The sequence below is a fragment of the Winogradskyella marincola genome, from assembly GCF_029624125.1.
GTDB lineage: Bacteria > Bacteroidota > Bacteroidia > Flavobacteriales > Flavobacteriaceae > Winogradskyella > Winogradskyella marincola.
Genome location: NZ_JARSBN010000009.1, coordinates 1 through 57,671 on the forward strand (window position 1 = coordinate 1; position 57,671 = coordinate 57,671).

The following is a 57,671-nucleotide window of genomic DNA, read 5'->3' on the forward strand; positions in this document are numbered from 1 at the left end:
AGCGACTACTGGTTTACAGTAGAATACGAAGAACCCCTTACCAACCAAATTAAAGAGTTCAAAGCCCATTTTACACTACGACGATAAATTTTAAGGCTTTAGTTATGTTTTTCAGGTAAATTGAAACAGATTTTATATGAAATGAAACATAACTTATTATTAACCTTGAGTATATAATTTAAGTTCGTGAAAACTTAAATTATATACAATGAAAGCTAAAATTTCTCTAATTGCATTTTTCTTTGCAATATTATGTTTCAATTTATCTTGTAGTAAAGATGAGGACAATGGAACTAAAGCAACTTCAATAGAGTTGACTGTAAGTTCTACAAATGTTCAGGTTAATACTACCATTAATTTCACAGTAAAAACTGATCTAGATCAGACAGTAACTAGCTCATCTGATTTTTACATTAATAATGTAGCACACGATGCTTCTAGCTTTACACCTAATACGCCAGGTACTTACAGTATAAAGGCTGTATATGGCGAATTAGAAAGCGAAGTGGTAAGTGTTCAGGTAATTGCTACTCCTTTAAATGAGATTGTGTTAACTAGTGATAATTCTGAATTAGAAACAGGTGAGCAATTTACTTTTGCTGTGTTTGGAGATAATTCTAGTAATTTAACTAGTGAAGCATCCTATTATGTAGATGATGTTTTAATAGCTGATAACACTTTTTCTTCTGATACTTCTGGAGTTTTTGAAGTAAGAGCAGAGTATGTTCAAGATGGTGAAACCTTTAATTCTAACGTCTTAAGCTTAACGGTTTTATCGCAAACAACTGAGTCCTTACTTTTTGACGAAATCATTTTTTATGATGGATACGCAGCTACGGTTAATGAGCCTGTACCTTCAGGAATAATTAGAGTAAATAATGCTTCATATGTTACAAAAATCACAGATGAGCATTTGGCTAAGATTAATAATGAATTAGAAATAGAGGTTATCATTGGCGCACTTTGTGATAATTATGACAGGATTGGAAATTTATTCCTAAATCTTGTGAATGAAGGCGATAGTTATTCAGAATCAAATATTGTTGAGCGTATTGAAATAGGCAGATTTATAACGCCTTTTATGAATAAAAATGCAGATCCAGATGAAGTACCATACAGATTTCAGGTAGATAATATTGCTAAAATATTAAATGATCAATCTATTTCTTCAACACATGATTTCTTTTTAGAATTTAATGTATTTGGTGTGCCTTATGCAGCAAATGAGCAAGTTGCAGGTTGTAGTGGAAGAAATGATGTATTTAAAGGAAGTGTTATTTTAAGGTCTAGAAACGAGAGCTACACGCCAGAAGACCAATACGTAAAGTCTGTTGCAACATATTTTTCTTTTAATTCTTACGAATCTGGAGCTTCTGATGCTGTTGGGCAACCAATAAAGACATTTAATTTTAGTACAGATGTAGATATAACTAACGCAAAAATGTATGTTGTAATTTCTAATCATGGAGCAAATTCTGGAGGTGAAGAATATGTAAGACGAGAGCATTTTCTTTATTTAGATGGTGGTTTATTGGCAAGCTACATACCAGGAGGAGAATCTTGTGAGCCTTACAGAATTTATAATACTCAAGCTAATGGAATATATGGTTCTAGTGTTCAATCACCTGCTTGGTGGGCTTCTTGGAATAACTGGTGTCCTGGAGATGTAATTCCAATTAGAACTTACGAACTAGGAAATATTTCTTCTGGCTCACATACTTTTATACTAGATGTTCCAGATGCTCAATTTGTAGATAACCAAGGCTATTTCCCTGTGTCTGTATATTTACAAGGAGAACTTTAATGTTTTTAAAAATTTAGTTAATAGAAAAGACCACTTAAAACAGTGGTCTTTTTTATTTGTTTAATTTTTTTTAAATGATTTTTTTCTTTTGAAAACCACCTGTTTTTGGTGTTTTGAAACAAAATTGACATAAAATGAAACAATGTTTTAAGTCTTAATGTTAAAATTATAAGAATTTGCGAATAGGTAAAATTGAGTGTTGTGATGAGTTTAAATTTTCACAATTCTTAATTCTCAATTATTAGTTATTAATCAAATCAATTAATTTATGAAACAAAACAACACATTAAAAAGAGGCAGAGTCTTCTTTTACCTTTTTGGATTATGTTTATTAGCTTCCTTTGCTAAGTCTAAAGAGAAAAATACCGCAGCGTATTATTACTTTACAAATAGTGACTATGTTACTCTAACAATAGCTTCAGGATATAATGAAGATGTAATTGCCGAAACAGGTGATTTAGCAGGTACTACTACAGCGAGTGTAGATAAACCTACAGACGATTTTTGTTATATAACCTACAATGTAGGTATAACATATGGTTTGCCTACTAATGGTGAATTAAGTAGTGGAAATATAACGTATCAGTTAGCGGATTATACTTCTAATAATGCATTAAGATTAATAGGTTCAAATAATTCAATGGCTGGAGCTGGTGGATTAGAAGAAGGCAGTCCAACTGCAGGAGGAATTACTTTTGTAGAAACTGAAAATGTAGAAACTTTATATTTAGCTGTAACTTCAGGAAGTGGTGCATCATCAGTTTCTGGGAATATTGTTTTTGATGATAATAGCACACAAGCTTTTACAGTTGCTATACCAGATTGGTATGCTACTAGCGCTACAATTATTGCAAATAATTTAGGTAGAGGAAATAGAGGTGATAATTCACTTTCAGGAGCACCTTCAGGTGGACCTTATATTTTTCAGATTCCTGTTGATGTAGATGAAGCAAATCAAACTAAAGTGGTTACAGGTATAGATTTTCAGAATGATGCTACTGGTGATTCAGTTTTCAATCTGTTTGCTGTAAGTGCTAAAAAAGCACCTAACTGTGATGCGCCTACAGATTTGAGTGCAGAGATTGGTCCTGTTACAACAACACTATCTTGGGTAGATGCTGTTTCTACAAGTTGGGAAGTTGCTGTGCAACCGATAGGAAGCGGTTTACCTTCAGGAAATGGAGAGACAGTAAACGCTACTACTTACGATGCCAGTACTAACATTGGAGTTACTCAAGAGTTTTATGTAAGAGCTTTATGTTCAGATAATATCAATTTTAGTCCTTGGTCTGGGCCTTATGTATTTGGAGATTATGTGTCTTTTGAGCTTACAGGTTTAAATGCAGATGTTATAGCAAATGGAGTTGGCGATGCGTCAGTTTCTGCACCTGAAGATATTGATGGTACAGGTTATGCTTATTTAAGTGAAGATTTTAAGGTACAAGAAACAGATTCAGATTTAAGTTTTGGTCTTCCAGAAGACGGAGTGTTGCCTAGCCCTAATACAGATCATTTAGAGTACAATTTTGCGTCTTATGATGCTAATAACTCATTAAGAATTGAAACAGTAGGTGTAGAAGAAACTATTGTAATACCAGCTGGTTATCCTTCAGAAAAAATTTATTTATTAACCACTTCAGGAAGTGGCTCTGCACTGATTTCGGGAGATATCAATTTTAGTGATAATACAAGTCAGCCTTTTACTTCGGTAACTGTTCCAGATTGGTATTATTCAAACTCATTACCAGTAGCAATTTCTGGAATGGGTAGAATTAGCACATTCGATAATGTTATTCAGAATCCTTTTGGTAATCCTCGTATTTATGAGTTAGAAATAAGTATAGATAACGCTAATCAGGCAAAAACAATAACGTCTATAGATGTAACAAAAGACTCTGGTGGAGTTGTAAATATTTTTGCAATTTCTTCAAAAATGTCTGGAGCAAGTTTATCTGTAACAGATCAAAATGATATTGCTTTAAGTGTTTATCCTAATCCTGTAAAAGACAATCTTTATATTAAAGGTGTTAATGTTTCTAGTATATCGATGTACAATATTTTAGGAGAAAAAATTAATGTTGAGTTTAAAGAAGGTACAGTTGATATGTCTTCATTAAATAGTGGTATATATCTTTTAGAAATATTTGATAACTCAGGACATTCAAAGACATTTAAAGTCTTAAAAAAATAACCCTTAACTATAATATAAGTTATTAATAGCGAGAATTAGGGAAATATAGGTGTATGCCATGTTTCCCTTCTTTTTATAGATATTTTTTATATTGTTAGCTTAAAGTTATTTATGAAAATAAAATTACATTTTCTTTTACTTCTATTTTTCTCTGTTTTAAGTTTTTCTCAGAATGTACGCCACCTTTCAGTAGATGATGGTCTACCTCAGTCTTTTGTTTCAGATATTATTGAAGACGATGATGGCTTTGTGTGGATTGCAACTAGAAATGGTTTGGCAAGATTTGATGGACATGAGCTTAAAACCATAAATCATGTTCCTGGAGAGGATAATTCTATAACGTCAAATATTATCTCTAAACTTCAAAAAGGTGAAAATAAAAAATTGTGGATTTTTTATGAAACTGAAGAAGTTGACCTGTTAAACTTAAGAACAGGCTGCGTAACAAACATGATTACTAATGAAGATACCAAAGCTTATGAGCAACCTATATCTACAAGTAGTTGTGTAATCGATAGCAAAAACAGACTGTGGAGTTATTTTGATAAACAAACAGTTTTGCTTTACACTCTAGATAGTTTAAATAAAAAATCTGGCAACAAATATCGTTTTGAAAATGATACTATAAGATCAGTATTTTACGACAGTAATAACTCCGTTTGGGTATATAGCCAAAAAGGGCTTAACAAGTATAATGAGGCTTTAGATAAGTTTGAATTAAGCCAAATGCCTTTTAAAGTTAGTTATGAGAGTAATCATGATGGAGATAAGAATGTAAGTAGAGGAGTCTCTGGTTTAACAGAGAGAGAGAATGGCGAATTAATGTGGTTTTGCAAGAGCTATATCTATTTCTACAATCCAATCTCATCAGTGTATAGAAGACAACTAATTCCTGATGATTTATTAGTTAATCCTGAAGAAATACAAACTGGTCCCGATGGCAAAGAGTATTTTTTTGTAGACAACAAAATATATAGTTATGATGATCTTATTGGGATAAAAGAACTTGGAGGAATAAAACCAAACAAAAGTATTTTACACGAAAAAGATATAGATACCCAAGCTTTTTTAGTAGATAAGTCGGGTTTAATTTGGGTAGCTGTAAATACAGATGGTATTTATCAAGTCGATTTAAATATCGATTTTAAAACTATTGAATATAAAGATGATTTTGCGATAAGTATTTTTAAAAATCAGTTCAACATTGCGTTAGAAGATTTTTATAAATTCGATTTAAAACGAAAAGGCACACTTTTGCCAGCCTATCATTTGCGTACTGTAAAAAAAGATCGAAAGATATGGATGGCAATTAACAGAACAGTTTCTTATTACGATTTAGATACAAAAGCACTTACAAAACTTGAAGAAATACCTTTGGATGGAACAGAAGATTTTATTCCTTTAAAAGGTATTGCTATAGGTAATGAAGGGAGTCCTTTGGTAATTGATGAAAATAAGAATATTTACAAATACAGTTTACAAACTAAAAAGTGGGAAATACATCCTTCAACATCACTTTTATATAAAAATTTTAAGGGCGAACTAAAGCCAAATGCTTTAATTGTAGATGATGAAAATTCAATGTGGATAACCACCGAATATAATGGATTAATATGTATTGATCGGTATGGTGAATTAAAACATTTTCAAAAACGATCAGAGGATGCAAGTTTTCCAACCAATAACATCATCAATCTTATTTTTGATAATAAAGACAAAAATATTCTCTGGATTGCAAGTTATAGTGGCTTAATAAAATTAAATAAGAAAACATTACAAACCGACTTCTATTCTAAGCAAGAAGGCTTACCAGATAATACAATCTATACCATAATGCAAGATGATAATGGTGCTTTATGGTTAGGTACTAACAAAGGGCTATGCAAGTTTAATCCAGAAACACAAGAACAGAAAACCTATACAATAATTCATGGTTTACCTACCATGGAGTTTAACAGGTACCATCAATTAGTTATGCCAAACGGACGTTTTGCGTTAGGCGGCATGAGTAAAGGTATAATTTTCGATCCTTTAAAAATTAAAGAAGATGATTTTTCGCCTAATGTAGCAGTAACATCTGTAAAGGTAGATAATGATAGATATAATAAAAATCAGCAATCTTTTTTTCAGTATAACGATATACAAGAAATACATCTGCCTTACAATCAAAACAATCTAGCCATAGAATTTGTGGCTTTAGAGTATAGCTATCCAAATGATATAAAGTATCGCTATAGACTAAAAGGCTATAATGATGGTTGGATTCCTTCAAACAACTACAGAGAAGCTGTATATACTAATATCTCACCTGGTAACTATGTTTTTGAAGTTAACTCAACAAATACATCAGGTTTATGGAGTGATAAGGTAAAAGAAATAGCAATAGTCATATCACCACCTTGGTGGTTAACACCTTGGGCAATTATACTTTTTTTAGTGTGTGCTATTAGTTTGGTTTACTTTTTTATCAACTGGATAATAAAGCAAAAATTTATAAGAAAAGAAATAGAACTACAACGCAAAGAAGCAAGGCATTTTAGAGAAATAAACAAGATAAAAACTAAGTTTTTTACCAATATGACTCACGAGCTAAGAACACCATTGTCTCTTATCATTGCTCCTGTAGAACAGCTAAAGAATGCAGATAATAAAAAGCATAAAAAGCAATTATTAAAAATAATAAAACGCAATGCCAATAATTTATTAAACCTTTCAGATCAGTTATTGGATATCGCCAAGTTAGAAGCAGGAATGTTAAAACCCAACTATCTGCATGGCGATATTGTAGTCTCTTTAAAAAAGTGTATCGAAGCTTTTAAGGAAGAAGCAAAAGAAAAAGCAATCTCAATAGATCTTATTTCCCCATTGTTTGCTAGATATAGGTTTTCTCCATATTTATTAGAAAGAATAATTAATAATCTTGTTTCCAATTCTATAAAGTATGGTTTTGAAGGTGGAAAAATAGAAATTACTATGACCGAATCTTTTGAAGGTTTAATCCTCAAAGTAGAAGATGATGGTACAGGTATATCAAAGAAAGATTTACCACATGTTTTTGAAAGATTTTACCAAGTTAACTTGCCAAATAATAAATCTAATTCTACAGGTAGTGGAATAGGCTTGGCTTTGGTATATGACTTAGTGAAATTACAAAAAGGTGAAATACAAATTGAAAGCCAAACAGGTAAAAAATCTGGTACAACCATAACAATAAAGCTGCCTTATAAAAAAGTAGAAGATATTACTGAGCCTAAGTTGAGTATTGAAAACCAGTTGTTGCCTCAAGTTAATAATGATAAAGATATGCCAACTGTTCTCATAGTGGAGGATAATAAAGAAATGTTGGAGTTTTTATCTATAAGCTTAAAGCCTTACTATAAAATCGTGCTTTCAGAAAGTGCAGAAAAAGGATTAAAAATAGCTAAAGCAATCATTCCAGAAATAATTATCAGCGATGTTATGATGACAAACATGGATGGATTGGAACTGTGCAAAAAATTAAAGAAAAATATAGCAACCAACCATATACCTATTATCCTTCTTACAGCAAAAACCGATATGAAAAGTAGGCTAAAAGGGTTAACTTTTGGTGCAGACGACTATATAACTAAGCCGTTTAGCGTTTCAGAATTATTACTTCGATTAAAGAATAGAATTGAAATTCAGGAAAAACAAAGAGAATCTTTATATGAAGAGCTAAAATTGTTGCCAAATACAGAAGAAGAGAAAACTGAGCTTAAGCCAAAAAATGATTTTCTACTACAGATAGATAGCATATTAGAAGAAAACTTGGACAATGAGCAATTTGGTGTAAATGATTTAGCCTTAAAACTAAATATGAGCAGAACAAGTCTTCATAGAAAAATAAAAGCAGTAACCAATATACCAACCGGAAAGATTATACAGATTTATAGATTAAAGAGAGCTTCTTCATTTTTAAAAGAAGGTTTTAATATTTCTGAAGCATCTTATAAAACTGGATTTGGAAGTCCGTCTTATTTTACAAAATGTTTTAAAGAAACTTACGGCCTAACTCCTACAGAATACATTGAAAATCAAAGTGTGAAACAATAATCTTAGTAATTGTAACAATATTAATAGTAAAAGAATATTATCATTTAGAGTTTTGTGAGACATCAAAATTCTCAAAATAAACATGAAAAACTTTCTTTTACTTTGTGCTGTTTTTCTTTTTACATCAAAAGCCTTTGCACAGCTAGAACCTAACTTTTTAGGTAGTGCGTTTTCAAACGGAGGCGATTGCTATGTTGTAACAAGTAATACCATGTCTCAATTAGGTTATATATGGTATAATAACGTCATTGATTTTAACTCAGATTTTGAAATCGTTTTTGATGCCAATTTCGGTGAAAATGATGACGATGGAGCAGATGGAATGACTTTGGTAATGAAAAACAATCCAAATGTTGAAACAGGATCTGGAACACAAGGATCTGGCCTAGGTTATCAAGGTATTATGTCTTCTATAGCTGTAGAGTTTGACACTTATCAGAATAGTGAGTTAGGTGATATCGCTTCAGATCATGTTGCTTTAATTTCTAACGGAAGCACATCGCACACACAAGCATCAAATTTAGCAGGACCAGTGGATGCTTTAGCGAACTCAATTAATATTGAAGATGATCAATTTCACCAAGTAAGAATTTTTTGGACAGCAGCAACTCAAACTTTTGTTGTAGAAATAGATTGTGTAGAGCGTCTTTCTTATACAGGCGATTTGGTAAATAATGTTTTTGGTGGTGAGTCAAATATCTATTTTGGGTTTACTGGTTCTACAGGTTTATACTACAACCATCAACAACTATGTTTTAAATATTTATCATTTACAGATACTGTAGATACATTAGATCGTACTATATGTTTAGGAGATAGTGTTACAGATGTAGATGTTTCATATACTGGTGCGTTGGGTTACCAGTGGTCGCCTACAACTGGAGTTAGTGATGCAAGTATAGCAGACCCAGTATTTACACCAGAAACAACGACAACATATACTGTAGATATTACAGATACCTGTGGTGAAATTGTAAGTAAAAGCTTTGAGATAGAAGTAAATGAAGTGGCTTTTAATAGTGTAGAACCTGTAAACGCTACCATTTGTACAGGCAATGATGCAGAGTTTATACTACAAGGTTCACCGAATGCCCAAGTAACTTATAATATTAATAATGGTGCAGATCAGACCGTACAATTAGATAACACAGGAGAAGCTTCGGTTTTAGTTTCTTCAGTAACAACAGATCAAATAATAACTGTAACTTTTATAGAATCTACAGATGGTTCTGGTTGTACAGCTTCGTTATCTAATACAGCAACAGTAAGTATTGAAAGCGATTCTGATGCGTCTTTTTCTTATACAGCAACTTGCGATGGAGGTATAGCGCAAATTACAGGAGATGTAGGAGGTGTGTTTTCATTTGATACTGTACCAGCAGATGGAGCACTCTTAGATGAAAGTACAGGAGAGCTTACAAATGCCCAACCTAACACTACCTACACTATAGTCTATACAACACAAGGTGTATGTTCAAGTTCAAGCACGCAGACTGTAACAACTTTAGATGAAGATGATGCATCTTTTACCTTAATACCAGATACATGTGGAGCCACTGCAGAAGTTTTTGGAGATGAAGGAGGAATCTTTTTATTTACTACACCTCCAAATGATGGAGCTCAAGTTAACCCTCAAACAGGTGAAATAACCAATGGTAATTTGGGTACAACTTATTCTGTGTCTTATACGACTAATGGAGATTGCCCACAAACCGAGGTTGTAACTGTTACTATAGAAACTTGTATTATTCCAGAAGTTATAACACCAAATGGAGATGGAAAAAATGACACGTTTGATTTAGGAGGTTTTAGAGTTAGTAGCATACATATCTTCAACAGATACGGAACAAGTGTTTTTGAAAAATCTAATGGTTATGTAGACGAATTTGAAGGAGTTTCTAAGAGCGGAGATAAGCTTCCTACAGGAACCTACTTTTATACACTTGTATTTCAAGATAACTCAACAAGAACAGGTTGGTTATATATAAATAGAGAAAAATAGTTCAATCAATCACTTTACGCCAAAATAAATGAAAAAATTAAGCATACTATTTTTTGCATTTCTATTTGCAATGCAATTGCATGCGCAACAAGACCCTCAGTACACACAATATATGTATAATATGAATGTGTTGAATCCTGCATATGCTGGATCTACAGAGACCATTTCTATTGGAGCATTATATAGAACACAATGGAATAGTCTAGAAGGTGCGCCAGAAACAGCAACATTATCTATACACTCACCTGTAGGCAGACAGGTAGGATTAGGTCTGTCTATTATAAAGGATGAAATAGGACCAGTTAGTGAAACAAATGCTTACGCAGATTTCTCTTATACAGTACCACTAGCTAATTCGCACAAACTGGCTTTTGGTATCAAAGCAGGTGCTACATTTCATGATATAGGTTTGTCTAATAGAGTAGTGTTAGATCAAGACGATCCGTTTGTAACAGATATCAACAGCGTAACACCAAATATTGGTGCAGGAATATATTTCTATAAAACCAATAAATACTATGCGTCTTTGTCGATGCCAAATATGATGAACTCAGTTCATATAGATCGCCAAGGAAACAAAATAGGATCCGAAGTTCAGCATTTGTTTGCAACAGCAGGTTATGTATTTGATCTTTCAGAAAACTATAAATTAAAACCTCATACCTTGGTAAAAATGTCTTCAGAAAGTCCTGTAAGTTTCGATATTAATGCCAATTTATTCATGTATGATTTTGTTGAGTTGGGCTTAGGTTACAGGTTGCAAGATTCCTTCACAGGTATGGTTAATTTTTTAGTTACACCAGGTCTAAGAATTGGCTATGCTTATGATAATATAGTTTCTGATTTAAATATCGCAACAAGTGGATCTCACGAAGTATTTATAAGTTTCGATATTAAAAAATATAAGAAAGTTTCTAACTCACCACGCTTTTTTTAATCTGTTAAGTTGACACACATATGAAATCTTTAAAAACAACATTAATCCTCTTTTTTATCAGTACCCTAAGTATCACGGCTCAGAGTAAAGACACAGAGAAAGCAGATAAATATTTTAATGAATTTGAATTTATCAAAGCCATTGATAGCTATAAAAAATTAGTAGATAGTAATAGTGCAGATGCCTATGTGTATACACAATTAGCAGAAGCTAATTTTAATATATTCAATACTGCAGAAGCAGAAAAGTGGTATGCAAAAGCGTTAGAAATATCTGATGACAATGCAGATGTGATATATAAATATGCCGAAATGCTTAGAGCTAATGGTAATTATGAAAAGTCTAATCTATGGATGCAGAAGTTTATTAAAAAGGCACCCAATGATGAACGTGCAATAAGTTATAAATCTAACCCAGATTATATTTCTAACATTTTAGATGGAGAAAAACTGTATGAATTACAAGGTTTAAGCTTCAATTCTTCAGAGTCAGATTTTGGAGGTACATATAAAGATGGTGTGCTTTATTTTGCCTCAGGAAGAGATACTTCTGGCAAAAAATACAGATGGGAAAATGAGTCTTTTTTAGAGGTATACCAAGTGCAATTAGGTAACGAAGCATCATCAGGTCTTAATGCCGAGAAAGTAAAAGGTTCTGTAAATACAAAAAATCATGAAGGTTTAGTGTCTTTTAGTCCAGATGGTAACACCATGTATTTTTCAAGAGAAAGCTTTTATGAAGGCGATTATATTAAAGATAAAGACAACAAAACCAAGACAAGTGTTATTTACTTATTTAAAGCCCAAAAAGTTGATGATAGATGGACAAATGTAGAAGCATTACCGTTTAATAATAAAAGCTATTCTGTAAAGAATCCTGCAGTAAGTGCAGACGGAAAAACCTTGTTTTTTTCATCAAATATGCCAGAATCTAATGGAGGATACGATATCTTTAAAGTAGCTATTAATGAGGATGGTTCTTATAGTAATCCTGTAAATTTAGGAACTAAAGTGAATACTAAGGATCACGAAATGTTTCCGTATGTAAGTGATAATAATACATTATACTTCTCTTCAACAGGTCATTTAGGCTTAGGAGGCTTAGATGTTTTTTATTTAGGAGACGATGATAAGGTCTATAATATTGGTGTTCCTGTAAATAGTAACTCAGATGACTTAGCGTTTACTATTAATGAAGAAACAGGCGAGGGCTTTGTATCTTCAAATAGAAAAGGAGGTAAAGGAAATGATGATATCTATGCTGTAAAACGTTTAAAGCCATGTAGAGTTTTAATAACAGCTACAGTAGAGGATATAGAAACATCTAAAGTTTTATCTGGTGCAATAGTAACAATAACGGATAGCTCAGGAAAAGTATTGTCTACACAAACTTCTGATGAATATGGTAAAATTACATATACGTCTCGTTGTAATATGCCACTAGATTTTAAAGCTGTATTGTCTGATTATGAAAGTAATCAGGTTTCTTTTACAGGTAGTGAAAAGGAGGAGGAAACTGTACAAATTATGTTATCTCCTATTGAAAAAATCATTAAAGACGAAAAAATAGAGTTAAACCCAATTTTATTTGAATACGATAAAGCAAACATTACTGCTCAAGGTGCTTTTGAGCTCGACAAGCTTGTTGCTGTGATGAAAAAATTTCCGGATATGGTTATTTTAACAGAGTCTCATACAGATAGTAGAGGTACAAAAAGATATAACAAGAATCTTTCAGAAAAAAGAGCTAAAGCAACGGTACAGTATGTTATATCTAAGGGTATTGATAAAAGTAGAATTTCTGGAGTTGGTAAAGGAGAGGACGAATTAAAAGTAGAATGTGGTTCTAAATGTACAGATGAAGACCATAAAATAAACAGACGTTCTGAATTTATTATTGTTGAAGGAAAATCACATAAGCAATAAGAGAGACGTCAATAAAAAAATTAAGTTGTTAATTGAAGTGAAGTTTAGTGTCTTTTGATGCTAGACTTCACTTTTTTTGTCTTTATATTATGTTTAGTATACTAAGCTTTGAGGTTAATAGCTTATCTTTTAATAATATGATTTATTTGATTTTAATTATTTCAATTTTGTCCTACCAATTTAAAATAGTAAGGAAATCAATTGGTTTTATTTTCTGTATTTGGAAGTAAGGCATCCATATGTGATACTTTTTAAAACAAAAACGTATTAAATAAAAAAAAACTGACATTTTTAAGTTGATTAAAATTTAAACTTCTGTAAAACAGTTGTTTGTGTTGTTTTTTTTGTTTTAAAAATTCCGTAAAAGCTAAAGAACTTTCCTTTATATAATGGTGTAAGAGTTATAGTTTTAAACTCGTTCTTCTGCAATTTCGCTAGAACGGATCTTACTAATTAAACTTTAACCAAGATGAAAAAAATTACACTCTTATTCATGATGCTGATGAGCATAACAGCATTTTCCCAAATCGAAGTTATTGAAAATTTTGATGATGTCGCAAACAACCAAGTACCTACAGGTTGGACTGAAACAAACTTTGGAGCCTCTTCTAATTTTCCATGTGATGGTTCTGCAAAAACAGTGACCACTTTGTTTACAGCAGTTGGGCAAGAAACATTAACTACACCTTATTATTCAGGTATATCTAATGGCACAGATCTAACAGTTAGTTTTTCATATAATATCTTTGAACAGTTTAGCCAATTTCCACCACCAAGCTATGTTGCTCCTGCAACAAATTGGGGTTCAATAGTTCTAGAATACACCACAGATGGTACTAACTGGAACACAGCTACAACTATTAACGACTCTAACTATACTTTTGTTAGCACTACAGATTGTTCTGCGACAGCGAGTATCAATGTTGGTGCTATTGCAAATGGTAGTGATTTTCAGGCTCGCTTTGTAGTAACGGCTTCAAATATTACAAACTTTGCACTATGGGTTAATATAGACAATATCTCAATTACTCAAGTTGCTACAACTGTACCAAATTGTGATGCCACTTTAATTTCACCTGTAAATGGATCTGATACTGCAGATACAGATGTTGCATTAACATGGCAGCCTGCTACAGGTTTACCAACAGGATACACAGTAAATGTAGGTACTTTTACAGGAGGTACAGACATAGTTAATGGAGCAACAACAACTGAAACAAGTTACTCGCTAAGCGGATTAAGTTATGAAACACAATATTTTGTAAACATAATACCAACAAATGGTGTGGGCAATGCAACTGGTTGTGTTGAAGAGACTTTTACTACCAGAGCAGCTCCAATACCTGGAGCAACATGTAGTAGCCCTATAGTAATTTCTTCTTTTCCATTTTTAGAAGCTGGCGGAAATACAGATGATTATGAAGATAATATAGATGCAAGCCCATGTAGTAATAGCTATATGAATGGCAAAGATGTATTTTATGAAATTACACCAGCTACAGACGTGTCTATCAACATTGACATGACGAATATTTCTAACAATGGATCTAGTATTCATGTTGTTAATGGTTGTCCTGACGTTGCTACAGAGTGCGTAGATTATGTAGGTTCATTTTCTGGTACAACAAGAAGTTTATCAGATGTAGTTTTACTAGCTGGTAACACATACTTTATAGTATTAAGTAATTCAGGAAGTACAAGAACTTATACCTATGATTTAATTATAACTGCAAATAGCTGTGTTAATCCTACTATTGGTACTATGACGCCTATTGCAGATTGCGATAATGGACAGTTTTCTGTTGATGTAGAGGTAGCTTATTTAGGTAGCGCAACATCTTTAACATTATCTGATGACGATGGTACAACTTCAGATATTACAAATATTACATCTACTGGTGTGGTAACAATGGGACCTTACGCAAGTGGAACAACAGTAAACTTCACATTAACTAATGAACAAGATGGATCTTGTTCTAATACTAACTCTACGTATTTTTACTGCCCTCCTTCTAATGATGAATGTAGTGCGCCAATAAGTTTAACGGTAAATACAGATGACACTTGTACTATTTTTACGAGTGCTACAAATGCAGGTGCTACGGAATCGGTTACGGATCCTGATACTTGTGCATCTGCGAGCAACAACAACAATGACGTATGGTTTAGCTTTGTTGCAACAAGCGAAGTCATTATTTTAGAATACTTAAATATAACTGATGCTATAAACTCTGGAGGTTCAATTCAGGCAACAGAACTTTTAGAAGGAAGTTGTGGGTCTTTATCTAGCATTGCCTGTTATACTACTAATTATGTAACATTTGGTGGATTAACAATTGGAAACACGTATTATATACGTAACAACACAAGACTTGATGGCGAGTATGCACAAAACTATGATATTTGTTTAAGAGAGGCTCCAGCACCACCAGCTAATGATGAGTGTGCAAATGCTGCTGTATTAACAGCTTCAACTGATGATATGTGTAACAATGCAGTTTCTGGTACCACAGTTGGTGCTACATTATCTTCAGACAACTCTTGTAATACAGATGGTTATGGTGATGTTTGGTATGTATTTAACCCAACAAATTCAGGATATTACGAATTTGAGTTAACAAGAAATAGTACTACACCTGCAACTTATTATTCAGTATACGAAGGTTCTTGTGGTTCATTAACTGAAGTAACAACATCTTGTAATTCTAATGCAAACCAAATATTAAATTTAGACAACACTTCAACATATTATGTGATGGTGCAAACTCAACAAAGTGGTGAAGGTATTACATTTGATCTTTGTGTTACGGAATTACCTCCTGCACAACCTAATAGTGATTGTTCAGGCGCTCTTACTTTTAGCGAATCTCCTGATTCTGCAGGAACTAATAGAGTGTCCGGAAACCTAGATAACGCATATTATTCACCAGAAGGAGCATGTAGTTCAACATACGAGTCTGTTTGGTATAAATTTACTCCTTCTTATTCAGGATTATACAATTTTGAATTGATAAGAACAGCCGGAACATCATATTATACAGTATATGACTCTGATATTTGTTCTACAGATTTAGACTATGTAGGTGGTGATATTAACAGTTGTTTTGAGTCTGGCACAGACACTGCCACATTAGTTGCAGGAACAACTTACCTTGTAACTATACAAGCAAGTAGTGCAGCTTCATTTGAATTTTTTGTATATCCAGATCCATCATTAGGAGTTGGAAGTTCAACTTTTGAGTCTTTTAGATTCTATCCTAATCCTGTAAAAGATGTTTTAAACTTAGATTCTCAAGAAATAATAGATAGTGTTGAAGTTTATAACATTATGGGACAACAAGTGCATTATGAAACTCCAGAATTTTCTGAAGCAGAGATAAATATAAGTGATTTGAAAAGTGGCGTATATTTTATTAAAGTTAGTATAAATAATAAACAAAAGACTTTTAAGATCCTTAAGGATTGATTAATAGTTAGTCAATTTCTTTTAAAAAGGCGATACAAATTGTATCGCCTTTTTTGTTTTAGATTTATCTTTTTAAAGTTTCCTATATTTACTAACTTATAATTTTATGGTTATAGGGTAATAAAGTTAAAATTAGGAAATGAAACACTCACGCACATTTATTATAAAGTTACCTGTCCTATGGATAGTGTTTCTTTCCTTGTTAATTCATGCTAAAGGTTTTGCCCAAAATACTGAGTTAATTTTTAAAGCTAAGGAACTTGTAGATTCCAATCCTGATGAGGCCTTAAAAATTTCCGAGCACATACTAAATACTAGTCAGAACCTTCAAGAGAAAGTTGAATCTAACATTATTAGAGCTCGATCTTATATTGTTAAAGGAGAATATAACGAGACTGTTCCTTATATTTTTGATTCTGTAAACTTTTCTGAACATATAAACAAGAAAGCAAAGGCAGAGATTAACATCATAGCTGCTAAACTTTTTAGAACAGTATATTTAGATAAGCAAGCGGAATTATATTTAAGCAATACCAAAAATATTCTTGAATCTTCGCAACTAAATCCAAAGCTTGAAGACTCTTTAAAAGCTATTATATCACTAGAGGAGATCTATATGAAATTAGATCGTGGAGAGGATAATATAGCCATAGAACTTGCAAATATTTTTGAGAAAGAGCATGAAGATTTTATAAAGAAAAATATCAATAGTAATATTTCTTTCTTATTGGCAAAAGAAAAAGCATTTAATAGATTAATGTATAGAGATTCTGCAAGGATATACATTAATCGGATATTTAATGTGTTAGATTTAAACAGCTATAGTAACATACTTCAAAAATCTATAGTTTATAACGAATTAGGTCAGCTATATCTTCAAAACAAAGATTTTAACAAAAGTGAAGAGACACTTTTTATTGCTTCAAAATTTGCTGAGATTATAGACAATCCAAGCATAATGCGAGATATAAATAAGGGTTTAGCAATAAATTATTTAGCGTCCAATAAAAAAATACAACACAAAACATATAATGATAAATTTTTGGCATTATCATCTCAAGTAGACCTAATAGAGCAAGAAACAGTCAATAGCCTCTATAATACACTATCTGGTAAGCTGGAAGAAAATGTAACTCAGCAACAAAGTAGGTATAAAAACTATCTATATCTTGCAATAGCAGGTCTTGTAATAGCTTTTATAATTTCGCTTTTTGTTACTCTAAAATATATTGAAAGAAAAAAGAGGTTAAAAGAGATTATTAAATATTTAGAAATTAGTAAAAACAACTCAATAGCTGAGAAAAAACCTAAAAAAGTAAATTCAAAAAAAGGTATTCATATTCCTGAAGAAACTGAAATGCAAATTCTTGAAAAACTAAAACGTTTTGAAAACTCTAAAATGTTTCTTCATAAAGAAATGTCTCTTGCGCGTTTAGCAGGAAAGTTTGAAACGAATACAAAATACCTTTCAGGTGTTATAAATAATCATTACGATGACAATTTCAACACTTTCATTAATAAATTAAGAATCAATTATATTATAGATAAATTAAGAAACGATCCTAATTATATTAATTACAAAATTAGTTATCTGGCAGAGGAGTGTGGATTTTCTTCTCATAGTAGCTTTGCAACTGTTTTTAAGTCTATTGTAGGCATGTCTCCAGTAACACTAATTAAGCTCATTAAAGAAGAGCGTAAAAATGGTAAACCAGAAGTAGTAAATTAATGCATAAAAATCTCATATATCTATTTTTATCTATTTGCCTGGCAATACAATCAGTCAAAGCACTAGATTATGTACAAAGCAAACAAGCAGATAGTCTTATACAAGCTAGTATTGTAAAGGTGTATGATAATCCGAATGAGTCTATTGATTTAGGACTAAAGATTTTTGAGGATACTAATAACTCTATTAAAACCAGAACTAAAGCGCTAATGTTAGTGTCTTTAGCACATACTTCAAAAAGAGATTACCAAAAAGCACTAGAATTTATTGTTAAGGCAGAAGAGTTATCAAAAAACATAGATGATAAGGTATTACAAATTGAAATACTTTTTAGAACAGGAATTTTATATCAGCAACTTAAAATTTTTGACAAGTCCATAGAGTTTTTAGAAAAAACCGAGCAGATGGCGTTAATTTATCCAGACCGACAACAGGTAGGTAAGTACTTAGCCAATAGTTACACGGTGAAAGGATTTATATACAAGGACAACCTTAATTGCGATATTGCTTTAGAGTTTTTTGATAAGGGCATAAAAGAATATAAAAAACTTAAAAATATAGAAGTAAATACCAATTTAAGTATTGCATATTACAACCAGGGAAACTGTTATACACTCTTGTCAGATTATGATAAAGCAATTAATAGTTTTAATAAGTCTATAACGCATGCTACAATGGAAGAAGCTAATAGTCTTATAGCGTTTGCTCAAAAAGGTTTGGCAGCTGTTTATACAGATCAAGGCAGATACCAAGATGCCATAGTTTTATTAGAAGAAGCCTCAAAAAAATCGCAAAATGTCGGTGACTTAATTTTAAATTCAAGTATATATAGTGGTCTTTTTGAAAACTATCTAGCCATAAACAACTGGGAAAAATACGAAGCGTATTATAACCTGTATGCCAAAACACAACTGGATATAAAATCTTCAGAACGCAAATCTGTTGACGACTCTATAAGAAAAATTAAAGACGTCCAATCTGAAAAATTAACAGACATAAAAAGTAAATTTAAAAATCAGTTAACATGGTTTGGAGTTATTTTTTTAGTAATAATTTTCTTATGCTTTCTTGTTGTAAAAAACAGCAAAAGCGACATAATTTCACTAAAAAAAGAAATAGAGCAGCTTCAAAACCAGAAATAGATATTGATTCAGAATTAATGATTAAATAACTGTTTATCAATATTTTAAATTTATTTTCATCTTTCAAATTTCCGCAAATACAAAAGACTTAGTCTTTATATATGATATATATGTTAGTACATTTAGAATGTAAAAATTCAAACACTAACTAACAGAAAATATCATTCAATATGAAAAATAAGTCACTCGCCAATGTGGTAAGAACCCAAATTTTTTCATCGATTATTCCTTCTAATCTGAATTCTATTTCTAGGCAGCTACAGATAAAAAAAGCAGGACTATTATTTTTGGTTGCTTTTATCTTCTGTGCTAAAGGTATTGCCCAAGTATCAGAAAATTTTGATAGTGGTATTCCAGCCGAGTGGACGGTAGTAGATAACGGAGTAGGCTCAGAAGCTTGGCAAACTACTACAGATGGATATTTAGGCACTAATGCAGTATCTATAAATCCATCTCTAGATAATATTGGTGATCAAAATACAGCTCAATATTTCTTAGTAACACCACAATTCGCAGTTCCAGAAAACGGTGAAATACATTTCTTTACCAAACAAGGAAGTGAAGTAGATAAAGGCACTCAATATCAAATAAGGTTATCTACAGCCGCACAACCAGACTTTAATGGTTTTAACATTAACCTTCAATCTTATACAGAATCTAACCTCAATACGGGCTCACAGACAAGCTATGAAGAAAAAATAGTTGAGATTCCTTCATCAATTCCTGCAGGACTGAATATTTATATTGCTTTTGTTGCAGTAAATACACAAAATGGTGTAACACCTGCTGGAGATGAATGGTTTATAGATAATGTTTCTATTCTAGAGGGTTGTTCTGAAGTAGATACTGATGATGTAACAATAGATAATATTACTGTAGATGGAGCAGAGGTGACTTGGTCGCATCCTTCTGCAACAAATTTCGAATTACAAGTACTTCCAATAGGTGGTATTCCTTCAGGAGCTGGTATTCCTGTTACAGGAACGTCTTATACCCTTCAAAATTTAGATGAGCAGACAGAATATGACATTTACATAAGAGCTATTTGTAATAATAACACTGTTAGTGAATACTCTGGTCCTTTTACTTTTGAAACTTTAAAATTTGGATTGTCTTGTGACGAACCAATTGTTATACCAGATATTTCAACAACTCCATATGTGTTGATAGATAATTTGGATCAGTGGGAAAATCCAGATATTACATACACTACCGAAGGAACAAATTGTTTACCTGGATCTAATACAACGAATTACCTAAATGGTAACAAAATATTTCTTTCCTATACACCAACTGAAGATGGTTTATTAACCTTAACACAAGAAACAGGAACAGATGGTGGTGCCAACGGTAATAACTGTTACAACAGTCGAAGTTCTTTATTTGTTTACGATAGTTGTGCCGATGTTGGAGTAAATTGTTTAGCAGGTACTATTACAACAGCAAGTAATCAGCCAATGACAATATCTAATTTGTTGGTGCAAGCAGGTGAAACGTATATTATTGTTGTATCATCACAATTATCTACAACAGCTGGTATCTGTTTTCAATTAGAAATTAGTAGTCCTAACTGTGCTCCTCCTGGTGATATCTATTATAATGATTTAACTGAGGATAGTGTTAGTTTTAATTGGGATAATATTGGAGGTTTTTCAGATTCTTGGGAATATGCAGTAGTTACTGCTGGTTCTGGTGAGCCAACAGGTTCTGGTACTGCTACAGCAACCAATTTAGATAACGTTATATCAGGTTTAGCACCAGATACAGTATATGATATCTACGTAAGATCTGTATGTGGTGGAACACCAGGTGTTTGGAGTGACGCTGTTACTTTTAAAACGCAATGTTCAACATTTAATACGCCATACTCAACAGAGTTTACGAATGCTACAAACGAAAACCCAGAGCCATGCTGGACAACTCTAGATGTTGACGGAGATGGAAATAGTTTTGCCTTTATTGGTGGCTACGCTACATTAAGAACTGAAAACAATAACATCAACGGATTAAACAATGATATTTATGCATCACCAAGAGTAAATTTTGATGGAATTACTCAAAAGCGATTACGATATAAGCACAGAGCAACACAAGGAGTTTCTACATATTCTGTAAAACTGTCAACAACTGGTGTTGGTAGAGATAATTTTACAACTATCATTCAACCAGAAACAACAATAAACAACACTACTTTTCAAGAAGTTATTGTAGATATACCAATTGCAATTTCTGGTGAAGTAAACGTTGCCTTTGTAATTGAACCAAATACAACCGAAACAGCATTGCGAATTTCTTTTGATGATGTGGTTATTGAAGATAAACCAACATGTCCAGATCCATTAGATCCATTTGTGTTAGAATCTCAGATTACCACAAACTCTGCATGGTTATTATGGACTGCAGGAGATAGCGAAACACAATGGCAAGTTGCTATACAAGATGAAGGTTCTGGTATTCCTACTACTGATGGTGAATTGGTTTCAAACAATTTTCCTTATGTCGCAAATGGTTTAGACTCTGGTAGACGATATGAATTTTATGTAAGAGCATACTGTGCTGCAGACGACCAAAGTGAGTGGGTTGGCCCAGTTGCATTTACAACACTTTGTGAATCTTATGACACACCTTTCTATGAAAGTTTTGATGATGAAGATGCTGGTACTCAAAAATTTTGTTGGGAAATAAATGACGCTAATGGAGATAGTGCTACTTGGACTATTGATGAAGACCATGCTCTAATACAAACGTCTCCGTTTTCACCACCTTCAGGTTTTAATGATTATTTAATATCACCAGCAATCAATATGGATGGTATTAAAGAATTAAAGTATAAATACAGAGCCGATTTCTCATTCCAAACAGGGCCACCAAGATTTGGTCTTGAAGTTTTAATGTCTACAACAAATACAAATCCGAGTAGCTTTTCTGTTATCTCTCCATTTGAAGTTTTTACAAATTCTAATTATGAAGAAAAGTCCATTATTATTGAAGCTACAGGGACAGTATACATCGCTTTCAGAGTGCCACCAGAATTTACTGGCGGTTGGTCTATTCTAAGTCTTGATGACGTAAGTATAACAGATGCACCTTCATGCCCAAACCCTTCTGGTTTGACTGTAGACACAGTATTCTCTAATAGTGCAGAGCTATCTTGGACTCAAGGCTATCAAGAAACAGACTGGAATGTTGCTGTGCAGTTAGCAGGCTCTGGTATTCCAACTACAGGAGAAGCAGTTACGGATCCTAATTTTATTCCTTCAGGTTTAACAGCAGATACTGAATATGAGTTTTATGTGCAAGCTAATTGTGGTACAGAAACCAGTGATTGGATTGGTCCAATAACATTTTCAACTTTATGTAATGCTTTTGCCTCACCATTTACAGAAACTTTTAATACAGATTCTGAAACAGAAAGCTGTTGGACTGTTGTTAATAGTAATGATGATTTAGAAACTTGGGAGTTAAATACTACAGGATTTTCTTATGAAGGAGACCAAGCTGCGGTAATGTTCACAGGTCAGAATGGTAATAACGATGATTGGTTAATTTCACCAACAATTACAATTACAGAAAACCAACGTTTACGCTATTATTATAGAGTAAACGACAGTTTCTTTACTGAAGATTTAGATGTTTTACTATCTACAAATGGTATTGGTTTAGATCAGTTTACAACAGTACTTTACGATTCTGATACTGATACAGAAATTATAAACAATGTTGAATATAAGGTTAAGATTATAAATTTTCCAGCTGGAATCTCAGGTGATATTAATATTGCTTTTCACGTACCTTATTTTCCTAGTACAGGTCCTTACAGAGGGCAAACTTTAGCTATCGATAATGTTAATATAGAAGATGTGCCAGAGTGTGCTGAGGTTACTAATATTTCAATAGGAAGTATTACGGATACCGAATTTTTAGTATCATGGGACGCTAATGGATCTGAAACTGATTGGGAAATTTCAGTTCAACCATCCGGAACTTCTGCTCCTGTTGGAGATACTGATCCAACTTATTTGTACAATGCAGATTCAAATCCTTTTACGGTAACAGGTTTAGACCCATCAACTATGTATGATGTGTATGTAAGACCTGTTTGTACTGGTGTTACTGATGCAGAATGGGTAGGTCCAGAAACACTAACAACACGATGTAGTTTTGATAATTTATGTCAGTACACATTTGTATTAACAAGTGGTTCTGATGTTTCTGCTACATTAGATATTTCACAAAACAATCAATTTTTGCAATCGCTTCCTTTTGAAGGCAATACAGGAGATACCTTTACTGTGTTCTTATGTTCTGGTACAGAATTTTCGGTATATTTTGATACCATAGGAAGTAATCAGGCTCAATACGATAGTTATCAATTCGATATTTTAGATGCATCAAATAACGTAGTATTTTCGAGCCCTACAGGCATTCTTTTAAGAACAACTGTTTATGAAGGTACGGCTATTTGTGGTGCAATAAGTTGTCCTCAACCTACTAATTTAACGATAAATGAGTTTTCTGAGTTTTCATGGACTCCTGCAGGTAGTGAGACACAATGGGAAGTTGCAGTTCAACCATACCAAAATGGAACAATACCACAATCGGGAACACTAGTATCAACCAACTCATATACTCCAATCGCATCTGATTTTGTAGATCCTAACGTTGCTACCTATGAGTATTTTGTAAGAGCTGTTTGTGGTACAGATGATGAAAGTTATTGGTCTGGTCCTTTTGAATTTGTTAGAAATGATGATATTTCTAATGCTATTACAGTACCAATAAATGATAGTACAGTTTGCGAAACGTCTGTTAGCGAAGTTTCGTTTATAAATGCATCAGTATCACCAGAATCGATGACATGTTCTGGTACAAATGGTAGTGATGTTTGGTTCGATTTTATAGCAGAATCTCAAATACACATTATAGAACTTAATAGTTTTAGTGGAAGTCTACGTGACACCAATGGAGATCCAGCGTATTACGAAATGATTACAACACTATATAGAGATAATGCTGGTACACTCGAAGAAATAGCTTGTAGCTATGACAATGTATTGGTTGCAATGTATTCTTCAGAATTAGTTGTTGGAGATAATTACAAGGTAAGAGTCACATTAAATTCAACAGATACTACCGAACATAGGTTTAGTATCTGCATTAAAACACCAGAAGATTTATGTTTAGTAGATACGCCAAATGGGGATTTTGAAGAACCTGTAATCTACGGTTTAAGTGGTGTTAATACGATCATTTCATTAAACACAGTACCAGGTTGGAGATCTAATTTAGATTCTTCTAATAATATCTTTTACTGGGAATCATTAAACGCACCTGGATTTACACCTTACGAAGGTGGACAATGTGTTCAGATATTATCTGACCAAGGTACAACAATAGATCCTAATGATCCAAACATTAAAGGTCTATATCGAGATTTTGATACATCTGAAATGACTTTAATGGACTATAGTTTTGCACATCTAGCAAGGTTTGATGGTAATACTGTAGAACTTTTCGCTGGTGTTCCAGGTGGACCTTACACGCAGATAGACAGTCATCTTGGTGCTACACAAGCATGGAGTTTAGTAACAGGCCAATATATTGTTCCTGCTGGGCAAACCGAAACCCGTTTTATTTTTAGAGCTAGTGATGGTGATGATATTGGTAATGTTTTAGACGCTGTAAATTTTGTCGCTAATAACGAAATTATAACACAACCACATGCGGTAGACTGTAACAGTAATACAACAACTGTTGAAGCTAATGGAATGGGTACATGGATAGCCAGTGACTCTAATCCTGGTGAAGTAACTATTGTAACACCAAGCAACAATACCACAGATATTAATAGTTTTGTACAACCAGGTATATATACTTTTACTTGGCAAACCAGCTATTGTTCTTACGATATTGAAATTACATATAACGGTGTGGCTGAAGTGCCAACAGTAGAGTCATCTGTAGAGTATTGTTTAAATGATACTTCAGAGCAGCTTATTGCAACGCCTGCTGATGCCTTAACACTTGTTTGGTATACAGTAGCTACAGGAGGAACAGGAAGTACTACAGCACCAACACCAGATACATCAGTTGTTGCTACGACATCATACTATGTAGCATATATGAATAATGAAGGCTGTGAAGGTCCTAGGGCAGAAATTATAGTTACTGTTAGTGAATCTTTTACACCTCAATTAGTTTTTTCATATGACGATACTTGTATTTTAAATGATGTTGATGCAACACCAATATTAAGTAATGATTTTAATACAGGTGGAACATTTACTTCAACAACACTGACTGTAGATCCTTCAACAGGAGTAATAGACATGAGTTCGGCTTTAGCAGGTCAGCATGATATTCTTTACACTTTTGAAGGTGACGAAGACAACTGTCTTGAAGGCGGAACATATACAGCAACTATTAATTTTATAGCTGCTCAAACACCAGTTACAACCTTCAATTATGGTAATGAGGCTTTTTGTTTACTTAACGGAACAACTGTGCTTCCAACCTTAGATTCTGGGTTTACAACTGGAGGAACATTTTCATCTACTACTGTAACTGTTGACAGTACAACTGGAGAAATTGATTTAACAACAGCTCCAGAAGGTATACATGATGTTACTTACACCTTTGATGAAAACATTGCTAACTGTATTGAAGGTAGTACTTATACAACTACGATTGAGGTTGTAGCTACTGTCAATCCTGTTACAGATTTTAGTTATGCTGAATCAAACTATTGCGAGGATACAGGAATCATTTCAGTAATTACGGGTGATGATTTTACATCTGGCGGAACATTTAGCTCTACTGCTGGTCTTACGTTAGACGCTATAACAGGAGATATAGATCTAGATGCGAGTGCAACGGGCACATATACTATTACTTATGAAATTGCTGAAGATTTAAATAACTGTATCGCAAATAACAGTAGTAATTTTACTCTTACTATAAATGCATCTGTAGCATCAATAACTGAATTTAGCTATAATCCTTCTGTAATTTGTCCTTTAGGAGTAAGTGAACTTAATCCTGAATTAGCAACAGGATTTACAACAGGTGGTAACTTTAGTTCAGCAACTTTAGATGTTGACATTGCTACTGGTATTATTAACATGACATCGGCAACTTCTGGTACTCATGAAATAACTTATACTTATGAAGAAGACACAACAAACTGTATACTAGAAGGTTCGTTTACAACAACTATTGAAATTACAGAAACTAATACACCTGTTACAACCTTTAGTTACAATGAAGATGTTTATTGTGGTGATGCCGGAACCATATTCCCAAACACTGACACAGATTTTACTCAAGGAGGAACATTCACAGCTGAAAATGGCTTGGTAATTAATTCTTCTACTGGTGAAATTGACGTTGCAGCAAGTACTCTAGGAAACTATACTGTAACCTATACGATTCCATCAGATCAAAATAGTTGTACAGAAAATGGTTCAAGTAGCTTTAATATTACAATTTTAGACACAATAGAGGTTGCTATATCTGGTGAATGTGATGGAGAGGATTATATATTAACTGCTTCACCAGTTGCCAGCTCTTTTAATCCAGATGAAGCCACATATTTATGGACAGATGCTAATGGAAATGTTACTAATCAAACTTCAGAAATATTTAATATTACTGATTACTTAGATCAAAACTCAGGACTAAGTGTACCAACAATATTTAATGTAACGGTACAATTTGGAGGTTGTTCTGTGACTCAGTCTTTTACAGCAGAGCGTTCTGCTTGCCGAGATATTCCAAAAGGGATTTCACCAGATGGTAATGGTAAAAATGACACTTTCGATTTAACTGGTTTTGGGGTTACTGAAATCTATATGTATAACAGATATGGTACAGAGGTCTATACATTTAAAGGAACATATACCAACCAATGGTATGGACAATCTAACAAAGGAGACGAATTACCAGATGGCACATATTTCTATAGTATTAGAAAAGAAGATGGTAGTTCTGTTACAGGTTGGGTATACATAAACAGAGCATATTAATCAATAGTAAAATGAAAGATTTAATACCAATGAAAAAATTATATATCACCTTAAGTATTGCTATTGTTTTTACATTTAACGCCTTAGCACAGCAAGACCCTCAGTATACACAATACATGTATAATATGAATGTGGTAAATCCGGCTTATGCAGGTTCTAAAGAGAATTTATCTGTAGGTTTACTATACAGAACGCAATGGGTAAATATCAATGATGCGCCTAAAACAGCTATCTTATCCGTACACAGTCCTATTGGTAAAAATGTAGGTTTAGGGCTATCTGTAATTTCAGATAAAATTGGTCCAGTTGAAGAAAACAATGTATATGCAGACTTTTCTTATACTTTAAATTTAGGCGGAGAACATCGATTAGCTTTTGGTCTAAAAGCAGGAGTTACCATACAAAACATTGGCTTTTTTAGCGATATCGGAAATGGTTTTGTTAATGATTCTAACGACGAAGCTTTTAGCGAAGACGTTAGTAATGCTAATCTTAATATTGGCTCAGGATTGTTTTATTATACAGACAATTACTATGTGTCGTTTTCTATTCCTAATATGCTAAAAAATACATTTTTAGACATTAGTAATAACGGACAGCAATATACTTATGGCTCTGAAGTGCTACATTATTTTTTATCAGCAGGCTATGTGTTTAACCTATCAGAAAACACAAAGTTTAAACCTTCATTTTTAATGAAGTCTGCTTTTGAATCACCAACATCTTTAGATCTTTCAGCCAATTTTTTATTGTATAACAAATTTGAAATTGGTGCAACCTACCGCTTAGACGACTCAATTGGAGCAATGGCTAATTTAGCTGTATCACCAAGTATAAGAATTGGATATGCATACGACCATATAACTTCGGAGTTAAGTGGTGCTACGTCATCTTCACATGAAGTAATGCTTTTATTCGATTTAAATTTCCCAAAGAAGGTGTCTATATCACCTAGATTTTTCTAATATATAAATGAAAATTTCAATACAAATGAAAAACATTATTAGTTTATTTTGTCTATTACTAGTTACTTCCATCAGTATAGGGCAAAACAAAAAAACAGAAAAAGCCGATAAGCTTTACAACAGCTACCAATATGTAGATGCTATTGAAGAGTACTTAAAACTCACTACAGACAATGAAGTTAGCGCTTATGTTAGTGTACAATTAGCTGATAGTTATTACAATATTTATAATATAGAAGAAGCTTCAAAATGGTATAAAACAGCTTTAGAAAAACAACCAAGTGCAGAAACCTATTACAAATACGCGCAAGTCTTAAAATCTCAGGGTAAATACAAATTGGCTAATGAGCAAATGGATGTATTTGCTAAACTTATGCCAGAAGACGAACGCGCTAAAGCTTATCTTAAAAATCCAAACTACATACCACAATTAGTAGAAAAAGATAAATTATTTAATGTTGAAGAAACTACTATAAACGACGATAAACAAAGTGACTTTGGTGCTGTTCTTTCTAATGATAACATCTTGTATTTTGTTAGCACTAGAAAGAGCTCAAAAAAGCAAGACTCGTGGACAAAACAATCTTACTTAGATATCTACAAGTCTATTAGAAACGACGATGGCACACTATCAACACCAGAAGAAGTTGCAGAACTAAATACTCAATATCACGATGGACCTTTAACAATAAGTAAAGATGGAAAAACGATGTATTTCTCCAGAGATGGACATAGTATGGGTACTTACAAAAAAATAAAGAATAATAAAGTAAAATTAGCACAGCAAGGTATCTATAAAGCAACATTAATTGATGGTAAGTGGGACAAGATTACAGCACTTCCTATTAATAGCAATGACTATACTGTAAGCCATCCTAGTTTAAGTCCTGATGGTAAAACGTTGTATTTTGCTTCTAACATGCCAGGTGGACATGGAGATACAGATATATGGAAAATTAGCATTAATGGAAGTACCTACGGAAACCCAGTGAATATGGGTGAAAACGTTAACACCTCAGGAAAAGAAGGATTTCCATTCATTGCAGAAGACGATATTTTATATTTTGCATCAAGCGGAAGACAAGGTTTTGGTGGTTTTGATATTTTTAAATGCGACTTAAAAAACGATACAAAAGCTGAAAATCTGGGAAACGCAATTAACACTAAAAGTGACGATTTTTCTTTTAGTGTTAATGCTAAAAATAAAATCGGGTACTTTTCTTCAAACAGATCTGGAGCAGACAATATCTATCTTGCCATTCCTATTTGTCAATTTGAAACCTATGTAATTGTAAAAGATAAGGTAACTAATACTGTATTAAAAAATGCTGAAATAACTATTTCAGATAGTCAAAATCGTGAAATTGCAACTCAAAAATCTGATAAAAATGGTAAAACGGACTTTAACGTAAGTTGTGAGGATTCTTACAGTATTTCTGTATCAAAAAAAGGATATAATGATATTATAATTCCTGTTACTCCATCTGAAGGAAATGATGTAACTATTAATGTTGATCTAGAACCAATCAATGAAATTATTACTGAAAGAGAAGTGAAATTAAACAACATTTACTTCGAATTTAATAAAAGTAATATCACCCAACAAGGTGCGCTAGAATTAGATAAATTGGTGAAAATCATGAAAGATTATCCAGATATGAATATCTTAGTAAGATCTCACACAGATACAAAAGGATCTGCTGATTATAACAAAAAATTGTCAGAAAGAAGAGCAAAATCTACTGTACAATATCTAATTTCTAAAGGTGTCGACAAATCTAGATTATCTTCTGAAGGAGTAGGAAGTAAGGAGCCTCTAGTTAAGTGTACACCAAATTGTACAGATAGTGAAGATGCACAAAATAGAAGATCAGAATTTTTAATAAAAAAGAATTAAAAACTACCAGGTGTAGTTAGATTAAGCCTGTTTAATAATTACTTGCCATAATTACAAATGAAAATAGATAAATGCCTTATGAGTATTAGTGTGAGACATATAATGTTATTGACTTGTTTAGTTTTTTCTGCAATACAATTAGCTGCACAAGAACCTAACGATTGCGTTAATGCTATCACTGTTTGTGGAAATGGCAGTTTTATGTCTAATGCCGTAGGATCAGGTAATGAGTTTGAGGTTAATTCTTGTAGTGGTTTTGAACACAATTCGTTATGGCTAGAGGTATACATTGTACAAGCTGGAACTTTAGGCTTTGACCTCATCCCAAATGATCCGGATATTAATGTAGATTATGACTTTTGGGTTTATGGTCCAAATGTTAATTGTGGCGCAATAGGAAATCCCATAAGATGTGCTACAACCAATCCTGCTCAAGCAGGTTTAGCCAATAACCATACAGGAATCAATGGTAGTACAACCTTAACACAAACAGGTCCTGGAGCTAATGGAAACGGATATGTGTATTGGCTTAATGTTAATGTAGGCGAATCCTATTATATTGTTATAGACAGGCCTGCAGGCGATGGAGGTTTTGAGCTTCAATGGACAGGAACAGCTATGAACGGTTCTGGCGCATTTCCATCACAACCAGATGTTAATGAAATTGACGACGTTGTACAATGTAGTAGTACTCCAGATTTATCTGTTTTTGACTTAAATGGTTTAAGTAGCTCTATAAATTCTGATGCAGGAACAACAGTAGAATATTTTGCAAGTTTAGCCGATGCAGTTGATAATATTAATCAATTACCAGGTATTTATGCCAATACTTCTAATCCGCAGACCATTTACGCAAAAGCTACCAATGGTTCTAATGATTGTTACAACATAACTGAATTCGACCTTGTTGTATCTCCAATTCCTGAAGCAACACTATCGGTTTCCGATAATGAAATTTGTGAAGGAGATACTGTAACCTTCACTATTCAGGGAACACCAAATGCAACTGTAAATTACACTATTAATGGAGGGACTTCTCAGCAAATACCTCTTGATGCTACTGGTGAAGCTACTTTGATAGAAACACCAGTAACAGATATTACAGTTACACTAGAAAATGCACAAGTTATAGCTGGTGATGGCTCTGTTGTCTGTTCTCAAATAGAAACAGATACCGAAACCGTTACTGTTGTATCGTTAAGTGTACCTACAATTGTAAATAACTCACCAATATGCGAAGGAGAGGATGGTATTCTTCAATTTTCGGGTGATGCTAACTCTGAAATTACCTATACTATTGATGGTGGCGTCAATCAAAATTTAACTTTAGATGCTTCAGGAAATTTTACATTAACATTACCAACATTAACAGCTACCACTGATGTAAATATCCTTTCAGTCACTAATTCTAGTGCTGTAAGTTGTGTAATAGATGTTAATTCTACTGAGACTATAACTGTAAATCCACTACCAACTGTAGTAGATCCGAATCCTATTTTTGCATGTAACGATGGTACAAATCCTAATTCTGCACCTTTTGATTTAGATTTACAAAGTGCTGATATATCAAATAATGAAGCTAATGTTATGGTTACCTACTACGAAACGCAAGCATTAGCAAATACAGGGAACATGGCTGATGCATTAGTTTCTCCTTACGATAGTACTTCTGCAAACCAAACAGTATATGTAAGAGTTGAAACCAATTTAGGATGTGTAGACTTTACCACATTAAATTTGCAGGTTATAGATGCGCCAATCGCAAATACTCCTGCTATATTGCTTTCATGCGACCCTTCTAATCAAGGTATAGGAACATTTAATCTCACAGATGCTGAGTCTGAAATATTAGCAGGAAATACACAAGCTGTTACTGTTACATATTATTCACTTCAAACTGAAGCCATAGCAGGTACACCGCAAATAACAGACCCAACATTGTTTAACAATATCCAAGCTTACAATCAAACGGTTTATGTTCGTGTAGATTCTGATGCTACAGATTGCTTTTCTATTGCACCTATAGTGCTCGAAGTTTTTGATACACCAACTGTAGCGACTGTTCAACCACTTGAGGTTTGCGACGACTTTAGCAATGATAGTTTTGCCGAATTTAATTTAGATTCACAAACACCATTACTTCTTAATGGTAATACTAACATTACTATTTCTTATCATGCTTCATATACTGATGCAGAAGATAATCTAAGTCAGTTAACGAGTCCATATACAAACACAGATAATGAGCAGCAAACTATTTATGTAAGAGCCGAAAATGATTTGAATCCAGATTGTTTTTCGATTTCAACTTTTGATATTGTTGTTATACCTGCTCCAACAATTATAAATCCTACAGCTCTACAAGTTTGTGATGATGGTACATCAGACGGAATTACGAGCATAGACCTCACTTTGAAAGATGAAGAAATTACTGGTGGAAACCCAAATTATTCTGTGAGTTATCATATATCTCAAGACGATGCAAACGATAATATAAATCCTCTTAATTCTCCGTACACAAATACAGTAAATGGTCAAATAGTTCATGTTAGAGTTGAAGATCTTAATACATCATGTTATAATTTAACCACATTGGAGTTATTAGTAGAGCAAGCACCATCTGCTAATACGCCAACTCCTTTGGTGTTTTGCGATCCTGATAGTGATGGTGTTGGAATGTTTGACTTAACGAGTAAAAATGATGAAATTACAGGAGGTGACCCAACGTTAACAGTCACTTACTACGACACTCCTACTAATGCAAGTAACAGTGTTGATGAAATTTCTAGCCCATACACCAATATTTCTAATGGATATCAAGTTGTTTATGCAAGAGTAGAAAGTTCAACTATATTAACAGAATGCGAAACTATTGTAGAGCTAGAACTTATTGTAAATCCCACTCCACAACTGGGTAATCCTCCTGGTCCTCTAGAAATTTGTGATGATGTCTCAGGCGACGGTATTGGGCAATTTAATTTACCAAGTAAAGAAGCTGAAATACTTCAAAATTTAACTGACCCAACTTTATACACGGTCTCATTTTATATTCTTGAATCTGATGCTGATTTAGGAACAAATCCAATAGCAAATCCTAACAGTTTCACAAACACAAGTGCCTTTAATCAAATTATTTGGGTACGTGTAGAAGATATCAACTCAGGTTGTTATAAATTAACCACACTAGAATTAATTGTTAATGAATTACCAGTCTTAACACAACCTACACCCTTAAATTTATGTGATATAAATAATTCTGGCGATGAGGCTGAGATGTTTAATCTAGAAGATGCTTCAGGTGAAATTTTAAACGGACAAACTGGAATTGACCTTACTTACCACCTTACGCAGGCTGATGCAAATAGTGGAGACAACTCTATATCAAGTTTGTACACCAACGTTGTAAACCCTCAAAATATTTTTGTTAGAGCTACGAATGAAACTGGTTGTGTAAGTACAATAACAATACTAATTAGGGTTAACCCAATACCTTCTCCTACAGCACCAACCGATCTTGAGGTTTGTGATGACGATAATGATGGTTTTGCCAGTTTTAACTTAGAAGACAAATCATCAGAAATTATAGGTGGTGAGATTAACACTGAAGTTTCCTATTACGAAACCCTTGAAGATGCCGAATCTGGAATAAACCCAATTGTTAGTCCATACACCAATATAGCGCTCAATGAACAAACGATCTATGTAAGGTTAACCAACACACTAACAGGTTGCTACAATGCTTCTGAAACTTTAACTCTACGAATACTCGAAATACCTGAAGTACCAACTAATATTGAAGATTATACGATTTGCGATACTGATGCCAACGGTTTTGCACCATTTGATTTAACAACAAAAAATGATGAAATCATTGGAGTTCAATCTAGTGCTATTATAACTTATCATGTTACAGAAGCAGATGCCCAAACTGGTAATAATCCAATTTCAAATCCTAGCAACTATACCAATACAAGTAATCCGCAAATTATCTATGTTAGATTAACAAGTGGCGACAATGAATGTTTTGATATTGGTGAATTTAATATAAGTGTAAACTTACCGCCAGTTGCCATACTTCCTACACCTTTAGAACTTTGTGATGAAAACATAGATGACGAAATTACTGTGTTTAATCTAACTGATAAATACAGTGAAATTACAGGTGGCAACAACAGTTACGAGGTTAGTTTTTATGAAACACAAATAGATGCTGAAGCTCAATCTAATTCGGTTAATGCTGAAGCTTACACCAATACATCTATAAATGGTGCTGCAGCTAATCCACAAACGCTTTATGTGGTCGTAACAGATACAGACACAGGCTGTGTGGATTATACAACTCTAACCATTAGAGTTTTGCCAAACCCAACACCAACAGAAGTATTACCAGAAATTTTACTTTGTGATGATAACAATAGTGGTGATAGTATTGAAGTTTTTGACCTAACAGAAAATGAAGCATTAATCTTAAATGGCGAAAATGGAGTTACTCCAAGTTATTACGAAACTATTGAAGACGCTGAAGCTGGCGAAAATGCTATTACAGATCCTACTATGTATACTAATATAAATTCACCTCAAGTAATTTATGTTCGTGTAACAAATGATAATTCGGGTTGTTATACAATTGTTGATTTTAATATTGAAGTTCTTCCTCTGCCTCAGTCTACTGCGATAACTGACTTTATAGTTTGTGAGCTTAATAATGATGGTATTTATAGTTTTGATTTAAGTTCAAAAAATGAAGAAATTCTAAATAGTCAAAGTGCATTAGATTACACTGTAAGCTATCACATCTCTCAAGATGATGCAGACAATTTAATGAATAGCCTCGTCAGCCCTTACACAAACATTAGTAATCCTCAACAAATTTTTGTTGCCATAACAAATAATTCAACGGGTTGTTCAATAAGTAATATGAGTTTCAATATTGAAGTACAAGAAGCTGCAGAAGCCAATAGTGATATGCAACCAATACTTTATGAAATTTGTAATTCTGAAGTAGATATTGATGAAGATTCAAGCAATAATTATGCTGAATTTGATTTATTTACGCAAAACGATTTTGTACTAGATGGTCAGAATCCTGCAAATTATACTGTGAGCTATTTTGCAAGTGAAACAGATGCCGAACTAAATGTTAATTCATTACCTCAGTCATTTACAAACACAGTTAACCCTCAAGTCATTTGGGCAAGAGTGGATAATAATACACCAAATATTGATGGTATGGACAGTTCTATTTGTTATGCGGTAACTCCATTAACGCTAAGAGTTAATGAATTACCAAAATTTACCTTAAACGAGAAATATGTGTTGTGTATTAATACTAATGGCACCGAAATACTAGATGCTCCAATAATTGACACAGGCTTAACTACACCAAACTATAATTTTGTTTGGTATTTAAATGAAGAAGTCATTCCAGGTGCAACAGAAGGAAGTTATATACCAACTGAGTCAGGTGTTTATTCCGTTAAAGTAAGTGATTCCTTTACATCCTCAGTAACTATGTGTGAGAGTTTTGCTAGTACAACAGTTATAACAAGCGAACCTCCAATAATCAGTACCAATGTATCAACCGATGCCTTCTCTGAATTAAATACAATTGAAGTAACGGTAACTGGTAGTGGTATATATGAGTATAGTTTAGATGATGGTGCTTGGCAAGATTCATCCACGTTTACTAATGTTTCTATAGGTGAACATACTGTTACCGCCAGAGATAAAAATGGTTGTGGTGAGAGTTATGATACCATAACAATAATGGGATACCCAAAATACTTTACGCCTAATGGAGATGGTATCCATGACACATGGAATATAACAATACTAGAAAACCAAGAGGCATTGATCTCAATCTTTGATAGATATGGGAAGTTATTAAAACAAATAAGTGCTAATGGTTCTGGTTGGAACGGTACATACAATGGTAATCTTATGCCTTCTAGTGATTATTGGTTTGTTGTTGAGTATAATGAACCAAACACGGGATTAAAGAAAGAGTTTAGAGCTCATTTTGCTTTGAGAAGATAAAAATATTAACTCAATGTGTGTTGATTTTAATTGTATCAGAATTGTCTCATTTATTCGAGATACTACTAATTTTAGTTAGTTTTACTTTCTGTATCATGGAAAATAAATGAAAAAATATTCAATAGTTATCCAACCAAGTAATTCTGTTATTGAAGAAGTGAAGCAGATGAAAGAATTGTTAGCTTCAAAAATTGGTTGGTATAATAGTAAAAATTCTGTAGCTCATATTACTATAAATGAATTTGAACGAGACGAAAAAGAATTAATAAAAATAAAGAGTAAGTTAACAGAGATTACCACCTATTTAAAACCTCATGAAGTTCATTTTACCAGTTTTGATGCTTTTCCACATGGAGCTTTCTTTTTGAAACCAGATGTGACTTCAAGGTACTATTTAAAAGAGATTATGACTTCGGTTCATAAAAAATTTCCCTATTCTACAAATATTAAAAGTTACGAACCACACATATCCATTGGTAGAAGAATTCAACCTAATAATATTGAAATAGCAAAATATTTATTCTCTAAAAACCCAAACATTAGTTTTATTTGTGATACAATTGCTTTACGCAGCTTTAATGTTGATCGAAAACAATTTGATATCATTGCTACTTTTCCCTTTTTAGGGGAAGAATCTCAGGATGTAATACAAGGGATTTTGTTTTAAGATTATAGATCAATAAAAATAGCACACTTAATCCTAAATTTTAAATATCAGCCTATAACCTTATTTTTGTTTAGTAACGTCAGCTTATAATTTAACTAAATATTTATTATGCTTGGTTAAAAATTTCTCTTTAGCTATGACGTTGTAACTCGTTAGGTTTGTTTTCATATATCACACTTTCTCGACTCACTGCTGACTAGGTGTTATATAATCGCCATACACTACATGATTACCTATTAATAGCTTCAACAAAAAAACAGTTTTATGGATATAAACAAGTATCAATAATTGTTGTAAATCAGTACCATTTTTCTTAGAAAAAACTTAAACAAACGAAAGCTTAAAGTTCACTCTTTAGTCAAGCGGCAAAAACGTTAAAGATAGAAATAGAATGTTGGTTATCATGTGGAGTAGTAGTGGGTATTGAAAACCAAAAGCAACTCGCGTATAACCAGCTATAGTTGCACTAAATAATTGAGGTAGCGTTAATATTGGTAACCACAAAAGGTTGGTTAGATTTAATTCAAAATTTAAAATATGTAGCCAAGCAAAACTTACACACGAGAAATAATAAATCATTTTAAAGTGCTTTTGCCAGTAGTTCTGTAGCGTGATTTTGACGTTTTTAGTTCTACTTACTAGATATATAGTCAACATTACAATAATAGCGGTTATTACTCGATACCAAAAGGTTTCATCTACAAGGGATAATCGACTTCTAAAAACAGCCTTAGTGAGTAAGTAATATGTAAATGTTCCAGATGTTAACGCAAAATATATGGGATTAAACTTTAGTGATAATCTAAAGGTTATTTCTTCAAACATCGGTAAAACAAATCCACCAATTAGAAGTAATAGTATTGGGTCAAATCGTTCTGCCATACTGATTGAAGTCAGATTTTTAGGTTCATAAATAAACTGTAATATTGATGCTACTGTTATTGACAAAACGGCCTTTATTAAAAAAAGACCTATTGTATCATAGATTTTATGTGTTATGCTTTTCTTTATAGAAGGTGTCTCTATAGGAGATTTTATAAAATTCACTAAATCTTTTAATAGAGATTTATAATATTTTGGTTTAATCAAAGGATAGGAAATTATCATAATTTTTTGGTTTTAAATTATGGTACAAATCTATTTCGATTGTGAATCAGCGACTTATTCTAAAAGGATTATGATTTATTCGAAAAGCATTTTTAAAAACCTGACGTGGTCGATAACCGAATTTTTTTCAAAGGTATTAGAAAACAAACCCAAACTATCATATCCTACAGCCCAAGCTGCTTCTTGAATGGTTTTTTGTTCGTTTTTGATAAGATAGTATGCTTTTTTTTAACGCTCGTTGCGAATGATAAGACCATACCCTTTGTATTATGGAATTCTTTTGCTTTTGCATTTTACAGTAAGACCAACATCACCAGCACCATAAAATGCAATGGCAATGACAGGTTCGTCAAAAAAAACAGGAGTCCACCACAGTACTGTTGGTAGAAGCTTCTTCCAACAAAATTGTACAATCGTTGATATCTATTATCTCACGATTTATTCCTGCTTGCGCACACAAAAGATTGATTAAAAAGTGATGTTACTTAATTTTATTTTAGATATGATTGAAACACATTTTTGCTAGAAAGTGATTCTCAAAAGAGGAATGCATAAAATGCTACTTTCAAAATTAAGGTAAGTACACATAATTTTGATGATATTTTTATCAAATAAGCATCAATCTATAATATTTATAGAATAAATGCAAATTGCTTTCTGCATCGGATATTTAATAATCCTTAACCTTAGCACCATTGTTGTTAAATACACCATTAACTACATTTCCAGATTTAGCATACTTCATTTTTCCTAATCCATCTATTTTGTCATCAATAAAATAACCTTTAAACACAGAAGTGTCTACATATGTGTATTTGCCATAACCATTTCTCTTTCCATTTGTTGAATAAGCGCCAGTGTAAGTACTATTGTTTATCCAATAGTATGTGCCTATATGCGCTCGATAACTGTTGCTGAAAAAGCCAATATAAATATCTCCATTGCTGTAAGTGTATTTACCAAACCCATTACTACAATCACCTATACAATTGCCAGAAACTTTATTTGCTTCATAATCTGTTCCCAGGTTTGTTACAAATTTTCCGTTTTCATATTTACCTATACTTTTTATGGTTCCGCTTCTATCAATAGTATAGCCATAACCTTCTTGTTTTCCGTCTTTCCATTGACCTACATAGGTGTTGCCAGAGGATGCCCAATAATAAAAGCCAGTACCTTCGCGTCTGTTATCCTTGTACTCACCATGGTAAGAACCTCCGTTAGAGTAGCTAATGTAGGTAACACCGTTAAGCGCACCATTGCTAAATGTAGACTCTGTCTCAGAGCCAGGTAGTTTTACTTTTCCCCAACCATTTGTGCAATCTCCCTCAACACATTGGTAGCCAGAAGAACTAGAACTGCTAGACGAAGTACTTGTAGTAGTTGATGTATTAGTTGCTTGCGTTGATGAATTACTTTTAGTATTTAATTCATTGTTATATAGACTTCCTTTATAAACTTTATTTTCTCTAGCTGCTGGAAAGCCATTAAGTACATATGTTGGTATTTTATCAATATAAATAACAGGATCTCCATTATCTAGATATTCAAACGTTGCTTTTTCATAATCTATATGTTCACCTTTTACAACAATAAAGAAGTTATCTGTTTCTAAATTACGGTTATAAACTATAGAAGACGTATCGGTTGTAAAAACACGCATTGGTTTTATTTCCTTATGCTGAAGGTTTTTATAATCATCAATAATGTAAGTAATACCGTTGTTTTTATCTTCACGATAATCAATCATATGTGGACCTATATAACAAAATTTTCTTGATTTTACTCTATTATAACCATGAACATAATTGATAAAACTTCCATCATATGCATAATTAATATATGGTAAGTTTTTAGACAAAACAGTTGTAACAGGAACACGAGTATCTATAGTATGATTGGCTTCTACAAAGTTTGGAACAGAATAATAGGTTTCCGTAAGACCATCGTATATTACTTTTTCATCAGGTTTTATGCCTTTACTTATAGCTATATCTAATGCATGATTTCCATTAATATACACAGCCTCTTTTTTATTTCCTGTTTTAAGACCACCAGGAATATAATAACCAAGTTCTATTTTTAATGGTTTATTAGCATCGCTATAATATCGATTAGGTGTTTCAAATATTTTAGGGTCTTCTTTATTTGCGTCATAGAATTTAATCTTATTCCCATTAGAATCAGTTTCTACAACGTATTCATAAATACCTGATGTTACTTCCTCCTTAACTAAATAGCCATTGCGATAATGTACTTTACTCGTATAATTGGGCCTTCCATCAGCATATACAGTTCTTGTAGTAACTATTATAATATTACCTGCTTTTTCATAGCTGTAATATTTGGTTAGGTTTAGTACGCCCTTTTTTTTGTGTACCATTTCAGTTACACGATTTTGACTATCATATTTATAGGTCTTTTCGTCACCATAGGTGTTTTTCTCGTATGTTAATAGATTTTTGCTGTTGAATTGGTAATTATACTCAGAACCAGATGGGTATTTGAAACGAATAATATTTCCTTTGTAATCGTATTCAAACTCATCATTGTAGTTATTTCCTGTTATTCGACCTGAATTGTCATAATAATATCTAGTTCCAAAATTATATACAAGGTTACCTTTTCTATCAAAAATTTTTCCCTCAGATGCATATATATCACCTTTCAATTTATAATGCTCTTTATTCTGTTTAAATCCAATTGGATTAACAGGAGCATTAACAAAATCAAAGTCTTGTGCAGAAATGCTAAGCGTTATTAAAACTAAAAAAAATAGACTGATCTGGTTTTTCATGATATAAAGTGTTTGTACAAAAAAACAAAAAAAGCGAAGGGCTTACCATACGATAACTTGCGTATATTCTGTAAGATATAAAAATAGACAAAGAATAGCTTGACTTTGTTTATCAGTTTTTGTAACAACCATTAAATTGTAACAAAAGTTACCAATTATATAATTTAAGTCTGCTATTTTTGAGAATTCACTAACTAGCAGGTATGGATTTAAATCAAGTTTTTGGCTATATAGGTGCCATGTTTATTGGAGTTGTTTTAGGGCTCATAGGTGGTGGAGGCTCTATATTAACAGTTCCTATTTTAGTGTACTTGCTATTTGTAAATCCTGTTACTGCCACTGCATATTCTTTATTTGTAGTAGGAGTATCGTCCTTAGTAGGTGCAATAAGAAATATTCAAAAAGGGTTAGTAGATTTTAAAACAGCAATTGTATTTGCTATTCCTGCATTTATAGCAGTATATATTACCAGAAAGTATGTAGTGTCAGCAATACCAGAAAGTTTGTTTTCTATTGGCAACCTCACGATAACAAAGAATATTGGCATTATGCTATTCTTTGCTGTTATTATGTTGATAGCATCTATATCAATGATTAGAAATAAGCGAGAAGCTGAGAGGGAAATTTCTGAAGTTTCTTATAATTATCCTTTAATAATTATTGAAGGTATTATAGTTGGTGTTATTACAGGTATAGTAGGAGCAGGAGGCGGATTTTTAATCATTCCAGCATTAGTGTTATTGGCCAAGCTACCAATGAAAAAGGCTGTAGCAACATCGTTACTAATTATAGCCATAAAGTCTTTAATTGGTTTTATAGGTGATGTTGAAAATTTAGATATAGACTGGACTTTCCTCTTAATATTTACATTTATATCTGTGCTAGGTATTTTTTTAGGAATTTATCTTTCAAATTTTATTGAAGGAAAAAAACTAAAAAAAGGCTTTGGTTGGTTTGTACTAATAATGGGTATTTACATTATTTATAAAGAATTGACACTTTAGTGAAGTTATAAATTCTAAAAAAACGAATTCTAAACTGTAACATAATAAGATTGTTTGCGTCAAATAAGTGTAAATAAATATATTATGCAGTCCAATTACAATACATACAAACGTACAGACAATCAATTATTGTTCATTACGCACCTTTCACAATTGTTAACTTTTATAACAGGTTTTGGTGGATTAATAGCACCATTAATTATTTGGGCAACTCAAAAAGAAAGTGTGGATGGTATGGACGAACATGGTAAGTCTATTATAAACTTTCAATTAAGTATTATAGTATACTAAGTATACCATTAATTTTTCTGTTTGGATTAGGATTATTTATTTTCGGTTTAATCGGAATTTTAGCATTTATAATGCCTATCATAAACGCAATTAAAGCTAGTAATGGTGAATTACCTAGCTATCCATTATCTCTTAGTTTTATTAGTTAGTTAGCATTTCTGAAATAATTCAGAGTCAAAGAGATAGTTAAAAAACGCTCACAGAAATGTGGGCGTTTTTATTTGCTCAGAAAAAAAAATACCACTTACAGAAAAATAGAATACAGATTACACACATAAATCTTAAGTTTGTTAATTGATATTTATGTGGCGTTATTTTAAAATCATATTATTTTTGCTGTTACCAGTTTTTGTAGTTGCTCAAAATCCGGTAACGCAACATATGTCTAAAATTTCTAATCTTCCAGATGTAGAGTTTTATGACATTCAAGAAGATCATAACCACTATATCTGGCTTGCTGCTGATAAAGGTTTATACCGTTACAACGGAAATAATTACCAAAAGTTTACAAACCCTAACCAAAAAGCGAATTCTTTATTTCAATTAAAATTAGATGAAAAAGGAAAACTTTGGTGTATTAATATTCACGGGCAAATTTTCTATGTTGAAAACGATACATTATACCTTTTTTATGACGCTAGTAAGCTTGTAAAAGGGCAGTTGTCACCTTTTGAAATTACCAATACATCCATACGCTTATTTACTGTAGATGGTATTTATGATATTAATTTAAAAGACAAAAGCACCATCAAACTTTTTGAAGGTATGTCTGTTAGTGAGAGTACTCACAATGATTTGTCCTATGTCATTAAAATGAATGCAAGTAACAGACCTTCAAAAGAAAAACAGAACTGGTATCAAATCAAAGATGACCAGATAAAACTGCTTAAAACGCTCACGTCCAAATACAGGATGCAGTCACCAAAGGTATATGCTTATGAAAATAGTGCGCTGTTAAATTTTAAAGAACAAGGCAAAAATCAACTTTATATTTATAAGACTGAAATAGACGATGTTTTAAAGCTGAAGACACCCATATCATTAGAAGATTTAACCATTTACAACATCACTTCTTTAAATAATGACTATTGGTTTTTAACAACATCTGGTGTGTTCATTTTTCAACTAAAAGAGCAGCAATTAGTTTTAAAAGAACAATTGTTTAGTAACGAGTCTGTAACCGATGTATTGGTGGATTTTAATAAAAATTATTGGTTTACAACATTAGATAACGGTGTTTTTGTGTCTTCTAATCTTAATATTAGACAGCTTAATTTAGAACAAGCAAAAGATAAAATTACCGCAGCTTGTGCACTAAATAACAATCAATTTTTATTAGGTACAAATAATGGTAAGTTGTTGTTTTATAATACAAACGGTATTTTTAAGACGCTTAAATTACCTGGATCAAAAATCATAGGTAATTTATTTTTTGATGCATCACAAAACCATGTGATTGTTAGTATTAATGCATCAGAATCTTATAGTGTAGATTTAAATCTGTTCACTATTAAAGACCAAAAAAATAAATACTCTGTTGCAAAAACATTTACAAAAATTAATGATGAAAATCTCTTCTACGGAAGCTACAAAGAAGCCATAATATATAACAAACCGTATATTTCAGATTCTACAAGAGTTATTAGAAAAAGCAGAGTAAAAGCATCTGAAATATTAAACAATCAGCTATTTGTTTCTTTTATAGATGGCTTATATCAATTTGATGTTAATAGTTTTCAGTCAAAAGAAATTAAGCTAGATAACGAAAGTATTTTAGTAAACTCAATAGCTAAAATAAACGATGCTATTTGGTTGGCAACACAGCATAATGGCTTGTTGTGTTTTAAGGATGGTCAATTAATTTCTAGACATGATGCGTTGCCAAAGCAAGTGCAAATAAATACATTAAAATCTGATGGTGAATTTTTATGGATTTCTACCGAAGAAGGCTTTTATAAGTTTCATCCCAAAACCAATCAAGTAAGGCGTTTAAACACTCAAGATGGATTAACATTATCAGTAGATAAGTTTATTATTCTTGAAGATTATTTGGTGTCTGTTTTTCCAAATTCATTGTACGTAATGCCCAAAAACAATACGCTTTTTAAGGCTTTTAAAACCTCTAAAGTTTGGATAACATCCGTTCAAATAAATGATAACGATACGGTTGTAAATACCAATTACAATTTACCTTATGATTATAATAAATTACGATTCGATTTTAACTCAAACGGATTTCAATCTAATAAACATGTTAGCTACAAATATCGCATAAAACCAATGGATACCACGTGGCGAAACGTGCCTTTAAACACACATTTTGTGGTGTTTAACAGCTTGTCTAGTGGCGATTATACGTTTGAATTACAGGGTCAAAACATTAGCAGTAAAGACGTGCAATTTGCAAGTCCTATTACCTTTACTATAGCAAAACCATTTTGGGAAACCTATTGGTTTTATGGTTTGATTTTGGCATCCGTTTTCGGATTAATTTGGCTGTATTTTAGATGGCGATTGCAACAAAAAGAAGCACAACGTATTGCTGAAGTTGACAAAATTTTAATCGATAAAAAAATCACTAATTTAAGGTTAGAAAATCTGCGTTCGCAAATGAATCCGCATTTCATTTTCAATGCTTTAAACTCTATTCAAGATTATATAATTTCAAATGAAAAGGAATTGGCAAGCTCGTATTTAGTGAAGTTTAGCCGATTAATCCGCATGTATTTAGATTATAGTCAGCAAAACGAAATTACTTTAGAGGAAGAATTAAACGCGTTAAAACTGTATTTAGAATTAGAAAAAGTGCGTTTTGAAGATGAATTGGAATATGCGATTTCTGTCGATAATCAATTAAAGACAAAACAGATAAAAGTACCGTCATTATTCATTCAACCGTACGTTGAAAATGCTCTAAAACACGGATTGTTACACAAATTAAACGACCGAAAACTACATATTGAAGCTAAAATTATTCAGCAAAATAAATTAGAAATTGCGGTTGAAGATAACGGAATTGGTCGCGTTCAATCGGAAAAATTAAAACGACCAAACCAACAGCACAAACCTTTTGCAACTAAAGCTAATGAAGAACGTGTGCATCTTTATAAAAACAAATTAAAACGTGATATAACCATAACTACCAACGATTTGTATGACGAGAACGACGTTGCTGCAGGTACAAAAGTGGTTATCACGATGCCAATACATTAAGATATGAAAGCGATAATTATAGACGACGAAAAACGCGCCAGACATTTACTATCCAACTTGCTAACAGAACATTGCGCAAGTATTACTAGCATTGAAGAAGCGCAAGATCTAGCATCTGGTGTAGATTTGATTAAAACAACCAAACCAGATGTTGTTTTTTTAGATATTGAAATGCCTAATCAGTCTGGATTAGATATTTTAGAATACTTCCCAAACCAGATCGATTTTAAAATCATTTTCGTGACGGCGTACAATCAATACGCGATTGAAGCTTTCAAATTATCAGCAGTAGATTATCTGTTAAAACCAGTTGATACAACCGAGTTAAAAGAAGCGGTTGCAAAAGCCGAAGAAGCGATAAAAGCGAACAATTTAAACGACCAATTAAATAAGTTACGCGACTCGTTAAAGCAGCTATCTATAGACAAAATTGCTTTAGAAATCCCAAAAGGAATCATGTTCGCCTCACATAATGATATTGTGTATTTTGAAGCCGATGGTATGTACACTAACGTGCAACTTATTGATGGCAAACAAAAGACCATTTGCAAACCGTTAAAGCATTTTGTTGAGCAATTAGAACGCAATGCGATGTTTTTTAAATGTCATCGGTCGTATTTAATCAACTTAAAATACGTAGATGAATTGGTTAAAGATGATGGCGATTATTTGCTAATGAACAATCAAAAACGCATCCCAATTTCAAAATCTAAACGCGATCAATTTCTTGAAGTAATCAAGGAAACGTTTATGTGATTTATTTGAAATTTCTGAAATTCCTTCAGAAAAAAAATCCTCGTTTTTAGAAAAATCCAAATTAAGAATGGTTGTTGAGTGCTTTATTTTGAAGTCCACTAAACACGATTCTTATGAAAAAAATAATTCTATTATTAGCTATAGCTTTATGTTATACAACATCGCATGCGCAATTTGGTAAAATGCTTAAAAACAAAGCCAAAGCAGCAGTAGAGAAGAAGTTAGATAAAAAAGAAACAAGCAATTCATCTTCAAAATCTGAAAATTCTTCTGGAATGGTTGGAGATTCTTCAACTGAAACTTCATCAAAAACAGAATACACCGATGAAGAATTTAAAGCAGAAATAGCTAAAAAGTATCCAAACGACCAGGCGAAACAAGATTTATACTATCAAAAGTATCTTGAGAAAAAACAACAAGAAGCCGAAGCTAACAAGCCTAAATCAGCTAATACAGTAAGTGACGATTTTTTATATATGTCGTATCCTTTTGCGATGACCAAAGGCATGAGCGCAGTTGGTGTTGATCGCGTAAAAATTAGACGTCAAATGACAGACATGGGCGATAATGTAGACTTGTTGCCTGCGCAAGATCCAGAATATGCGTGGTTACGCTTTTTAACAACACCAGAACTAGTAGCAATGTCACCAGAGGGTTACATAGGTTACGAGTTGGTTTCAGGAATGTTTACTACCAAAGTAGGCGCAGACCGATCGCAAACTTTAGAGCTTGGTACAGGCATGCCTATTTTAGTAAGAGGCATGTTAATAGCAGACGATGTGTTTGTAATTTACGCTGCATCTCATCAAGGCGGACACGCATTTAATGTGCCATCATACATGATTCAAGAAGATATTACGATTTTAAACGTGATAGGTAAAGGCGAGCAACAATTTCATTTAGATTGGTTAGAAAAAGCGAAACCAATTGTAAAAGAATTTGAAGCGACGTTAAAAGCGAATTACGATGCTGCTGCCAAATCTACCATGGATGCTATTAAAATGCCAAAAGCTGGTAGTATGAATAGTAATGCGTCATTAGTAAGTTTTGCTAAAGAAAACGTTTCTAAAACCATTGCAAAAGATGGTGCAAAACTTCTAAAATTAAACATAGAATCTAACGACTGGAATATTGTAACAAATAAATACACAGGTCGTATTTTATACCGTTGGATTAAAGGCGCATTCACAGAAAAAAATAAAAATAACGACTGCTATTTACAAGGATTTTTAATCAAGCAACAGTACAATGGTAGCGGCTATGGTAGCTCACAATTTGGTGGTGTTATTCACGGTCAAATGCCTTACGGACAAAAAATGAATTGCGAATAATTAATATACGCTAATAACCCATAGTTTTTAAAGTCTGCTTATTTAAGCAGGCTTTTTTTATTTGATTTAAAATGTAAGAATAATCTTTATTATTTATTCAGAAAGAAATTAGAGCTATTCAGAAAAAAGCACATTGAAAACCTTATATGTAGTAGTTGTTTTGTGGTTGAAAATAAAAACAAATCTCAACTACAATGAAAAAAACATTACTCTTATTTACAACCTATTTATGTTTGGGTGTTTCTGCAATTTTCGCTCAAAACGTAAACATTCCAGATTTCAACTTTAAAAATTATTTGTTAAACAATACTGCTATTAATACAAATTCTGATACGGAAATTTCTGTAGCAGAAGCGCAAGCTTTTACAGGAACAATATCGGCAACATCTTTAGGTATTACAGATTTAACAGGAATTGAAGCTTTTGTAAATCTAACTATATTAGAAGTACATTCAAATATCCTATCATCATTAGATGTTAGTAATAATACTAGTTTAACACGTTTACATTGTGCGAACAATCAAATTACTACATTAGATGTTAGTGGTATTCCGACATTAAATCAAATTCATTGTCAAAATAATCAGTTGGTAGAGTTAAATTTAGCTAATGGTAACAATCCTAATTTCATATACATGAAATCTTACGGCAACCCAGATTTAACGTGTATTCAACATGATCCTAATTACACACCTTCGTATACTAATGCTGGTCAGTACGCACAAGGATGGACTAGAGATACAAATTCTAGCTATTCTTCTAACTGTAATTATGGACCTGTTTATGTAGATGCTAATGCAATTGGAGCAAATGACGGAAGTTCGTGGATTGATGCTTACACAACAATTGATGCAGCATTGGCTGTAGCTGGTCCTAATAGAAATATTTGGGTTGCTAAAGGTGTTTATAAGCCTACAGCTCAAAACACGCCTTTAGAAATAAATGATACTAGTATTTCTATTTTCGGTGGATTTGATGGTTCTGAAATTCAATTATCAGATAGAGATTTAACACTAATAAATACAACTAATGCAACTGTTATTACAGGTGATATGAATGGAGATGATGCTGATGGTGATTTTACTTCTAATAAATCTGATAATGCAGATAGATTAATTGTAGTTGATGCTACAAATATTACTATAGATGGTTTTGTTTTAGAAAATATTTACGATACATCAAGTAACGCGCTTACTGAAGATAATGGTGTTATTTATTCAAAATATTATGGTGCTTCTACTTGGATTGAAAACCTGAGCATAAAAAACTGTAGTTTTAAAAATAACTATAGTAACGATTTTTTAATTAAAGGCATTGGTTTAAAAGATAACTTCAAACTATACAACGTTAGTTTTACCAATAATGTAAGTGTAGGACAAAGTATTATTCTATTACATCAAGGTCGTTTTAATGATATTTATGCAGATTTTTCTAATGTGTTGTTTGCAGACAACGAAACCAAGTTTTCTGTAATCAATGCCTATAGAATTCCTGATGGGTCATTTACAAACTATAGAGACTTAGATTTAATAATAACGAACACATCTTTTATTAATAATGATGTAGTAAATACTAATAATACCTCTTATGGTCAGTCTATTATCATGGGTTCTGATAATACTTTAGGACATTTAGAGATAAACAACTCTATCTTCTTTGGTAATACGTTAAATGGAACTTACGCAGATAGAGATATTTCTTTTGGTACTCAGGGAAATCATTATGAATTAGTAATTAATAATTCGATAACTCAAATTACAAACAATGGAGGCGCATCTGGAGCATTTGCAGCACCATCATTTAATAACGTTCAAGATTTAGATCCAAATGCTGTGTCACTTAATTTAAGTGGAGATTATAAACCAACAGCAAGTTCATCTTACATAATAGATCAAGGAGACAATACATTATACGATACTGCTTTATTTGGTGATTTAGATTTATCAGGTAATGATAGAATATTTAACACTACGATAGATTTAGGAGCTTATGAATACAATTCTACATTAGGCATAGATGCTATTTCTTTAAATACAAATTCAGTAAAACTATACCCAAATCCTGTAAGTGATAAATTATTTATTAAATCTACAGAACAAATTGAAAGCGTAACTATTTATAACATAAATGGTCAATTAATAAAGCGCACTAACGAAACTATAAATGGTGTTGATGTGTCTGTATTGTCTTCTGGATTATACATGATTGAAATCAAAACCAATAACAATACTATTAATCAGAAGTTCCTTAAGGGCTAAGTTGATGTAACATCAACTTGATTGAGCGCTCACTTATGTGGGCGCTTTTTTTAACTAAGTAATTAAAAACAATCACATGAAACATTTAAAAACAGTCACATTCGTATTCTTAACAATTTTATTAACCTCTTGTTCATCTGATGATGATTCTAATTCTTCAGAAACAAATTTTATACACGTTGGTGACGCTTCTTTTGAAATGAAAACAGCTGTAGTAGAACCTTCATTAAACTCGGTATATTTAGGCTTAACCAATAGTACAGAAGCTGAGATTAATGCTTCTTTTTCTGGAACAACACTTAATAATGTCGATTATTTTTCAGCAAGAATTAATGAGTTTGATCTTTTATCTGGTGAAACTTATGACTTAGATGCTATTTCTAGTATGGAATTTATTGTAGGTGGTGATGTTGTTAATTCTGAATTTGAAAATGGTTTTAGTCAATTTTACAAAAGTGGAAGTAATTCTAATTTAGAAGTTATATCAGGAAGTATCACTGTAATTGACTATTCTGTAGAATCTATCCGTTTTTCATTTTCTTTTACAAGACAAGATGGTGTAGAAATCTCTGGTGTATATGAAGGCTCTTTTTTATATCTAGCTTCTGATGATGAATAATTTTTATTGCAATTAAGAGTACTTAAGGTTCATCTATGTCTGTAGTGAGCCTTTTTTTATTTTAAAAAAAAAAGCTCACTATTAAAGTGAGCTTTTCAAATAAGTAATTATTTGAGAAATAGCAATATCATTATAAGTTTAGCTGTTGAGCATTACAGGCATTACTAGCATAGTTACATGCTCGCCTTCATCTAAACCATCAACAGGTGTAAGTATACCTGCTCTGTTAGGTAAGCTCATTTCTAACTGAACGTCATCAGAGTTTAAGTTGTTTATCATTTCTGTTAAGAAACGCGAGTTAAACCCAATTTGCATGTCGTCTCCTTGGTAATCACAAGTAAGGCGTTCTTCTGCTTTGTTGCTGTAATCTATATCTTCTGCAGAGATGTTAAGTTCTGCACCAGCAATCTTTAAACGTATTTGGTGTGTTGTTTTATTAGAAAAAATAGACACACGCTTTACAGAGTTTAAAAATTGTGTTCTGGCAATTGTCAGCTTATTAGGGTTTTCTTTAGGTATAACAGCTTCGTAATTTGGATACTTTCCATCAATTAAACGACAGATTAAAACAGAATTATCGAAGGTGAATTTTGCGTTAGCTTCATTATATTCAACAGAAACTTCATCATCATTACCAGCTAAAATTCCTTTTAATAGATTTAAAGGTTTTTTAGGCATAATAAATTCTGCAGATTCTGAAGCACTTACATCATTTCTGGTGTATTTAACTAATTTGTGAGCATCTGTAGCTACAAAAGTTAAGTTGTCTTGAGAGAATTGAAAAAACACACCACTCATTACAGGTCTTAAATCATCATTACCTGCGGCAAATATAGTTTTGCTAATTGCAGTAGCTAATATGTCTCCCATAATGGTTGTTTTGCTAGCATCTTCTACAGATACAGCATTTGGGAATTCAGCACCATCAGCGTATGCCAGCGCATATTTACCATGATTAGAGCTAATCTCAACAGTATTATTGTCTTCTACAACAAATGTTAATGGTTGCTCAGGAAATGTTTTTAGAGTATCTAATAATAATCGAGCTGGTAAAGCAATGCTGCCTTCAGAATCACTTTCTACATCTATTGTTGAAGACATTGTGGTTTCTAAATCACTAGCCGAAATGGTTAATTTAGATTGGCTTAATTCAAATAAGAAATTATCTAAAATAGGTAAGGTATTGCTGTTATTAATAACACCACCCAAAACCTGAAGTTGTTTGAGTAAATATGTACTTGAAACTATAAATTTCATCTTAAAATATGTAAAGTTTTTATAATTTGTAACCTATCCTACAAATATATCCCAATAGATGGGTTTTGTAAAACAAACTTATTAACAAATTCTAGGTGTATTTCTTCTTTCTAAAGAAGTTAAAAGCAAAACCAAAAAGACCTAAAAGAACCAATGGTAGTGCAATGTTTAAGAGTTGCCAAGAGCTACTATCTTCCTTTATTTTGTCTTGGTCAAGGTAAGCAACGCTTATTTCTTTGGCTCTAATGTTTATAAGTCCAGTGTCGTCTAGTAAGTAATTCACCGTATTTAGTAAGAATTCTTTATTACCGTAAAGAAAACCTCGGTAATCTACACCGAGTTCTAAAGGTCTTCTTTGTCTAACGTCATTTTTTATAACATCACCATCAGAAATAACTACCATTTTTGTAGGCGAGCTTTTAGACTTAAAATTCTTGACTTTAAAAGGCAAAACACGTTGATCATAAACAGAAGTAAATTCACCCTCTAATAAAACAGCCAAGTTTTGCGGACCAGAATTATATAAACTCTCATCAGGAGATTTGGTAACATCATTTAGAGATATACCAGTTGGTACGCCTTCTAATCTAGATTTAGGTGAACTTTGAAGTAATATTGTTTTGTCCACATTATTCTTAAGCGTGTCCATAGGACTTGCAAAATCGTAACGTACTAATTCTAAATTTTTGGTAATAGGATGCTTTTGATTAGACGAGGCTAAAGGTGCATATTGCCATTGAATAGGTTGTAATTGCGCTTGGCTTCCTTCACCTATGGCCAACATAATTGGAGCAGAGTAGAGGTCTTTTACCAAACTAGGATTTACCCTTACACCATATTTAAAAAAGAAATCATTAAGATTAAGGTCTCTCATAATTGAGACACTAGAGTTTGTGGCATTTCGTAAGCTATCCTCATCCATTACTACAGACTCAGTAAGCCATAAACTTTTTCCACCTCTCATGGTATACTGATCGAGCACCAGTTTTTCTTCTTCAGAAAAAGCTTGGGTTGGTTTAGCAACAACTATTAAATCATATTGTTTCAGCTTATCTAAAGTGCCTTGTGGGTTAGTAGCAACACTATCTAAAGTAAAAGGTGCAATTTTATAATAAGATTGCGTTGTTTGAAGAAAATCCGCAAGATTTAAATCAGCGAGTTCTCCATTACCTTTTAAAACCGCTATAGTCTTAGATTTTGAATTTACCAGCTTGTTAAAAGCGTCAGCAAACACATACTCAAGTCCTTGTACAGAATTATTAACTTGCTCAGAAAGTTCTTGTGTAATACTCTTTTTTAAAAGCGGAATTTTTACAGTTTGATCTTTATAGCTAGCAAATGCCCACGGAAAAATTATTTCTTGTGTTACTTTACCTGTGCTATTATCAGTGTTGATATAAGGCTCTAATCCAGTATGTGTAAGTTCATCAATAATTTGTTCTCTGGTAGATTCATCTTCAATAGGATCGATGTAGTTAACCCTAATATTATTGGTTTTAAGTTGAAATTCTTCAATAAGTTGTCTTGTTTCGGTTTGAAGCAGTCTAAATTCTGAATTGAAATCTCCTTCTAAAAACACATCAATTATTAATGGAGAATCTATATTGTCTATGATACTGTTAGTTGCATCAGATAGCGTATAACGCTTGTCTTTTGTTAAGTCAAAACGTCCATATATTGTATTGGATATGGCATTTACAACAATAAGCCCGACCAACACAACAAGTATGTAGATTATGTTTTTATTCTGTTTCATTGGACTTGTATGTAATTTCTTCTTGGTAATGTCTTAGTGCAGAAACCTTATCGTCTTTAAAAATAATTTCTACACATTCTTTTTCTTTATTAAAAGCGCCTGGTTCTATACCTAAGGCGTAATTCCATTTGTTGTTGTCATGATCTTTTAAGCCATCATCCCAAGTTAACCATTCGTATTTGCCTAAAAGAGAATCTACTTTAGTTTTAGAAACACCTATAAGTGTGTCAGATTCAATTGTATTATCAATCATTTCGTAGCGTAAAGCTGGTTTTTCGGTCCAGGCTTCACTATCAAAATATTTTTGATGATGGTAACTGCTAATAATATTTACAAACGGATAAAACATATAGAAATAAGCAAATGGTGTTAAAACCAAACTTATTAATATGGTTAACCATTTGCGCTTGTCTACAGTATTCAAAAACAGAAAGAGTAGTACAAAGACTACAATCATTGAGATAACTAAATAAGGTGTTATAATCATTGCTTTTGAATTCTAAGTTTTGTGAATAATAAAAAGGCTAAAGCTATGCTTGTAAAATAGATCAAATCTCTTGTGTCAATAACACCACGACTCATACTGTTGTAATGCGCAGACATTCCAAGGTTTTCCATATACACCAAATCACCAAATATATTATAGTTTGATAGCCCTTCGAAACCAAAATACATGAAGAAACAGATAAATACTGCAATAATAAATGCAACAATCTGGTTATCCGAAAGGGTAGAAGCAAACACTCCAATTGCAGTATAAGCAGCTACAAGGAACAGTAGACCAAAGTAAGATCCAATAGTGCTTCCCATATCTAAATTACCTTCTGGACTGCCTAATTGGTAAACTGAATACACATAGAGTAGAGTTGGTATTAAAGCTAAGATAATAAGGGCAAAAGCACCAAAATATTTGCCCAATACAATCTGAAAATGTGAAATAGGTTTGGTAACTAATAGCTCTAAAGTACCTTGCTTTTTTTCATCACTAAAACTACGCATCGTTACAGCAGGAACTAAAAAGATAAGAATCCATGGTGCTAATAAAAAGAATGACGATAAGCTTGCGATACCATTATTAAAAATATTGAAATCGCCTTTAAACACCCATAAAAACAAACCGTTTAATAATAAAAACACACCAATAACCAAATACCCAATTGGTGAGGCAAAGAAGGTGTTTATTTCTTTTTTTAAGATTGCTAGCATATTATCTAGTTTTCAGTCTCAATTTTCAGTCTCAGTAAATCTGTTTACTGTTACTCTCAACCGTTTACTTGAGCGAAGCGATTTTATCCACGCTCCAAGCTTCAGGTTTAGCATTAAACAAAGGTTTGGTTTTGGCCCAAACACCATTAAATAAATCAGAATGTCTGTAATTATTTAAATCGTCTTCAGAGTTCCAATAACTATACGTAAAAAAGATATTGGTATTGTTCTGATCGCGATATAATTCTAAAAAATTACAACCTTTAAACGCTCTTATTTTATCTTTATTAGCTTCAAAATTAGCCAAGAATTCTTCAATCTTTGACGGTTCAAAACTCATTTTTACAATTCTTACTAACATAATTTTAAAATCCTTTCCTAAATCCTTTCCAAAGGAAAGGACTTTCTTACTGTTGTGAAAATATTTTTTTGTTTTTGCGTCATCTTGGGCTTCCTTCCCTTTGGGAAGGACTGAGGATGGGCAGGAAGTTTACCGTTACTGTATCCATTGTTTTTAATCCCATAAGTGTTGAGGCACTACCAACAGTACTGCAATTGCTTTTGTAAACTGCAATTTCTAGATAGCCAGCAGAATTAAAAACAACAAGACCTTTGCCTTCATCGTTTCGTTTAGATTCTTCAATATCAAAATTTACGACATCACTATATCTATTATAAATTTTTCTAAACTTATGATTTCTTGCAGAAATCTCATATTCGCGTGTTTTTTGAATATCTTCAAAAAATTTCTTTTTTATGTTGGTTACAACGTTACCATAATTATCGATGTAAATAACACTTCCTATAATTTGATTTTTATCGTCGTTAACAAAAGGATTTAAATTTTTTATAGGCTTAATAGTGTTAATAACTTTTCCTATAATTTCTAGAGTGCCTCCTCTTGCAATGTGGCAAGCAACTTTAACAAAGACATCTAGTACAGGGAAATTAGTTTCAATTTTGTCATGAATATTAATTTCAACTATTTTCTCTGGTGCAATTTCTGCACAAATCATGCTCATTATGCCATTGTTAGCGCATATAAAGTAATGGTCGTCTAAACAGACTGCAATGTGCTTATTTTCAGGGTTTAACTCAGAGTCTATTCCTATGATATGAATTGTACCTTTTGGAAAACTACTGTAGGCATTTAAGATAATATAAGCCGCTTCAGAAATATTAAAAGGAGAGACAGAATGAGATACATCTACAATTCTTACTTCTGGCAACTCACTGTAAATAGCTCCTTTAATCGCACCAGCAAAGTGATCTTTTTCTCCAAAATCAGTGGTTAAAGTAATAATTGCCATGGATTAATTGTTGATATTTTTTTTAGAATTGAGGTTGTAAAATTGTTAGATTTGTTTGTACACAAATGTTACACAAAACTAAGAAAAGAAAACAGATTAACACACTAAATTAATTAGCCTTTTGAACGAACTTATTCTAGAATTAGAAGAAATTACTCCAAAGGAATTCTTCGGTGCACAAAATGCCAATATTGAGCTGCTAAAAAAATACTTTCCAAAACTTAAAATTGTTGCGCGAGGTAACAAAATTAAAGCCTATGGAGATGAGGATTTATTAGAAGAGTTTGATACACGAATGATGATGCTCATGAAACATTTTGGAAAGTACAATAAGCTAGATGAAAATGTGATTGAACGAATTTTAACCAGTAACAGTAGCGAAGATTATTCAACTTCTGCAACAAGCGGAGAAGTTATTGTGCATGGTGTAGGAGGAAAACTTATAAAGGCGCAAACCGTTAATCAAAGAAAACTGGTAGAGAGCATTCGTAAAAATGATATGGTTTTTGCTATAGGTCCTGCTGGTACAGGTAAGACATACACAGGTGTAGCATTGGCAGTACAGGCCCTAAAAAATAAAGAAGTAAAACGCATTATACTCACCAGACCAGCTGTAGAAGCTGGTGAAAACTTAGGATTTTTACCAGGTGATCTAAAAGAAAAATTAGATCCTTACATGCAGCCATTGTATGATGCATTGCGCGATATGATTCCACACGAAAAATTAGAGAGCTACATAGAAAAAGGTGTTATACAAATTGCACCATTAGCTTTTATGCGTGGTCGTACCTTAGATAATGCATTTGTAATTTTAGACGAAGGACAAAATACGACGCATGCCCAAATGAAAATGTTCTTAACACGTATGGGTAAAAATGCCAAGTTTCTTTTAACAGGTGATCCTGGTCAGGTAGATTTACCACGTCGTACCATTTCTGGATTAAAAGAAGCCTTGCTGGTTCTAAAAAATATAGAAGGCATAGGTATGGTTTATTTGGATGATAAAGATGTAATACGTCATAAATTAGTTAAGAAGGTTATCGCAGCCTATAAAAGCATAGAAAATAGAGATTAGTTCTCTTTTTACTAACATTAGGATTCAAGTACTTAAATAGATAAAATAATTAAACGCAAAAACGTTTAAAACAAAAATGAGCAACACAATAACAGACACAAATTTTAACTTTCCGAATCAAAAAAGTGTCTACAAAGGAAAGGTAAGAGAAGTATATAATATAAACGACGAGCAATTAGTTATGATTGCTACAGATAGATTAAGCGCGTTTGATGTAGTAATGCCAAAGGGTATCCCTTACAAAGGACAAATCTTAAATCAGATAGCTACAAAAATGATGAAAGACACTGAAGATTTAGTACCAAATTGGTTAGTGTCTACACCAGATCCAAATGTTGCAGTTGGTCATTTGTGTGAACCGTTTAAGGTAGAGATGGTAATACGTGGCTATATGTCTGGTCATGCAGCCAGAGAATATAAAGCAGGTAAACGTTTACTTTGTGGAGTGCCAATGCCAGAAGGTATGAAAGAGAATGATAAATTTCCTGAGCCTATAATTACACCAGCTACAAAAGCCGAAATGGGAGACCATGATGAAGACATCTCTCGCGAAGATATTTTAAAACGAGGTATCGTGTCTGAAGAGGATTATATCGTTTTAGAAGATTATACAAGAAAATTGTTTCAAAGAGGAACTGAGATAGCTGAAAAGCGAGGACTAATTCTTGTTGATACAAAATATGAGTTTGGTAAAACTAAGGACGGAAAAATAGTATTGATTGATGAAATCCATACACCGGATTCTTCACGTTATTTTTATGCAGATGGTTACCAAGAACGTCAAGATAGAGGAGAAGCTCAAAAGCAATTGTCTAAGGAATTTGTTCGCCAA

General features: G+C 32.6%; 30 protein-coding genes and 1 pseudogene (1 of these 31 running past the window's edge). 23 read left to right on the plus strand and 8 right to left on the minus strand.

Annotated features, from left to right (window positions below):
- Positions 1 to 208 precede the first annotated feature (208 nt).
- The 14 genes from P7122_RS14150 to P7122_RS14215 all read left to right on the plus strand — a co-directional run bounded on the left by P7122_RS14150 (position 209) and on the right by P7122_RS14215 (position 36,859).
- Positions 209 to 1,804 (plus strand): peptide-N-glycosidase F-related protein, encoded by a 1,596-nt coding sequence (locus P7122_RS14150; RefSeq protein ID WP_278006452.1) that lies wholly within the window; start codon positions 209 to 211, stop codon positions 1,802 to 1,804.
- Between the two features lie 268 nt (positions 1,805 to 2,072).
- On the plus strand, positions 2,073 to 3,995 hold the full coding sequence (locus P7122_RS14155; RefSeq protein WP_278006453.1) for a T9SS type A sorting domain-containing protein: 1,923 nt from the start codon (positions 2,073 to 2,075) through the stop codon (positions 3,993 to 3,995).
- A gap of 111 nt (positions 3,996 to 4,106) precedes the next feature.
- Positions 4,107 to 8,069 (plus strand): hybrid sensor histidine kinase/response regulator transcription factor, encoded by a 3,963-nt coding sequence (locus P7122_RS14160; RefSeq protein ID WP_278006454.1) that lies wholly within the window; start codon positions 4,107 to 4,109, stop codon positions 8,067 to 8,069.
- Positions 8,070 to 8,151: 82 nt separating this feature from the next.
- The gene (locus tag P7122_RS14165; RefSeq protein WP_278006455.1) at positions 8,152 to 10,071 is read left to right on the plus strand and encodes a lectin-like domain-containing protein; all 1,920 of its coding nucleotides are present in this window, start codon (positions 8,152 to 8,154) and stop codon (positions 10,069 to 10,071) included.
- 28 nt (positions 10,072 to 10,099) lie between these two features.
- On the plus strand, positions 10,100 to 11,008 hold the full coding sequence (locus P7122_RS14170) for a PorP/SprF family type IX secretion system membrane protein (RefSeq protein ID WP_278006456.1): 909 nt from the start codon (positions 10,100 to 10,102) through the stop codon (positions 11,006 to 11,008).
- Positions 11,009 to 11,028: 20 nt separating this feature from the next.
- On the plus strand, positions 11,029 to 12,933 hold the full coding sequence (locus P7122_RS14175; protein ID WP_278006457.1) for an OmpA family protein: 1,905 nt from the start codon (positions 11,029 to 11,031) through the stop codon (positions 12,931 to 12,933).
- Positions 12,934 to 13,402: 469 nt separating this feature from the next.
- Entirely contained in the window at positions 13,403 to 16,399 is a 2,997-nt protein-coding gene (locus tag P7122_RS14180) for a T9SS type A sorting domain-containing protein (protein ID WP_278006458.1), read from the plus strand.
- Between the two features lie 139 nt (positions 16,400 to 16,538).
- Positions 16,539 to 18,128, plus strand: coding sequence for a helix-turn-helix domain-containing protein (locus P7122_RS14185; protein ID WP_278006459.1), 1,590 nt, complete (start codon positions 16,539 to 16,541; stop codon positions 18,126 to 18,128).
- Entirely contained in the window at positions 18,128 to 19,270 is a 1,143-nt protein-coding gene (locus P7122_RS14190; protein ID WP_278006460.1) for a tetratricopeptide repeat protein, read from the plus strand. Before P7122_RS14185 ends, P7122_RS14190 begins: the two co-directional genes overlap by 1 nt.
- 170 nt (positions 19,271 to 19,440) lie before the next feature.
- Positions 19,441 to 27,294, plus strand: a complete 7,854-nt coding sequence (locus P7122_RS14195) for a choice-of-anchor J domain-containing protein (protein ID WP_278006461.1) — start codon at positions 19,441 to 19,443, stop codon at positions 27,292 to 27,294.
- Between the two features lie 29 nt (positions 27,295 to 27,323).
- Entirely contained in the window at positions 27,324 to 28,259 is a 936-nt protein-coding gene (locus P7122_RS14200) for a PorP/SprF family type IX secretion system membrane protein (RefSeq protein ID WP_278006551.1), read from the plus strand.
- A 25-nt stretch (positions 28,260 to 28,284) separates the two neighbouring features.
- A complete protein-coding gene (locus P7122_RS14205; RefSeq protein WP_278006462.1) occupies positions 28,285 to 30,156 on the plus strand; it encodes an OmpA family protein in 1,872 nt (623 codons plus the stop codon).
- 57 nt (positions 30,157 to 30,213) lie between these two features.
- The gene (locus P7122_RS14210; protein WP_278006463.1) at positions 30,214 to 36,192 is read left to right on the plus strand and encodes a T9SS type B sorting domain-containing protein; all 5,979 of its coding nucleotides are present in this window, start codon (positions 30,214 to 30,216) and stop codon (positions 36,190 to 36,192) included.
- A gap of 106 nt (positions 36,193 to 36,298) precedes the next feature.
- A complete protein-coding gene (locus P7122_RS14215; protein ID WP_278006464.1) occupies positions 36,299 to 36,859 on the plus strand; it encodes a 2'-5' RNA ligase family protein in 561 nt (186 codons plus the stop codon).
- A gap of 354 nt (positions 36,860 to 37,213) precedes the next feature.
- On the opposite strand, the gene P7122_RS14220 is transcribed toward P7122_RS14215, so the two are convergent.
- Together P7122_RS14220 and P7122_RS14225 are read right to left on the minus strand one after the other, a co-directional pair.
- On the minus strand, positions 37,214 to 37,966 hold the full coding sequence (locus P7122_RS14220; RefSeq protein WP_278006465.1) for a hypothetical protein: 753 nt from the start codon (positions 37,964 to 37,966) through the stop codon (positions 37,214 to 37,216).
- Between the two features lie 670 nt (positions 37,967 to 38,636).
- Positions 38,637 to 40,763 carry an MORN motif precursor gene (locus P7122_RS14225; RefSeq protein ID WP_278006466.1) on the minus strand — a complete coding sequence of 709 codons (2,127 nt, stop codon included), beginning with the start codon at positions 40,761 to 40,763 and terminating at the stop codon, positions 38,637 to 38,639.
- A 203-nt stretch (positions 40,764 to 40,966) separates the two neighbouring features.
- On the opposite strand from P7122_RS14225, the gene P7122_RS14230 reads away from it, so the two are divergent.
- The 7 genes and pseudogenes from P7122_RS14230 (at position 40,967) to P7122_RS14260 (ending at position 50,235) form a co-directional block, all read left to right on the plus strand.
- Positions 40,967 to 41,767 carry a sulfite exporter TauE/SafE family protein gene (locus P7122_RS14230; RefSeq protein ID WP_278006467.1) on the plus strand — a complete coding sequence of 267 codons (801 nt, stop codon included), beginning with the start codon at positions 40,967 to 40,969 and terminating at the stop codon, positions 41,765 to 41,767.
- Between the two features lie 84 nt (positions 41,768 to 41,851).
- Positions 41,852 to 42,207 (plus strand): annotated as a pseudogene (locus P7122_RS14235) (DUF4870 domain-containing protein).
- 232 nt (positions 42,208 to 42,439) lie between these two features.
- A complete protein-coding gene (locus P7122_RS14240) occupies positions 42,440 to 45,271 on the plus strand; it encodes a sensor histidine kinase (RefSeq protein ID WP_278006468.1) in 2,832 nt (943 codons plus the stop codon).
- Positions 45,272 to 45,274: 3 nt separating this feature from the next.
- Positions 45,275 to 46,027 (plus strand): LytR/AlgR family response regulator transcription factor, encoded by a 753-nt coding sequence (locus P7122_RS14245; protein ID WP_278006469.1) that lies wholly within the window; start codon positions 45,275 to 45,277, stop codon positions 46,025 to 46,027.
- 113 nt (positions 46,028 to 46,140) lie between these two features.
- Positions 46,141 to 47,358 carry a hypothetical protein gene (locus P7122_RS14250; RefSeq protein WP_278006470.1) on the plus strand — a complete coding sequence of 406 codons (1,218 nt, stop codon included), beginning with the start codon at positions 46,141 to 46,143 and terminating at the stop codon, positions 47,356 to 47,358.
- A 194-nt stretch (positions 47,359 to 47,552) separates the two neighbouring features.
- Positions 47,553 to 49,616, plus strand: a complete 2,064-nt coding sequence (locus P7122_RS14255; RefSeq protein WP_278006471.1) for a T9SS type A sorting domain-containing protein — start codon at positions 47,553 to 47,555, stop codon at positions 49,614 to 49,616.
- Positions 49,617 to 49,692: 76 nt separating this feature from the next.
- The gene (locus tag P7122_RS14260) at positions 49,693 to 50,235 is read left to right on the plus strand and encodes a hypothetical protein (RefSeq protein WP_278006472.1); all 543 of its coding nucleotides are present in this window, start codon (positions 49,693 to 49,695) and stop codon (positions 50,233 to 50,235) included.
- A gap of 138 nt (positions 50,236 to 50,373) precedes the next feature.
- Here P7122_RS14260 and dnaN read toward each other — a convergent pair whose 3' ends face one another.
- The 6 genes from dnaN to P7122_RS14290 form a co-directional block, all read right to left on the minus strand.
- The gene (gene dnaN / locus P7122_RS14265) at positions 50,374 to 51,492 is read right to left on the minus strand and encodes a DNA polymerase III subunit beta (protein WP_278006473.1); all 1,119 of its coding nucleotides are present in this window, start codon (positions 51,490 to 51,492) and stop codon (positions 50,374 to 50,376) included.
- A 91-nt stretch (positions 51,493 to 51,583) separates the two neighbouring features.
- The gene (gldG, locus tag P7122_RS14270; RefSeq protein WP_278006474.1) at positions 51,584 to 53,248 is read right to left on the minus strand and encodes a gliding motility-associated ABC transporter substrate-binding protein GldG; all 1,665 of its coding nucleotides are present in this window, start codon (positions 53,246 to 53,248) and stop codon (positions 51,584 to 51,586) included.
- Positions 53,235 to 53,735 carry a hypothetical protein gene (locus P7122_RS14275; protein ID WP_278006475.1) on the minus strand — a complete coding sequence of 167 codons (501 nt, stop codon included), beginning with the start codon at positions 53,733 to 53,735 and terminating at the stop codon, positions 53,235 to 53,237. Before P7122_RS14275 ends, gldG begins: the two co-directional genes overlap by 14 nt.
- Positions 53,732 to 54,454, minus strand: a complete 723-nt coding sequence (gene gldF / locus P7122_RS14280; RefSeq protein WP_278006476.1) for a gliding motility-associated ABC transporter permease subunit GldF — start codon at positions 54,452 to 54,454, stop codon at positions 53,732 to 53,734. The genes P7122_RS14275 and gldF overlap by 4 nt, the downstream gene beginning before the upstream one ends.
- A gap of 64 nt (positions 54,455 to 54,518) precedes the next feature.
- A complete protein-coding gene (locus P7122_RS14285; RefSeq protein ID WP_278006477.1) occupies positions 54,519 to 54,815 on the minus strand; it encodes a putative quinol monooxygenase in 297 nt (98 codons plus the stop codon).
- A 79-nt stretch (positions 54,816 to 54,894) separates the two neighbouring features.
- Entirely contained in the window at positions 54,895 to 55,764 is an 870-nt protein-coding gene (locus P7122_RS14290; protein WP_278006478.1) for an SAM hydrolase/SAM-dependent halogenase family protein, read from the minus strand.
- Between the two features lie 121 nt (positions 55,765 to 55,885).
- Between P7122_RS14290 and P7122_RS14295 the strand changes: the two genes are divergently transcribed.
- Complete coding sequence (locus tag P7122_RS14295) at positions 55,886 to 56,839, plus strand: PhoH family protein (protein ID WP_278006479.1); 954 nt, start codon at positions 55,886 to 55,888, stop codon at positions 56,837 to 56,839.
- A 76-nt stretch (positions 56,840 to 56,915) separates the two neighbouring features.
- Positions 56,916 to 57,671: the 5' portion of a phosphoribosylaminoimidazolesuccinocarboxamide synthase gene (locus P7122_RS14300; RefSeq protein ID WP_278006480.1), read on the plus strand. 192 nt of this gene lie beyond the right edge of the window; 756 of the gene's 948 nt are visible here — the first part of the coding sequence; the start codon lies at positions 56,916 to 56,918; its stop codon lies off the right edge, out of view.

What these genes read in the sequence shown, in the direction of transcription:
- P7122_RS14190 (WP_278006460.1), top strand. Translation starts at nt 18,128, where the DNA reads ATGCATAAAAATCTCATATATCTATTTTTATCTATTTGCCTGGCAATA.
- P7122_RS14275 (WP_278006475.1), bottom strand. Translation starts at nt 53,735, where the DNA reads ATGATTATAACACCTTATTTAGTTATCTCAATGATTGTAGTCTTTGTA.
- P7122_RS14220 (WP_278006465.1), bottom strand. Translation starts at nt 37,966, where the DNA reads ATGATAATTTCCTATCCTTTGATTAAACCAAAATATTATAAATCTCTA.
- P7122_RS14260 (WP_278006472.1), top strand. Translation starts at nt 49,693, where the DNA reads ATGAAACATTTAAAAACAGTCACATTCGTATTCTTAACAATTTTATTA.
- P7122_RS14210 (WP_278006463.1), top strand. Translation starts at nt 30,214, where the DNA reads ATGAAAATAGATAAATGCCTTATGAGTATTAGTGTGAGACATATAATG.
- P7122_RS14185 (WP_278006459.1), top strand. Translation starts at nt 16,539, where the DNA reads ATGAAACACTCACGCACATTTATTATAAAGTTACCTGTCCTATGGATA.
- P7122_RS14215 (WP_278006464.1), top strand. Translation starts at nt 36,299, where the DNA reads ATGAAAAAATATTCAATAGTTATCCAACCAAGTAATTCTGTTATTGAA.
- P7122_RS14205 (WP_278006462.1), top strand. Translation starts at nt 28,285, where the DNA reads ATGAAAAACATTATTAGTTTATTTTGTCTATTACTAGTTACTTCCATC.
- dnaN (WP_278006473.1), bottom strand. Translation starts at nt 51,492, where the DNA reads ATGAAATTTATAGTTTCAAGTACATATTTACTCAAACAACTTCAGGTT.
- P7122_RS14245 (WP_278006469.1), top strand. Translation starts at nt 45,275, where the DNA reads ATGAAAGCGATAATTATAGACGACGAAAAACGCGCCAGACATTTACTA.
- P7122_RS14155 (WP_278006453.1), top strand. Translation starts at nt 2,073, where the DNA reads ATGAAACAAAACAACACATTAAAAAGAGGCAGAGTCTTCTTTTACCTT.
- P7122_RS14200 (WP_278006551.1), top strand. Translation starts at nt 27,324, where the DNA reads ATGAAAAAATTATATATCACCTTAAGTATTGCTATTGTTTTTACATTT.
- P7122_RS14230 (WP_278006467.1), top strand. Translation starts at nt 40,967, where the DNA reads ATGGATTTAAATCAAGTTTTTGGCTATATAGGTGCCATGTTTATTGGA.
- P7122_RS14195 (WP_278006461.1), top strand. Translation starts at nt 19,441, where the DNA reads ATGAAAAATAAGTCACTCGCCAATGTGGTAAGAACCCAAATTTTTTCA.
- gldF (WP_278006476.1), bottom strand. Translation starts at nt 54,454, where the DNA reads ATGCTAGCAATCTTAAAAAAAGAAATAAACACCTTCTTTGCCTCACCA.
- P7122_RS14165 (WP_278006455.1), top strand. Translation starts at nt 8,152, where the DNA reads ATGAAAAACTTTCTTTTACTTTGTGCTGTTTTTCTTTTTACATCAAAA.
- P7122_RS14250 (WP_278006470.1), top strand. Translation starts at nt 46,141, where the DNA reads ATGAAAAAAATAATTCTATTATTAGCTATAGCTTTATGTTATACAACA.
- P7122_RS14290 (WP_278006478.1), bottom strand. Translation starts at nt 55,764, where the DNA reads ATGGCAATTATTACTTTAACCACTGATTTTGGAGAAAAAGATCACTTT.
- P7122_RS14285 (WP_278006477.1), bottom strand. Translation starts at nt 54,815, where the DNA reads ATGTTAGTAAGAATTGTAAAAATGAGTTTTGAACCGTCAAAGATTGAA.
- P7122_RS14225 (WP_278006466.1), bottom strand. Translation starts at nt 40,763, where the DNA reads ATGAAAAACCAGATCAGTCTATTTTTTTTAGTTTTAATAACGCTTAGC.
- P7122_RS14180 (WP_278006458.1), top strand. Translation starts at nt 13,403, where the DNA reads ATGAAAAAAATTACACTCTTATTCATGATGCTGATGAGCATAACAGCA.
- P7122_RS14160 (WP_278006454.1), top strand. Translation starts at nt 4,107, where the DNA reads ATGAAAATAAAATTACATTTTCTTTTACTTCTATTTTTCTCTGTTTTA.
- P7122_RS14175 (WP_278006457.1), top strand. Translation starts at nt 11,029, where the DNA reads ATGAAATCTTTAAAAACAACATTAATCCTCTTTTTTATCAGTACCCTA.
- P7122_RS14240 (WP_278006468.1), top strand. Translation starts at nt 42,440, where the DNA reads ATGTCTAAAATTTCTAATCTTCCAGATGTAGAGTTTTATGACATTCAA.
- P7122_RS14170 (WP_278006456.1), top strand. Translation starts at nt 10,100, where the DNA reads ATGAAAAAATTAAGCATACTATTTTTTGCATTTCTATTTGCAATGCAA.
- P7122_RS14255 (WP_278006471.1), top strand. Translation starts at nt 47,553, where the DNA reads ATGAAAAAAACATTACTCTTATTTACAACCTATTTATGTTTGGGTGTT.
- P7122_RS14150 (WP_278006452.1), top strand. Translation starts at nt 209, where the DNA reads ATGAAAGCTAAAATTTCTCTAATTGCATTTTTCTTTGCAATATTATGT.
- gldG (WP_278006474.1), bottom strand. Translation starts at nt 53,248, where the DNA reads ATGAAACAGAATAAAAACATAATCTACATACTTGTTGTGTTGGTCGGG.